Here is a 50,953-nt window from a genome sequence, read left to right as displayed (position 1 = left end):
TGCTTGTCTTCATTCGAAATCTCCTCGTTCATCTTGCCGAGAAAATTCTACGTTTGCAGCCCCTTAAAATCGGGGGGATTACCCTTGGGCGAGTCGGTCTTGGCCATATCGGTCCCTTCCTTGCTGATCCTAAAATGACAGACCGCGCGCCCGGCGCGCATGATCCAAATCAAAGCGCTCTTGTCGCATCGCCTCGGCGGCTGTATGCCCGCGCCATGCTTGATGATGTCGACGAAATTCACCCCCTGTTCCACGGTGCGCCCAAGACCACCGAGTTCAAGAAGCTGCGCAAGCGGCTTGTTCAGAACGTGCGTGAGGCGGTCGAACAATACGGCATGATCGAGCCGCGCAGTGACGGAAGCACGCCGAAGTGGCTGGTCTGCCTCTCCGGCGGCAAGGACAGCTACACGCTTCTGGCAATTCTTCACGAATTGAAGTGGCGCGGCCTACTGCCGGTAGAGCTTCTGGCCAGCAATCTCGATCAGGGACAACCGGGCTTTCCCGCGACGGTACTGCCTGAATTTCTTGAGAAAATGGGCGTGCCGCACCGGATCGAGTATCAAGACACCTACTCCATCGTCATGGACAAGATCCCGCAGGGTCGCACCTTTTGCGCCCTGTGTTCGCGATTGCGGCGTGGCAACCTTTATCGAATCGCCCGGGAAGAGGGCTGTTCAGCCGTCGTCCTTGGCCACCACCGGGACGATATACTCGAAACTTTCTTCATGAACCTGTTTCACGGCGGCCGTTTGGCGACCATGCCGCCGAAACTCGTTAATGAAGAAGGCGATCTTTTTCTTTACCGCCCGCTGGCGCATGTGGCCGAATCCGATTGCGAGCGCTTCGCGACGGCAATGAAATACCCGATTATTCCGTGCGATCTATGCGGCAGCCAGGACGGCCTGCAACGCCAACAGGTGAAGCAAATCCTTGATGGATGGGAGAAAAACTCTCCCGGACGGCGGCAAGTCATGTTCCGGTCCCTGATGAATATCCGCCCTTCGCACATGCTTGATCCAAGTCTTTTCGATTTTGCCGGTTTGATGCGGCAGGTCGAAGACGAAAATTCGCCCTAATTCCTCACAGCCCGTTAACAACCAGGTTACTCATTTCGCCTAGTTTCCATTCCAGGCACTGGAAAGGACGCTGAATGAAGGGCGCACTCCTCGAAAACATTGGCATTTTGCGCACGGCGCTGAGGCGCGGCTTTGTCGGGCCGCAGGCTCTCGCTTTCATCCCGGCTGCCGTTCTTGCGGCGTTCTGGCTTGGTGGTGAGCCGCTGCTGCTGCTGACGGCGCTCGGCCTGCCCATGCTCTACTTTCTGGCCGGGGGATTCCCTGCGACACCTGGTGCCGCAATGCCGGCGCAAGGTCATGTTGACTTGATTAACGCGTTGGATTCCAATGCGATGGCCACCGACGCACTGCAAAAGGCTGCAACGGCGCGCCTCTCGACCGCGTGCATCATGATCGAAATCGACGGCCTTGAGGATATCGCGCAGCGCGCTGGCGAAGGCACCGTCGACACACTCCGGGACCTGACCCTGACGCGTATGCGCAACACCCTGCGCCGCGACGACCGCGCGGTGCGGATCAGTGACAATCGCTTCATGGCGCTGCTGGCACCGTCGATTCGCCTGGATCTCGAGGCGCTGCTGCAGTTGGCTACACGCCTGCAAACCGCACTTGAAGAGCCTGCTTCGGTCGACAGCTCCATGCGGTATCTCTCGGCCTCCATCGGGTTTTGCGGCAGCCCGCGATTGCGTCCCGATGCCAACGGCGAACACCTGATCGAAGCCGCGCAGATCGCTCTCTCCGAAGCGTTGGCCAACGGTCCATCCGCCATCCGCGCCTGGTCCGACAGCATGCGCGCCGCGCATTTCGCGCAAAAGACCCTGCAAGGCGAAGTCGACAAAGCGCTCGACAATGGCCAAATTCAGCCTTGGTTCCAGCCGCAGGTCTGCACTTCGACCGGCGTGATCAGTGGCGTGGAGGCGCTGGCGCGCTGGATCCATCCGGAACGCGGTATTGTCCCGCCAGCGCAATTCCTGCGGTGCCTCGAAGAGTCCGGAAAGATGGACCGCCTGAACGAGGTCATCTTGCAGCATAGCATGACAGCCTTACGCAGTTGGGATCAGGCCGGGCTGGATATTCCGCGGATAAGCGTAAACTTCTCTGAAGCCGAATTGCGCGACCCACGCCTCTCGGAGCGCATCCAATGGGAGATGGACCGCTTCGGCCTGACACCGCACCGGCTTGGGATCGAAGTTCTTGAAACTGTGATCGCCAGCTCGCCAGAAGGCATCGTCGCGCGCAACATCGTGGAACTCGGTAAACTTGGCTGCCAAATCGACCTTGATGATTTCGGCACCGGGCATGCATCAATCGCGGCTTTGCGCAGGTTCAAGGTGCACCGCCTCAAGATCGATCGCAGCTTCGTGACTCGCATCGACCGCGACGAGGATCAACACAGAATGCTGGCAGCCATTCTCGGCATGGCGGATCGTTTGGGGCTGGAAACCTTGGCTGAGGGCGTCGAAAGCGTCGGCGAACATGCCCTTCTGTCTCAGCTTGGCTGCGATCACGTACAGGGCTTTGGCATCGCCCGCCCCATGCCAACCGATCAAATGGTGACATGGGCCCGCCAATACATGGAGAAAATCTCCGAAGCGCATTTGCTCGGGCGTAAATCAGGCTGAAACGCGGCCGCCGGAGCCAAGATATCAGGCCCCAACGCGTGCACCATTGCGCCTCATTACCGCAGCCCCCGGTGATTCCGCTTGACCTTTGCCCCCGGGAACGATTGAACCCGGCCAGTATTTCGGAAAGGCAAAGGCGGCGGTCTCCATGGACGATCAGAACAAGAACCTCATCCTCGCCACGGCGCTCAGCTTCGCGGTCATCCTGGTATGGTTCCTGCTTTTTCCACCACCCGAGCAGCCGGTCGACGATCCGAACGCTCCGGCAATCACACAAACCGAGACCACGCCAGGCACCGGCGATGTCGCTTCGGCGCCAACGTCCGTCGCCGGGAGCGCCACGACCGACGCAGAGGCCGCTGCGACCGAAACCGCGGACGCACCGCGACTGCCCGTTGATACCGCCCGCCTTGAAGGGTCCATCTCTCTGACCGGTGGGCGCATCGACGATCTGCGTCTGAAGGATTACCGGACCACCATCGAAGACGGCGCACCGATCGTTCAAATTCTGGACCCGGTGGGCAGCGATGCGCCGTATTATGCTCTGTACGGCTGGGCACCCGGTGCGGGGCTCACGCTTGATGATGTTCCCGGAGCCAACACCCAATGGAGCGTCGAGTCGGGGGAGACGCTGACGACGGACACGCCTGTCACACTGGTCTGGCAGAGTCCGGCCGGGCTCACGTTCCGCCGAACGATCGCGGTTGACGACGATTACATGTTCACGGTCGGCCAGTCCGTGGAAAACACCGGAGCCGGCGCTGTCTCGCTTGCGCCCTATGGCATCCTTGCACGGCACGGTGTGCCTGCAAATCTGAAGAAATTCTTCATCCTGCACGAAGGTGTCGTCGGCATGTCCGACGGGACGCTCGCGGAGGTCGACTATTCGGACATGACGGATTTCAGCGTCGTGCCCAGCGAAGGCGCCCGTGCCGAGGTGACCCAGGTGGCCGAGAATGGCTGGATCGGCTTCACCGACCACTATTGGATGTCCATTCTGATCCCGGAACCCGGCCAGGCGTTCAAGCAAGTAGCGAAATACGACGACCGCCGCGACATTTATCAGACCGAGACCGTGCTGCCGACGATCCAACTGGCCGAAGGCCAGACCAGCGCAGTCACGACTCAGCTGTTTTCCGGTGCCAAGGAGTGGGAAACCATCCGCGCTTACCAAAAGGGCGGTGTGCAGGGCTTTGTCGACTCCATCGACTGGGGGTGGTTCTTTTTCCTGACCAAGCCGATCTTTGCCGTTCTGCACTGGCTGCACGGTGTGATCGGCAACATGGGCATCGCGATTATCGCGCTGACGCTCATCCTCAAGGCGTTGCTCTTCCCGCTGGCCTATAAGTCCTACGTCTCCATGGCGAAGATGAAGGAACTCCAGCCGGAGATGGAAAAGATCAAGGAGCGTTCGGGCGACGACCGCCAAAAGCTCCAACAGGAAATGATGGCACTCTACAAGAAGGAAAAGGTCAACCCGGCCGCCGGCTGTCTGCCGATCCTGATGCAGATCCCGATTTTCTTCAGCCTTTACAAAGTGATTTTCGTCACGCTTGAACTGCGCCACGCCCAGTTCTTTGGCCCGTTCCAGGACCTGAGCGCGCCGGATCCCACCAGTCTGTACAACTTCTATGGCTTGCTGCCCTGGGCCGCGCCCGAGGCCGGCTCCGTGTTGGCGCTGATTTTCATCGGCATTCTGCCTCTGCTGCTCGGGATCTCCATGTTCCTGCAGCAAAAGCTGAACCCGGCACCGACCGATCCGACGCAAAAGATGATTTTCGCCTGGATGCCGTGGGTTTTCATGTTCATGCTGGGCGGCTTTGCGTCCGGTCTTGTGGTCTACTGGATCGCGAACAACACGATCACCTTCACGCAGCAGTACCTGATCATGCGCAGCCAAGGCTACAAGCCTGATATTCTTGGTAATATCACGGGCAAGGCAAAGGAAGCCGAGAAGAAATGACCCGGAGCGTCACCGACATCTGGCGGCACCCGATCAAAAGCCACGGACGCGAGTCCGTGGCTTCGATCCTTCTTGAGACCGGGAGAATGCTTCCTTGGGACCGGACCTGGGCCGTCGCGCATGAGATGTCAGATGCGGACGGGTCCGAATGGGTCTCCTGCCGGAATTTCTCCATCGGATCGAAGACGCCGGAATTGAGCGCGATCAGCGCGAGGCTCGACGAAGCCACCGGTCGCGTCACACTTGCGCACCCCAAGCGCGACGATCTCACCTTTGATCCGGACACCGAGGGCGAAAAGCTCATCGCTTGGACCCAAGGGTTTATCCCGGACAGCCGGGCGCAATCCGCGCGCGTGGTACGCGGCCAGGAGCGCGGCTTCTCCGACAGCGACTTTCCCAGCGTGACGCTTTGCAACCACGCCTCGCATCGGGCTGTCGAAGAAAAGATAGGCCATGCGCTGTCGCGCCATCGCTGGCGTGGCAACCTCTGGTTCGAGGGCGGGACGGCTTGGGAAGAATTCGACTGGATGGGCAAGGACGTTCAGATCGGGGAGGCCGTTCTGCACATTAGGGAACGCACCGACCGCTGCCTTGCGACACATAATAATCCCGACACCGGCGCACGCGACGCGCAGGTTCTGCAAACGCTGGACAGCTTTGGCCATCGCGATTTCTCGGTTCGCGCCGAGGTGATCCGTGGCGGACGCATCGCCCCCAGCGACGAGGTAAAGCCGCTATGACTCCCCTACCCTTTCCGCTGGCTGAAGAGCCGGATGACGCCACCCGAGAGGCCGCGCGCAAACTGTTTGCCGGTGAGGTGGACTTCCTCAAAGGTGTTGTCGGCATGCAGCATCTGCCGCCTGACGATCGTCTCGAGGTCTGCTTTGCCGGGCGCTCGAACGTTGGGAAATCCAGCCTGATCAACGCGCTCACCGGGCGCAAGGGGTTGGCGCGTGCGTCCAACACGCCGGGCCGTACGCAGGAAATCAATTTCTTCACGCTTGGCGCAGAGCGCTATCTTGTCGATCTGCCCGGCTATGGCTTTGCCAACGCGCCGGTGGCGGTTGTCGAGAAATGGCAGCGCCTGCTCAAACAATACCTGTCAGGCCGCGCCAACCTGCGCCGCGCCTTCGTGCTGATCGACCATCGTCATGGGGTGAAGGCCGTAGACGAGGAAATCATGAGCCTGCTGGACCGCTCTGCGGTCACCTTTCAGGTGGTGGTCACCAAGGCCGACAAGGTCAAGGAAACCGACCGCGACGCTATTCTGAAACAGATCCGCGAGACGCTGTCGAAACACCCGGCCGCCTTCCCGGAGATCGTCGTGACCAGCAGCGAGAAAGGCTGGGGGCTGCCGACCCTGCGCAGCATCATCGCCAGCCTTCCCTGATCGATCCCGCGCGCGTGCAGAGTCCCTCTGGAATTCCGCGCCGCCACGGGGCAGAGTCGCGTCCGACACCGCCAAGGACCGCACCATGAGAAAGCAGACCATGAATCAGGACTGGATTGCCACCGCCCGGACATTGTCCGAGGCGCTCCCCTATCTGCAACGCTACACCGGGGCCATTGTCGTCGTGAAATTCGGCGGCAATGCCATGGGAGACGCTGATGCCATGGCCGAATTTGCCCGTGACATCGTGCTTATGCGACAGGTTGGAGTAAACCCGGTTGTGGTGCATGGCGGCGGGCCGATGATCAATGATCTGCTGGGGCGCCTGAACATCGAATCGACCTTTGTGCGTGGCAAGCGCGTCACCGATCAGGCCACCGTCGAAGTGGTCGAAATGGTGCTGACCGGTCTTGTGAACAAACGCATCGTGCAGGCGATCATGGATCAGGGCGGTCGCGCCGTGGGTCTTTCCGGCAAGGACGATGACATGATGGTCTGTGAAGTGGACGATCCGGAGCTGGGCTTTGTTGGCAAACCCGTTGAAATGAACGTGCAGGTGCTGCGTGATCTGTTCAGCGCCGGGATTATCCCGGTGGTGGCTCCGGTCGCCACAGGCATGAACGAGAACGAGACCTTCAACGTCAACGGCGACACCGCCGCCGGGGCCATTGCCGGCGCTTTGAAGGCCGACCGCCTGCTCCTGCTGACCGATGTGCAGGGTGTGAAGAATGCCGAGGGCGAGGTGGTGACGGCGCTGACGCCGGAAGACGTGCGCCAGATGACGGCGGACGGCACCATCGCGGGCGGCATGATCCCGAAGACAGAGACCGCGCTCAAGGCCATCGAAGAGGGCGTGCGCGGTGTGGTGATCATCGACGGACGCGTCTCCAACGCCTGCCTGCTGGAGCTGTTTACGGAGCACGGCTCCGGCTCGCTCATCCGCAAGACGGATCTGCCCCCGCGCGAGGCGTGATCACGCTGGTGACAGCGGACCGGGCGGCGCAGGCGGCCGGTCTTCGCCTGCGCGGTGCCTTGCATCCCGCACCGCAGGATTTGGCGCCAGCCGGGACCGGAACGGTGCTCCTGCTTGGCCCGGATGAGCCGGGGTTCTGGCCCGTTTTCGCCACCTCACCGGAATATGCCGACGGCCTGCCCGATCCGCTGGACCGCTGGTCCAAGCGGGTGCTGGGTGTTTTGGCCAAAGGCTGGGGCGGCACGGCGATCTTTCCTTCGGATGGCCCGCCCTATCCACCGTTCGTCCGCTGGGCCGAGAGTTCGGGGCAGGCGTGGCCTTCCCCGGTTCGTTTGCTTGTGCAGGAACAGGCGGGCCTTTTTATCAGCTATCGCGGCGCCGTTGCCCTGCCCCAGCGGCTGGACCTGCCGCCGCGTCGGCAACGCCCCTGCACCACCTGCGCCACGCCCTGTGTGACGGCTTGTCCCGTCGGCGCACTGGGCGCGGGGCAGGATTATGATGTGGCGGCCTGCCGCGCCCACCTGCGGAGCAATGAGGGCGCTGCCTGCATGGCCGGGTGCCTTGTGCGTCGCGCCTGCCCGGTCGGGCAGGATTTCCGCCGTGATCCGGCGCAATCGGCTTTTCACATGGCTGCCTTTCTGGAAGAGTGACGCCATGAAACGCCTGATCCTGATGCGCCACGCCAAGTCCGACTGGTCCTTCGATCTCGAAGACCACGCCCGCCCGCTCAACGCGCGCGGCCAACGCGCGGCCCATGCGCTCGGGATCTGGCTCCGCGCGCATGGCTATCTGCCCGACCGCGTCCTGTGTTCGGATTCGGCGCGCACACGCGAGACCCTATCGCTTAGCGGTGTGGATGCGCCGGTGAACTATCTCAGCGCGCTCTACAATGCCGCGCCTGCGACGATCCTCGATCTGCTTTTCGACACGACCAAAGGCGATACGGTGCTGATTCTCGCACATAATCCTGGGATCGGCATCCTGATGGAAACTGTCGTCGCGACACCCCCGGATCATCCCAAATTCAAGCATTGCCCAACCGGCGCAACGCTTGTTGCAGATTTCGACATTGGCACCTGGACCGCGTTACAGACCGGCAGCGGGCGCACAGTGGATTACATCGTTCCCCGCGATCTGGAGCAAGCTGACGGTTAACGATCGGGCTTGCGCGCGGCCATCAGCGATTCATATCCGGACGAGTCGACCTTCTTCAACGCATCCAGAGCCTGCTGCGCGCGCTCCCGTGCCCCATCCTTTTCCTGCTGCTTGATGGCATCGACCTTCTCGATCAGTGCGTAAAGCGCCGTGACACGTGGGTCCGTCTGGTCGAGATCCCGCGCCAGCATGTCGACCACATCGAGGATCGTGTCGAGCTGATTGCCATAGCTGGCCACCTCGCGCACCACCCGCCGTTCGATCTCGGCGTTGCCCGCAATCTCCACGCGCGAAAACTCCGGCGAGATGTTCTGAATCACGTCACCGGACAGCGGCCAGCGCAACCATGTGAAGGGAAAGCTGTAGTCGGTTTCGGACATGGGCAGCCTCGCGCAGCGAAGGGAGGGTAACGAAAAAGGCCCCCGGATTTCTCCGGAGGCCCGTTTGGGTCAGTGCCCGAGGATCTGGCTCAGGAAGAGCTTGGTCCGCTCGTTCTGAGGGTTGTTGAAGAACTCCTCAGGTTCGTTCTGTTCGACGATCTGGCCCTGATCCATGAAGATCACCCGGTTGGCGACCTGTCGGGCAAAGCCCATTTCGTGTGTTACGCAGAGCATCGTCATGCCCTCTTCGGCCAGCTCGACCATCGTGTCGAGCACCTCCTTGATCATCTCCGGGTCAAGCGCCGAGGTCGGCTCGTCAAAAAGCATGATGCGCGGGCGCATGCAGAGCGAACGGGCGATGGCCACACGCTGCTGCTGACCACCCGACAGCTGGCCGGGGTATTTGTTCGCCTGATCGGGGATCTTGACCTTCTCAAGGAAATGCATCGCCGTCGCCTCAGCCTCTTTCTTCGGCGTCTTGCGCACCCAGATCGGAGCCAGCGTGCAGTTTTCGAGGATCGTCAGATGGGGGAAGAGGTTGAAGTGCTGGAAGCACATGCCAACCTCGGAGCGGATCTTGTCGATGTTCTTGATATCCGACGAGAGCACGGTTCCGTCCACCTCGATCCGGCCTTTTTGATGCTCCTCCAGTGCATTGATGCAGCGGATCAGAGTCGATTTGCCTGAACCGGACGGCCCGGCAATGACGATCCGCTCACCGCGATAAACGGTCAGGTCGATATCGCGCAGCACGTGGAAGGTGCCGTACCACTTGTTCATATTCTCGATGGAAATCGCGACTTCGTCGGATACCCGCATTTGTACAGCTTCAGCCATGGTCAAGGCTCCTTAATGATGATCGGTGGCAAGCTGACGCTCAAGCCACTGTGAATATTGAGAAATACCGTAACACACCGGAAAGAACATGCAGATGGCAAAGCCCCACAACTCCCAGTAGACGCCGTTCCATTCGGTCGAGGCGAGGATCGGTCCGCGGATCATGCCCACAAGATCCGCCATGGAGATGACGGAGACCAGCGTGGTATCCTTGAACAGGCCCACCGCCACGTTGACGATGCCGGGGATCGAGATCTTGAGCGCCTGCGGCATGATGATCAGCCGCATGGATTGCGCGTAGTCGAGACCGAGGCTATCCGCCGCTTCGTACTGCCCTTTTGGCAGAGCGGCGAGGCCGCCCCGGATCACCTCTGCGATGTAGGCCGAGGAGAACATGGTGATCATGATGATCACCCGCAGGATAAGGTCGAAGTTCGTACCCGGCGGCAGAAAGTAGGCCAGAACCACATTCGCCACGAAAAGCAGCGTGATCAACGGCACACCGCGGATGAACTCGATGAAGCCCACACAGATCCACTTGATGATCGGCATGTGCGACTGACGGCCAAGCGCCAGCAGAATGCCAATCGGCAAGCTGAGCGAAACGCAGACCGTCCCGAGGATGAAGTTCAGCATGAACCCACCCATGTCGCGGCTGGCCACAGGCTCAAGCGCAAGAACACCGGTCATGGCTTCAGATACGAACCCGCCGATGAACCAGACGATCAGTGCCGCGACCACCGCCGCGCCCAGCGCCCCGGAAAAGCTCTGGGCTTCGACCTGTTTGAAGACGAAGTAGCCCGCAATGAAGCCGAGCAACGCCATAAGCGGCACGATGATCGTCCCGCCCCAGATCAGCCAGAACGCGATGAACGGGTAGAGCGCGGTGAAATACAGCACCTTGCTCGGCACATACATCGCAAACAGCAGCGGCGCGGCCGCCGCAAAGAGCAGAATGAAGGCCAGCGTCGGGCGCCAGTACTCCGTGTCAGGGTAGCTGAAGCCGAACAGCAGCTGGTTCCAGCGTTCGGTCAGAACCGAAAAACACCCCCCCGTTGCACCGTTCAGCACCTCGCGACACTCCGCGAGACTGTCGGTCGTCCAGACACCGCCCAGGAACCACGGCAGGAAACCGGCCAGTAGCTTGTAGATGATGAACAGCGCGACGATCGTCAGAATGGCGTTGAACCAATCCGGGAACAGGTTCGCGCGAAGCCATCTGACAACGCCCTTTTCGCTGATCGGCGGCTCCTGCTGCGGCAGAATGGTGTCGCGCACGTAAGCGACGGTTTGTGCATGCGTGTCACTCATGTCAGCGCTCCTTCAACCGAACGGTGTTGTTGTAGACGTTCATGATTGTCGAAATCGACAGGCTGATGATCAGATAGAAGAGCATCAGCAGCAGCACACACTCGATGGCGCGGCCGGTCTGGTTCAGCGTGATGCCGCCCAGCGTCCCGGTCAGATCCATGTAGCCGACGGCAATGGCCAGCGAGGAGTTCTTGGTCAGGTTCAGGTACTGCGAAATGACCGGCGGAATGATGACGCGCAGGGCTTGTGGCAAGATCACGAGGTTCATGATCCGCCCCGGACGCAGGCCAAGGCTGGCTGCGGCTTCGGTCTGCCCACTGCTGATCGCGAGGATACCGGCGCGCACGTTTTCCGCGATGAAGGCGGCAGTATAGATCGAAAGCGCCAGCCAAAGCGCGACAAACGAGCCGAGGATCGCGGTGCCGCCCTGCAGGTTGAAGCGGTTGGCGAGCGGGTCGGGCCGATCCAGCGTGATCGGCTGGCCGAGAATAAAGAAGACGACGAGCGCCGGCAGGATGAGGATCGCCAAAGACGGCCACCCCATCGGCAGCAGCTTGCCCGTGTCATAGAGCAGCTTCGTCGCGTAGCGGCGATAGGCAAAAGCACCGATGATGGACGCAAGAAAGACCCCAAGCACCACCCATCCGGCGGGCTCGAACACCAACGCCGGGACATAGACACCGCGGTTGGTAAAGGCGATCATGCCAAAGATCAGGTTCCGTTCGGGATCTTCGCCAAGGTAGTCCCGCGCAGAGGGCATGACTGCGGTCATCACGAAGTAGATGATCAGGATCCAGATCAGCACCGGCACATTGCGGAAGATCTCGACATAGATGGCCATAAGCTTGGAGATCAGCCAGTTCTTCGACAAGCGCAGAACGCCTACGACGACCCCGATGATTGTCGCGAAGATACAGCCAAAAACCGCCACAAGCAGCGTATTGAGCACGCCGACGACGGCGGCCCGCATGTGCGTCGACTGACTGTCGTACTCGATCAAGCGCTGGTTGATGTCATAGCCCGCAGGCTCTCCGAGGAACTCATAAGAGATATTCAAACCGGCGGCGGCGAGGTTCTGGAGCAGGTTCAGGCCAAGATAGGCCATCAACCCGATCAGACAGAGCAATGCGATGAATTGAAACGTATAGGACCGATAGCGCGTGTCGTTGATCAGCTGCGATAGCCGGAACGACTCGACCGGAGGGTCGGTGAGCGTCGACATGGATGTATCCCTGTTTTCGTCCGCCTGCCCATGGCTCGGTGGATTGTTCCACTCTTGGGGCAATCTTGCGTGTGGCGGATTTTTCGTTGTTCTTGATTGGAAAAGGGGCGCGGTATGACCGCGCCCCTTCCCGTGTCCGACTTAACGGAAGGGCGGGCTGTAGAGCAGGCCACCGTCGGTCCACTGCGCGTTCAGGCCGCGCGACAGGCCGATCGGGGTGCTCTCGCCGATGTTGTTCTCGAACAGCTCGGCATAGTTGCCGCCTGCAGAGATGGCGCGCACGGCCCAGTCATTGTCGAGGCCAAGCATCTCGCCGAGGTTGCCCTCGGTGCCGAGCAACCGGTTGATTTCCGGGTTGTCAGTGCCGGCCGCCATCTCTTCGATGTTGGCGGAGGTGACACCAAGCTCTTCGGCCGCGATCAGCGCGTTCAGCGTCCAGCGGGCAATGTCGCCCCACTCGTTGTCGCCGTGGCGAACAAGCGGACCAAGCGGCTCTTTGGAGATGATCTCTGGCAGAACGACGTGTGCCGACGGATCTTCAAAGGCAGCGCGGGTTGCCGCGAGGCCGGAGGCGTCGGTTGTGTACACGTCACAGGCCCCTTCGAGATACAGTGGCTGTGCCTCTGCGTTGGTCTCGATCGGAACCGGCTCATAGCTGATGTTGTTCGCGCGGAAGAAGTCCGCAAGGTTCAGCTCGGTGGTGGTGCCGGTCTGGATGCAGACGGTTGCGCCGTCCAGTTCCTTCGCGGAAGACACACCCAGTTCCTTCGGAACCATGAAGCCCTGACCGTCGTAGTAGTTGATGCCGACGAATTCGAACTTCAGGTCGACGTCGCGGCTGAAGGTCCAGGTGGTGTTCCGGGCCAACAGGTCGATTTCGCCCGATGCGAGCGCGGTGAAGCGGGTCTTGCCGGTGGTCGGAACGAACTCGACAGCGGTCGGATCGCCCAGCACGGCAGCAGCAACAGCGCGGCAGACACCGACGTCGAAGCCATCCCATTCACCGTTCGCATCCGGCGCAGCAAAGCCAACAAGACCGGTGGTCACGCCACAGTTCAGCTTCCCGCGCGCTTTGACATCGTCCAGCGTTGCGGCGGCTGCTGCGGTGGCGGTCAGGCCAGCAACGGTCAGAGCGCCAAGGATAACGGTTTTTTTCATGTTTACCTCTTCCTGTTTCTCCCGCCTCAAGGGGCGGTTTTAATAGGCCCGGAGTTCGGGCGTTTATCGGTAAAGGAGGGGAAAACCCCGCCTATGGCCATGAGTTTGGGCAAAATAGCCCCTCAAGGTCAAGCCAAGATGCCCGATAAACTGCCGAAGAACAGGGCATTTGCTCATTCGACAATCATTCCCTGAATCGTTTTTGACCGAGGAGTCAGCGCGCGAGCCGGAAGAACTCAGCAGCGTGGAGGAATTCGTCTTTTTTGTAGGAGGCCAAGGCTGTGGCCTCGTCGTCGGCGCCCCATTGCTCCTCCTGCCACATCTCATCAATGCGCGAGAGCAGCCAGATTTCGGCGGCAGGACGGTGTGCGTGGGCCGCCGCAAAGCCCAATACGAGCGATCCGGTCAGGGACACAAGGTCGTGAAACGCAGCCAGTTCGAAGGGATCGAGAGCTTTGACCTGCCCCGACAGCACGTTCAGCGCCTCCGCATCCTGCGGCGCGTGAATCACCCCGACCCTTGGTTGCAACCGTACGCCAAGCGCCGTCTCGGCCCAATCCAGCATTGGATCCCACGCGTTTGCCTGACGTTCAACAAGCGCCTCCGGCGAATCGGCGCGATAGCACAGCAGATCGCTGTCGCCATAGGCCGCCAGCATCTCTGCAACCTCGGAATGCTGCGTCGCGACCTTGTCGAGGGCGCTGTTCGCGGTGCGGGTAAACGGCATGGTCGCCGGGTTCACCTTGTCCTCCTGCGCCTGCCATTCGGCGGCAATGGCGCGCGCCAACGCCTCGGTCGGCACCCTGAGAGGCGTTTTCGCCGGAGTTTTCACCCCGCGTCCGTCGAGCGTGACGGTCCAGCCACCTTCAACCGTGTCGATCTCGGTTTTCTGCCAAAAGCGTTTCGGGGCCCATTCCGCCATGCGTCTCAGTCTCCAAGCAAAGTCAGGATCGCCGTTTCCAGCGCGGCGGCGTCATGCACCAGCCTGTCCGCGCCTGCAAGGGCCTCGTCCGGATGATACCCCCAGCCCACCGCCACGCTGCGCAACCCCGCAGCCCGTGCCATATCGATGTCATAGGTGGTATCCCCGATCATCACGGCATTGCGCGCCATCACTCCGGCTTCCTTCACCGCTTCCAGCAGCATCGCGGGATGTGGCTTGGACGGGTGGTTGTCGGAAACCTGCGTGGTGACGAACAGCCCGTGCAGATCAAGGCTGTCGATCAACGCCTTCAGACCGCGCCGCGATTTTCCGGTGGCGATACCAAGCAGGATCTCGTCCTGCGCATGCAGACGGTGCAGAAGATCCAGCATTCCGGGATAAAGCGGCGATCCTTCGGTCCCACCGCTCATGCGCAGCGCCGCATAGCGGTCCTTGTAGACCTCCACCATGCGCGATACGGTGGCCGCGTCCTGTTCCGGCGCCAGCCGCGCAATGGCCGTCTCCAGCGAAAGGCCGACAATGCCGAGCACCGCGTCGCGGGCCGGACTGGTCAGGCCTTCGGTCTCGAAGGCCGCCGCCATGGAGGCCAGAATATCGGCCTGACTGTCGACAAGCGTGCCGTCGACATCGAAGATAACCAGCTTCAGGTCGGTCAATGCAGTGCCTCGAAGGGATCTTCGTTGGCAAAGCTTTCTTCCCAGCCGAGCGTCTCCCAACTCTGTTGCATGTGCTCGGGCAAGGGCGCGTTGATCACCACCGGCTTGTGCGTCACCGGATGCTGAAAGCCCATGGTCCGCGCGTGCAGGTGTAGCTTCTTCGAAATCACGCCGCCCAGTTGCGCACCCCAGCCGTCGCCAAGGTTTTCCTGCCCGGAGCCGCCGTATTTGCCATCGCCAATGATCGGATGGCCGATCTCCGCCATATGCACACGCAACTGGTGCGTGCGGCCGGTCAACGGCTCCAGCGCGACCCAGGCGGCGCGGCTGGCGACGCGGTAGAGCGTTGCATAAAGGGTGTGCGCCCGCTTCGCGCCCGGCGTGCTGTTCATCTCGCGCGGGTGAACGGCGATCATCTTCTCACCCTCTCCCTTGTGACCGTGGCCGGGCGCCTTCACCAGGCCAAAGCGGATCTCACCAAGATACGGCGTCGGTACACCGGCCACGAGGGCCCAGTAGATCTTGCGGGTTTCCTTGTGCCGCAGCGCGGCCGTCAGCCCCCGCGCCGCCTCGCGGGTCCGCGCGAGCAGCAGAACGCCAGAGGTGTCCTTGTCCAGCCGATGCACCAGTTTGGGCTTTTCTTCATAGCCGAACTTCAACGCCTCGGCGAGGCCGTCCACATGTTTGGTCTGCTTGCTTCCCCCTTGGGTCGGCAGGCCCGGCGGCTTGTTGAGCGCGATGACGTGATCGTCCTTGTAGATCACGTAGGACCGGATCATCTCCGCATCCGCCTTGCTGACCGTCTGCTTCGCCTCGGCGGCGCGCTCGGCCTGTTCGGCGGCGACTTCGGAAGGTTCGGGCAGCGGCGGAACGCGCACCTGCTGCCCCACCTCCAGGCGGGTCGCGGCCTTCACCCGGCCGCCGTCCACGCGAATTTCGCCCTTGCGGCACAGTTTCTCGATCCGCCCCTGCGAGACATGCGGAAAATGGCGCTTGAACCAGCGGTCAAGGCGCTGATCTCCGTCGCCGGGACCAACGGTGACAGTCTGAACACGGCTCATGATGCGATACTCCGGGCGATGATAAGGCCGGCTGCCAAAGCCGCCAGCGAAAGAACAACCGAGGCCAGAACATAGCCTGCGGCAAGACCCACCTGCCCGCGCTCGTAAAGCGTGACGGCATCGAGGGAGAAGGCGGAAAACGTGGTGAACCCGCCCAGAAGGCCAGTCATCAGCAACGGCGCATACCGGTTTGCGCTCAGGTGCACGAGCACCACGACGAGCACACCCATGGCAAAGGAGCCAAGGACGTTGACGATCAACGTGCCCCACGGAAACCCCTTCCCGAGAAGGCGCGTCGCGGTCAGTCCGATGAGATAGCGGGCGCTGGCGCCGAGGGCGCCGCCAAGGGCAACTTGCAGGAGCGGTGTCATGCTTGTGCCTTCGCTTGGCGCGCGGGTGTTGTCAAGGATGGCGGGCGTGTTGCCCGCTACTGACCGCGTGCTTTGGCTGTTTTGAAGAGAATAAGAGGCGCCGTCAGCTCTTGTTCCGCTCGCGGCGCAGTTTGTTGAAGTAGTCGACACGCTTGCGCAGATCACGCTCGAAACCGCGTTCCACCGGGTCGTAGAATTGCGTCCGGGGCATGTCGTCCGGGAAATAGTCCTGACCGGAAAAGCCGTCCTCTGCGTCATGATCATAGGCATAGCCCGCGCCATAGCCCTGTTCGGTCATCAGCTTGGTCGGGGCGTTCAGGATATGTTTGGGCGGCATCAGCGAGCCGGTCTTTTTCGCGGCTTTCCGCGCGGCTTTGTAGGCGACATAGTTGGCGTTCGATTTCGGCGCGAGGGCGATATAGACCAGCGCCTGCGACAGGGCGAGCTCGCCTTCCGGGCTGCCGAGGCGCTCATAGGTGTTCCAGCTGTCCAGACAGACCGCCTGCGCTTGCGGATCGGCAAGGCCGATGTCCTCGACCGCCATCCGGGTGATGCGCCGCGCGAGAAAGCGCGGGTCCTCGCCCGCCTCCAGCATCCGCGCAAACCAGTAGAGCGCCGCATCGGGGTCCGACCCGCGCACGGATTTGTGCAGGGCGGAGATCAGGTTGTAATGCCCGTCGCCGGATTTGTCGTATTGCGCCGCGCGCTTCATCAGCCGGGTGGTCAGACCGTCTGTGTTGAGCTTGCCCGCCACGCGCCAGCTCATCACCTGCTCGACAAGGTTGAGCAGCGCCCGCCCGTCCCCATCCGCCATTTCCAGCAGCGCCTCGCGGGCATGCCCTTCGAGCGGCAAAGCCCGGTCAAGGTCCCGTTCCGCCCGCTGTGCGAGACGTTCAAGGTCCGCCAGCGACAAACGCTCCAGCACCAGAACCTGACTGCGCGAGAGCAAGGCGGCATTGAGTTCGAACGAAGGATTCTCCGTCGTGGCCCCGACCAGAAGGATCGTCCCATCCTCCATATGCGGCAGAAAACCGTCCTGCTGCGCCTTGTTGAAACGGTGGATCTCGTCGACGAAAAGCAGCGTGCCCTGCCCGGTCTTGCGCCGCATCTTGGCGGCGTCAAACACCTTGCGCAGCTCCGGCACCCCGGTAAAAATCGCGCTGATCTGGACGAAATGCAGATCCGTCGCATCCGCCAGAAGCCGCGCGATGGTGGTCTTGCCCACGCCCGGCGGCCCCCAGAAGATGATCGAGCCAAGCGTTCCCGCCTCCAGCATCACGCCCAGCGGCGCCTCCGGCCCAAGCACCTGCTCCTGACCGATAACCTCGCCCAGAGCCTTCGGGCGCAGGCGATCGGCCAGCGGACGCGGCGCATTCGAAGAGGCATCGCCCCCCGGTGTATCAAAAAGATCCGCCACGCCTCAGACCCGGAAGCGCAGCAACAAACGACGGCTGCCGCGCTGTGCGTCGATCTGAATGCGTGGGGCGGCACGGCGCAGGATGCGCTCGACCTCCGTCGGGCTGATGATTTCGATGCCATCAATTGACAGGATGACATCGCCCGCCTGCAGCCCGGCCCGCGCGCCATAGGGACCGGGATCGAGCACCACGATCCCTTCCGCCTGCGTCCCAAGACCCAGTTCGGCGCTGATCGCGGGGTTGATCCGCGCCAGCGTCAGCCCCGGCAGCACGGCCTGCGCGCCCAGCGTCGTGCGTTCGGCAGGCGGCGAATCCGGCGCGGCGATCATCGACACGCGCGCCGTTCGCACCGCCCCATCGCGGAAAAATCCGACTTCGGCCTCTGCGCCAATGCCGCGCACCGACATGCGGTAGATCATCTCTGGCGGTGTGTTCACCGGCGCGCCATCGACACTCAGGATCACATCGCCCGGCTCAAGACCCGCCGCGGCAAAGGGGCTGGCCTCGTGCATCTGCACCACCACGATTCCCCCAGGAAGACTCAGCCCGAGGCTATCGGAGATATCGGCGTCCACGGGCTGTCCGGTCATGCCCGCCCATGGCCGCTGAAACCGGATCTCTCCCGCGCGCGCCTGCGTCACGAACTGCTGCACCATGGCGGAAGGAATCGCAAAACCGATGCCGTTGGAGCCGCCGGAGCGCGTCAGGATCGACGTATTGACGCCGATCAGCCGCCCCGCCGTATCGATCAGCGCCCCGCCCGAGTTGCCGGGATTGATCGGCGCATCGGTCTGAATGAAATAACCACGGCCATTGCCCGTGGCGGTGCCGGTCCGGGCAAGCCCGCTGACGATGCCGCTGCTCACGGTCTGCCCGACGCCGAAGGGGTTGCCGATGGCCAGCACCAGCTCTCCCACCTCCACGCTTTCGCTGTCGCGCAGATCGAGAAACGGCATGTCCTCGGCCTCCTCAAGCTGCAGGATCGCAAGATCCGACTCCTCATCCGCCAACAACACCCGCGCCGCGTATTCGCGCCGATCGTTAAGCACCACGCGGATGTCCGTAGCCTGCCCGACCACGTGATAATTCGACACGACAATGCCATCGGCGGACAGGATCACGCCAGAGCCAAGCGAGTTCTGCACACGGGGCCGCCCCTGCATGTCCCCAAAGAAATTGCGAAAAAACGGATCGTCCGCAAACGGGCTGCGCGCCTCCACCACGCGGCGGGCATAGATGTTGACCACTGCCGGGGCCGCCTGCTTGACAAGCGGCGCAAAGCTGAGCTGGATCTGGGACTGGCTCTGCGGAACCGTTGTCACCTGGGCAAGTCCGCTGACGGGAACACTGAGTGCGACGAGGAGCGCAAGGCTGCGTAACATGACGGTCTCCGTTGTTGTGTGACCGGATATGCGGCCACGCAGGCGTGAATGCAAGATGCGTGACCTTCCGCGCGGCCCGTGCGTTACTTGCCAAAATCGCAGGAGATCGCCGATGCCACATATGCCCAAGCCCTTCACGCGCGCCCTTGCCCTGCTGTCCGGGATCATGGTCAGCCCCGCGCTTGCCGCCGATCTGATCCGGCCTTTGCCGTCCGACCGCGCCAATCTCGACGATCTGCGGTGGCAGGCGCGGCCCGTACTGATCTTTGCGCCGTCAGGCACAGATGAGGATTTCCGGCGTCAGATGCGCCTTTTCGACGCGGTGCGCGCCGGGCTTGCCGAACGCGATATCGTCGTCTTTGCCGACACCGCCCCGAAAGCCGGTGGCCTGCTGCGCCAGCGCTTCGGGATAGAGGGCTTTCAGGTGCTACTTGTGGGAAAGGATGGCGGTGTGAAGCTGAGCCAAAGCAGCCCCCTTGCCCCGGACACGCTGTTTGCAACCATCGACGCCATGCCAATGCGCAGGCAAGAGATGCAAGAATAGGACCTGCCCGCCGCGACAGAAAAAGCGCGGCGTTTCGTCCGGCGCTCTGGACCGACCCGACGCCGCCCCCATATCTGCCCTATGACACAGCTCGACGAAAATGCCAGCCCGCGCACCCGCACACTCTACAATGCCGATTGCCCGGTTTGTAACGCGGAAATCTGCCATTACGCGGATTATGCCGAAGGGCAGGCGCTGCCATTGGCGTTCGACGATCTGAACACCGCCGATCTGGCGCATTGGGGCGTTACCGAGGATCAGGCCGCGCGCCTTCTGCACGTCAGTCACGATGGCAAACTGTATGCCGGTTTCGATGCCTTCCTGATCCTCTGGGAGCAAATGCCCCGCTATCGCTGGATGGCCCGGATCGGAGGGCTGCCCGTGATCCGGCCCTTGGCCGATGCGGCTTATACCCATGTCCTCGCGCGGATCATCTACAATCGGCACCTGCGCCGCCAGGCCGCGCGCCGCAAACAGGGGCAGGCTCAGGGCTGATCCATCAGCATCCGCCGCGCCGCCCGCGTCATGCCCGCAATATAGGCCGCCTGCGTCCATCCGCAGCCATGGCGCAGCTGCTCCCAATTGCGTACAGATAACAGCGTCCAGAGCAGATCGGTTGCCTCCGTCTTCTCCAGCCCCTCAGCCAGCAAACCCGCCTCCTCCAGTGCCGCAACCGCCGCCGCGCAGCCATGGCGCATCGCGGCCATACGGTCAGTCCAAGCCTCCCGCGCCTCCGCATCGCTGTCAGCCATGGCCATGAGCGCGCGTCCCACGCCGTAGATCTCCGGAATATAGCCGCCCCACGCCGCGATATAGGCATCGAGTCGCGCGGCGCCCTGCGCCTTGCGGCTCTCGGCCAGCTGCGCATCCACGGCCTTTGCCTCGTCAATGTACCGCGTCACGGCGATCAACAGATCCGCGCGATTCGGATAATGCAGGTAGAGCGCCTGTCGGCTGATGCCTGCCTCCTTCGCGATATCGGACATGCGCACCGCGCCACTTTTGCCGGATTCCAGAAGGGTCCACGTGGCTTGCAGGATTTTCTTTCGGGTTTCATCGGATTTTCTTGACATGGTGTCAATCTGCGGATTATTGACACGATGTCAACTTTACACAGTGTCAAATTTTCACTCCCCAACCGAAAGGACACCCCAATGAACGTCATCGTCTTCGGCGCCACCGGCGCCATCGGCAGCCTTGCCGTGCAACAGCTTCTCGACGACGGGCACAACGTCACCGCCTTCGCCCGCCGCCCCGATCGTCTGGATCTCACATCAAACCGACTCCGCCGCGCCAAGGGCGATGCGCGGTCGTTTCAGGACGTGCAGGCGGCCATTCATGGCCACGACGCGGTGGTCATCACCCTCGGCGCGGGCATGAACCGCTCCAGCCGAATCCGCTCGGAGGGCACGCTCACCATCATTCGCGCCATGCAGCAGCACGGCATCCGCCGCCTGATCTGCCAATCGACGCTTGGCGCGCACGAAAGCTGGGACAACCTGAATTTCTTTTGGAAACGCATCATGTTCGGCGCGCTTTTGCGGCCCGTATTCAAGGATCACGAATTGCAGGAACAACTGGTCCGGGCCAGCGGGCTCGACTGGACCATCGTGAGGCCCTCCGCCTTTGACGACGGCCCGGCGACCGGTGCCTTCCGGGTGGGATTTGGCCCGTCCGAACGCGGCCTCTCGCTCAAGATCGCCAAGGCGGACATCGCGGACTTTCTCGTGCGGCAACTGGCCGACACACGATTTTGCAAGGCTGCCGTGGCGATCTCCAATTGACTGCGGCGCGCAACCGCTCCGCAGCTACGGCTTCGGGGCGTCCTTTGGCTGGGCGCGCCCATAGCCTGGCCGACCGGTCTGGCTCTGAGCCACGTCGAAATTCCAAACGATGGCGAGGTTGGTGACCATAGCCCCAAGGAAGGAAAACAAAAGCTGCTCCCCGGTGAGCACGAACGCCGCCGCCGCAAAGACGCAGGCATCCACCGCGAGCTGAAACCACCCGGCCTTGAAGCCCGTCTTCTGCTCAAGGATGATCCCGAGGATCGTCATGCCCCCGGCACTGGCGTTGTGCCGAAAGATGGCGATCAGACCCATACCGCTGCACATGCCCCCAAGCAGCGCCGCCACCCAGGTGTCCAACCGTTCGAACAGGACGATTTCGCCCAGGAACTGCGACACAACAGAAATGCCCGCCACGGCAATCACCGTGCGAAATGCGAAATCAAAACCACGCCGAAAGTAGCCAAGCAGCAGGAAGGGAACCCCCATGGCAAAGAACAATGGGCCAAAGCCAATGGGCAGCAGATAGGACAACAACAGCGCGATCCCGGCCGTCTGCCCTGTGACAAGCCCTCCCGCCTTGAGGAACACCACCGACAGGCTGGTCAATACGATGCCGAAGACAAGACCCTGAATGTCGAAAATCGAAAGGCGAAACGGCATGGCGGCAATCCTTTTTGCGATGGCACCCGTCCTACCTGCATTTCTGCACTGCAGCAATATCCTCGGCATGGACGCGCCGCATTGCGAAAACACCGTTGAGGCTGACGGCCATTTCTGGAAGCCTTGCTGCACGGCAAAAGGGAGAGCGTCTTGGCGAACTGGTACACTGCGGACCTGCACCTTGGTCACGACCGGATCATGCGCATCTGCGCGCGCCCGTTTGCCAGCACGGCGGCGATGACCGACGCTCTCATCACGACACTGCAGGAAACGATCACGCCCGACGACGATCTGTGGATTATCGGCGACTTCACTTTCGGCAGGAACCGTGACACGGCCACCATCCGCGCGTGGTTCGATGCCATTCCGGGGCGCAAGCACCTGATCGCGGGCAACCACGATTCGCCCACCGTGCGGGCGCTGCCCTGGGCCTCGCAACACGAGCTGCTGCACCATGTCGACCGCGGCGTGGAGGTCACGCTCTGTCACTATCCGATGGTCAGCTTCCCGCGGTCCGGCAGCGGGTCCCTGCAGCTCTTTGGCCACGTGCACGACCTCTGGCCTGGCACCCGCAACAGCGTGAATGTCGGCGTCGATCAATGGGATTTCAGGCCGGTGCAACTGGAGGCGCTTCTGCCCCGTGCCGCCAGCCTCCCTCTCAATGCGCATTTTTCGGATGTGGAGTTCGGTGGCACCACCCGCGTCCCGCTACCCCCGACAACGATCCCGGATATCGACTAGCCCAACAAAAAAAGGCCCCGCCGGAGTGGCAGGGCCTCGAAACTGTGGTCGACCTGGCGGGTTATTCCGCGTCAGCAGCCTCGGCTGCTGCGGCGCGCGCCTTGTCGGCGGCGCCCTTGGCATCGGCGTCGCGGTCGACGAGTTCGATGATCGCCATCGGCGCCATGTCACCATAGCGGAAGCCGGCCTTCAGAACGCGGCAGTAGCCGCCCTGACGCTCGGCGTAACGCGGGCCGAGGATTTCGAACAGCTTGGCGACGTCCTTGTCTTCCTTGAGCTGAGCGGCGGCCTGACGGCGGGCGTGCACATCGCCGCGCTTGCCGAGGGTGATCAGCTTGTCGATGACGCGCTTGAGTTCCTTGGCTTTCGGCAGGGTCGTCTTGATCTGCTCGTGCTCGATCAGCGAGCCGGCCATGTTCGAGAAGAGCGCCTTGCGGTGCTCATGGGTGCGGTTGAGGCGGCGGTAGCCTTTTGCGTGACGCATGTGTCTTACTCCAATGTGCCCTCTACGGGCGGTTTTGCTTTGTCCGGCGACCCATGCGTGGCGGGCCGCTCTCCTTGGGGTCCTCAGGGGACCCGATCGGCAGGGGTGCGGGGCACAGCCCCGCCCTACGCGATGTCGGTTTGTAGGGCGGGGTTATCTACCCCGCCCCACCGTAATCAAAAGTTGTCTTCCAGCTTCTTGGCCAGGTCTTCGATGTTGTCCGGCGGCCAGTCCTCGACGTCCATGCCAAGGTGCAGACCCATGCCCGACAGCACTTCCTTGATCTCGTTCAAGGACTTGCGGCCGAAGTTCGGGGTGCGCAGCATTTCTGCTTCGGTCTTCTGGATGAGATCGCCGATGTAGACGATGTTGTCGTTCTTCAGGCAGTTCGCAGACCGCACGGAGAGTTCCAGCTCGTCCACCTTCTTGAGAAGGAGCGGGTTGAACTCTAGACCGTCGTCGTCGTCCTGACGCGAAGCGCTTTCCGGCTCGTCGAAGTTGACGAAGATCGACAGCTGATCCTGAAGGATGCGCGCCGCAAAGGCGATAGCATCTTCCGGGGTCACGGAGCCGTCGGTTTCGATCTTCATGGTCAGCTTGTCATAGTCCAGAACCTGGCCCTCACGGGTGGGCTGCACATCGTAGGCGACCTTTTTGACCGGCGAATAGATCGCATCGATCGGGATAAGACCGATGGGCGCATCTTCCGGCTTGTTCTTGTCCGCAGAGACATAGCCCTTACCGGTGTTGACCGTCAGTTCCATGTACACTTCGGCGCCCTCGTCCACGTGACAGATCACGTGATCGCGGTTCAGGATCTCGATGCCGGCGCTCTCGGAGATATCACCCGCGGTGACAACGCCCGGACCCTTGGCGGAGATCGACAGGCGCTTCGGCCCTTCGACTTCCATACGCAGGCTTACGCCCTTGAGGTTCAGAACGATGTCGGTGACATCTTCGCGAACGCCCGCAACCGAGGAAAACTCGTGCAGCACGTTGTCGATCTGAACGGATGTGATGGCCGCGCCCTGAAGCGAGGACAGCAGAACACGGCGCAGCGCGTTGCCCATGGTCAGGCCAAAGCCGCGCTCAAGCGGCTCGGCAACCACGGTCGCCTTGCGCGCGGGGTCATTGCCCGGCTTGATGTCAAGCGCAGTCGGCTTGATCAGTTCGGCCCAGTTTTTGTGGATCATGCGTCCCTCCATTCTTGCCCGCGCCCCATGTCCTAAAGGCGCAGACTCCCGAGGTTTCATCAAAGACATAGACGAGGCCGGACCCGGTCAGGCCCGACCCCGCAAACTCGTAACAAGTATCAGACGCGGCGGCGCTTCGGCGGGCGGCAACCGTTGTGCGCCATCGGGGTCACATCACGGATCGAGGTGATGTTGAACCCGGCAGCAGCCAGGGCACGCAGAGCAGATTCACGACCCGAACCCGGACCCTGAACTTCAACTTCCAGCGTCTTCACGCCGTGCTCTTGTGCTTTCTTGCCTGCGTCTTCCGCTGCGAGCTGAGCCGCATAGGGCGTCGATTTACGCGACCCTTTGAAGCCCATGGTGCCAGCGGAGGACCATGCAATTGCGTTGCCCTGAACGTCGGAGATCAGGATCTTGGTGTTGTTGAAGGTCGAGTTCACATGCGCAACGCCAGCTGCGATGTTCTTGGAGACCTTTTTCTTGCCGGTACGGCGAGTATCACGTGCCATGAATCAGGGCCTCCCTTACTTCTTCTTGCCGGCAATGGCCTTTGCGGGGCCCTTGCGCGTGCGTGCGTTGGTGTGGGTACGCTGACCGCGAACCGGAAGGTTACGACGGTGGCGCAGGCCGCGGTAGCAGCCAAGGTCCATCAGGCGCTTGACGTTCATCTGCACTTCGCGGCGCAGGTCGCCCTCGACAGTGAAGTTGGCGTCGATGTGCTCACGGATGGCGAGAACTTCGGCGTCGGAAAGCTCGTTCACACGGCGCGATGCGTCGATGTTCACGGCGTCACAGATGGCTTTTGCCGAAGTGTGACCGATTCCGGTGATATAGGTGAGTGCGATGGGCACCCGCTTGTGGGTCGGGATGTTAACGCCGGCAATACGTGCCAAGGGTCATATTCCTTTTCGTTGCGAGCCCGTCGTACCAGGCCCTTTTTTCACAACCGAAAGCCCGAGGCAGTCTGCCACCGGGCCCAAGCTGATCAGGTGATCTGCAAACCGGGCGCGACCCGGAAGGCAAGGATGAATCTCTTTGAAGAGATGCGGGTGCGTAGGAGGATTCGCCGGCGCCGTCAAGCCCTTGGGATACATCCATGGCCCAACGTCACGGCAGGCTTGCAAATCAACCGCAGATCAGGGCAGAAAGATGCAAATGCCCCGAAGATTTAACGTGCGAAATCAATCATGTCCCTATTTCAGCTCTTTTATGTCAGCGCATCGCTGCACCCAAGTGGGCATCGCTCAGACATGGAAATCCTCGAAACCGCTCAGGACCACAACAGCGAAAATGGGATAACCGGCTTTCTGCTGCGCACGCCGACCCGCTTTGTACAGATTCTCGAAGGGACAGAGGCCTCCGTTCACGACGTATTCTCACGCATCGCCAACGATGAAAGACACAAGAGCATCAGGCATATAGCGCGGGACATGGTGACGCAGCGCTACTTTCCCGAGTGGTCCATGGGGTTCGCCACGCGCACGGATACGCTGGCGGCGAACCTGGTCGAGACGCTGAGCGCGGAAGCGCCTGATTTTCAGGAAGCCCTCGACATGCTGCTGTCGATTGCCAGCGACACCATGCGGTCGGCCTGATTCAAAGCTGCCAAGGGCAATACGACCGGCGCAGCGCCGGGTCGCCCTATGAGAGAATCACCAACCGTCAGGAAACGCGGCGCTTGCGGCACAGCGCGCCGATCAGCCCCAGCGCCCCGACCAAAAAGCGGCAGGCTCGCCGGAACCGGCACATTGGCCACCGCGGCGATTGACGCAGTCGCCGGACCGGTGTCGTTGTTATACGGAGACGTGCCGACAAGCCCTCTCCCACCGGTGTCCGTGTCGACATCACCATACACGCGGGCAAACGTCAGGATGCGGTCTCCCCACGATACGCTGCTGTCGAGATACAGCCGAAGTCTGTTCCGGATCAGGCCGGACCCGCTGTTATAATGCCAGCGGAAGGTCGCGACATTGCCCCAAATCGTCCCACTCGGGCTCGTGCCAGTCTCCGGGTCAAATCCGATTGCGGCCACGGTTCCCGAATTATAGCGAAAATCCATGCTCAGATCGTAGCCGGAGATCGTACCCGCTTCGGTGTCATACGAAAATGTGCCGCCAAACGCCCCAGTATAGGCACCGCCAACGCCCGTGGAGCTGGTCCCATTCCACCATCGCACAAAATTCCCATCAAGCGAATAATCCAGGATGGTTGCCTGCGACGATGCCGCGGAAAAGAGCAATGCGGCCAAGGCTATCGAAATCTTCTTCATGCTTCCCCCAAAAGCGATGAATCCAGCGAAATTTGAACAAACGACCTAAAACCGCAGACAAAACCGATTGACGCCACATCAACCGCCGCGATGTCCGGGTATTTACGAGACGACCAACAGACCGCTCCGGATTTGCCGGTCCATCTGCGGCACAGGCGACCCAAGTCCCGTTGCGACGCCGACTGCTCGCCGCAATGCGAGATACCAACGGAAAAAGGGCTGGCACATCGCTGTGCCAGCCCTTTTGTATTCCATCGCGCGAAAGGGTCAGCTGTCGAGCTGCGCCGCAATCTGTGCCTTGACCTCGTCCATGCTCGCCATGCCATCGACCCGGCTGTACATGCCCTTGGCATAGTAATAGCCAACCAGCGGCGACGTCATCTTGTAATACGCGGCCAGACGGGTGCGCAGGCTTTCCTCGTTGTCGTCCGCGCGAACCGGCTTGCCGGCAGCGGCAGCCTCTTCGGCGCGGCCAACGATCCGGGATACCAGGACATCGTCCTCGACGCGCAGCTCGATCACCCGGTCGAGAGTCTTGCCCATGTCCGCCAGCAAATCACCCAGCGCATCCGCCTGTTTCAGCGTTCGCGGAAAACCGTCGAAGATGAACCCCGGCGCATCGACCGTCTCCAGCTTCTCGCGGATCAGGCCGATAACGATCTCGTCGGTGACAAGCTCACCACGATCCATCACCTCGGCAACCTGCTTGCCCATCTCGGTTCCGCTGCTCTTGGCTTCGCGCAGCATGTCCCCGGTCGAAAGCTGAACCATGCCGCGCTCCGCCACGAGGAATTGCGCCTGGGTTCCTTTGCCCGCTCCGGGCGGTCCAAGTAGAATGATGTTCATCGCCGTGCCGGCCCCTTGTTCTTGCGGGCCTTACCCTTACCGCGAAGCTGCGATTTCTGAATAAGACCTTCGTATTGATGCGCGAGAAGGTGGCTTTGCGCCTGCTGGATGGTGTCCATCGTCACGCTCACGACAATCAGCACCGAGGTGCCGCCGAAGTAGAACGGAATGGCCAGCTGACCGCGCAGGATCTCCGGGAGCAGACAGACCGCCGCCAGATATGCCGAGCCAAGCACCAAGATCCGGTTGACCACGTATTCGAGATACTCCGCGGTCCGTTTGCCCGGGCGAATGCCGGGAACAAAGCCATTCTGGTTCTTCAGGTTGTCCGCCACTTCGTCCGGCTTGAACGACACGTTGAACGTGTAGAAATAGGCAAAAAACACGATCATCGAAGCGAAGAACAGCAGATACAGCGGCTGTCCGGGGCCGAAGTAGGCGAGGATCGTCGACATGATCGGTCCCGCGTCATTGCCCGAGAAGGTGCTGATCGTGACCGGCAGAAGCAGCAGCGAAGAGGCGAAGATCGCCGGAATCACGCCCGCCGGATTGACCTTGACCGGCAGGTTGCTGTTCTGCGCTTCGGTCATCTTCATCCCGACCTGACGGCGCGGGTACTGTATCGTGATCTTGCGCAGGGCGCGCTCCATGAACACCACGAAGGCGATCACCCCGACAACCATCAGGATGACCCCGACGATGACGGCCGGGCTCACGGCGCCGGACCGGCCGCTCTCGAAGAACTGCGCCATCGCGGCGGGAACCTCGGCGATGATCCCGACGAAGATGATCAGCGAGATACCATTGCCGAGGCCGCGCGCGGTGATCTGCTCGCCAAGCCACATCAGGAACATGGTGCCGCCAACCAGCGTGATGATCACGCTTGCGCGGAAGTACCAACCCGGATCATGGGCAAGATCGCCCGCCTCCAGCGACGCGGCCAGGCCATAGGCCTGAAACAGCGCCAGCGCGACGGTGCCGTAGCGCGTGTACTGGTTGATTTTCTTGCGCCCTTGCTCGCCTTCCTTCTTCAGCTGCTCCAGGGCCGGAACCATGCTGGTCAGAAGCTGAATGATGATCGAGGCAGAGATATAGGGCATGATGCCAAGGGCAAAGATGCCCATGCGCCCCAGCGCCCCGCCGGTGAACATCGACACCATGCCGCCGATCCCCTGCCCGGCCTGCTCCATGAATTCGCGCAGCGCCGCGCCGTCGATCCCGGGAACCGGGATGAAGGTGCCAAGGCGATAAACGATCAGCAGGCCAAGGGTGAAGAGGATGCGGTTGCGCAGGTCGGTGGCTTTGCCTAGCGCCGCCCAACTGGTGTTGGCGGCCATCTGCTCTACTGCGGATACCATGCGGGTCTCTCTTTTGAATGCAAACGCCGCCTCGATGCGTTTTCCAGCATCAGGCGGCGCTCAGTTTGGAAAACTGGGGTCTATGTAAGCGGCGCGATGGCCGCTCACAACCAATTATTCGGCAGCAGCCGCCACGGTGAGGGCGCCACCGGCCTTTTCGACCGCCTCGATGGCTGCCTTGGACGCGCCGGTCACGGTGATCGTGGCCTTCGTGGTCAGCTCACCTTTGGCCAGAACACGGATACCGTCGAGCTTGCGGCGCACGGCGCCGGACGCGATCAGCGCCTCTTCGGTGATGTTCGCCGCGTCGAGCTTGCCGGCGTCGATGAACTTCTGGATGATGCTCAGGTTGATCACGGCATAGGATTTGCGGTTCGGCTTGTTGAAGCCACGCTTGGGCAGACGCTGGTAGAGGGGCATCTGGCCGCCTTCGTAGCCATTGATGGCCACACCCGAACGCGACTTCTGACCTTTGATACCACGGCCACCCATTTTACCCATGCCGGAGCCAGGGCCACGGCCAATGCGTTTCTTACGCTTGGTTGCGCCTTCGTTGTCGCGCAGTTCATGCAATTTCATCGTGCTTCTCCTTGCCGGATGTGCCCCCCGAAGCGAATGGGGCAACCACGGCTTTTCTTGGTTATGTGAATCGGGTCCCGAAGGACCACCGGGGGCGTATAGACGCGCAGACGCCGCCGTTCAAGTCTCTTTCCAGTGCCACGGGTCCCGCACGTCCGGTTCCGCCCGCCTCGATGTGCGCCGCGTGGAAGAAATGAACACGGGCCCCCGATCAATCAGTCCAACGCAACACCCCGATCCCGCCCTCGTCCACCAGATAGGGCGCGCGCGGGACGGGCCCTGTCGGCACGGCGGACAACAGTTTGAACGGCGGCGGGAACGGAGCGGTGACTTCCATCGACTTCGTGAGGACCTCCCGCTTGAGAGTCTCGCGGTCCACCCACGCCGGACCCCGCGCCCCGCTGTCTGGGAAGCCCACCATGGCATCCCGCCGACAGACTGTTTCGAGAACCCCGAAAGCGCTCGGGTTTGAACGCCCAATCCGCGCACCATCCGAGCCGAAGAACCTCTGCGCCTCCATGATCTGGAGCAACGCCGTTGCCACCGCGTTTTGACAGGCCGGGTGACGCAACATGACCTGCAGACAGTCGAAGGACACGTCGAGGTCGTAGTTCATGCCACAAACCACCTGTATCCAGAGCGACGGATCAACATGACTCTCCAGGAATCCTGCCATCGCGTCCGGCGGCGCGAGGATCTCGATCTCCCAACGCCGTCCCGTTGCCATGCTCCACTGCATCATGCGACCGGCACCATCCGGCAATCCATCCGGCCCGATCGTAGGCGGTTCCAAGACGATCTCCCTATTTTTCCGGCCAAGGTGTCGCAATCTGCACGCCATCTCAACCCTTGCCGCACCGCCGCATTGACTCCCCGTCGCTTTTGCCCCATATACCAGCCAACTGCCGCACCCGCCGCGTGAGCGGGGCCGCTGGGCCTATGCCCGCAGGCAGTTTTCTCAACCGGTACCCAATTCACGCGGGGGGCCATCGCCTTGGCGGTGCTTGCGGCAATTCTGCTCATGGACCCGAGCCTCTGGCGTAACCCACGTGACGATCTGCCCGACGGCGAGCAGACGCATGGACGTGCAGGGCGCATGCCTTGCCGAATAAGGACATTCTTTTGGATTTCGAATCTCTGGGGCTGCCGCCCCGCATCCTCGCCAACCTGGCCGAGCTGAAAATCACCGACCCGACCCCGATCCAGCAGCAGGCGATCCCCGCCGCGATGGAAGGCCGTGACGTCATGGGCCTCGCCCAGACCGGCACCGGCAAGACCGCAGCCTTCGGTCTGCCGCTCATGTCCGCGCTGTCGCGCATCGAAGGGCGCCCGGCGCCCAAGACCGTGCGCGGTCTGATCCTTGCGCCCACGCGCGAGCTGGCCAAGCAGATCGTCGACAACCTGCGCGCCTATGCCGATGGCACACAGGTCCGCATCAACCTCGTGGTTGGCGGCCAGAGCCTCAACGCGCAGGCCAACAAGCTGTCCAAAGGGTGTGACCTTCTGGTTGCCACCCCAGGCCGCCTGATCGACCTGATCGACCGCAAGGCCGTCTTCCTCGACAAGACCGGTTTCCTCGTCCTAGACGAGGCCGACCAGATGCTCGACATGGGCTTCATCCACGCGCTGCGCCGCATCGCGCCGCTGCTGCGCAAGGATCGTCAGACCATGCTCTTCTCGGCCACCATGCCGAAGCAAATGAACGAGCTGGCACAGGCTTACCTGAAAGATCCGTTGCGCATCGAAGTCTCGCCTCCGGGCAAGCCGATCGAAAAAATCGAGCAGTCGGTCCACTTCGTCGAGCAGGCGCACAAGCCCAAGATGCTGGTCATGCACCTCGATCGTCACCGCGACGACGCGGCGCTGATCTTCTCGCGCACCAAGCACGGCGCCGAGCGTCTGAAGAAGAACCTCGAAGCCCAGGGCTTCAAGGCCGGCTCCATCCACGGCAACAAATCGCAAGGTCAGCGTGACCGCGCACTGGCCGCCTTCCGCGATGGAGAGCTGAAAGTGCTCGTGGCCACCGATGTCGCCGCGCGCGGCATCGACATTCCCGCCGTGCGTTACGTCTACAACTACGACCTGCCGAACGTGCCGGACAATTATGTCCACCGCATCGGCCGGACCGCCCGCGCGGGCCGCGACGGCACCGCCGTTGCCTATTGCTCGCCCGAGGAGATGATGGAACTCATCGCCATCCAGAAGGTCATGAAGCGCGACATCGACGTGGCCTCAGGCGATCCCTGGCAGGATTATCCGACCAAGAAGAAAGCCAATGGCGGCGGTGGTCGTGGACGCGGTCGCGGAAATGGCGGCGGCGGTGGCGGCGGTGGCAAACCGCAGGGCCAGGGCCGTCCCGGCAACAAATCCAGCGGCCCCAAGCGCAATCGTCGCTCCGGCGGCGGCGGTGGTCGATCCTCCCACGCGGCATGAACCACAAAGGCCGGAGCGCAATGCTCCGGCCTTTTGCATTTACGGGCCGCCCTCTGCCCGGGATCACAGCCGACCTCGGGTCCGAGGCGCTACCGCACCGACACCGGCAGGCTCGCAAAGCCCCGGAACCGCGCCAGCGGCACCCGGCTGCGCGGGCCGGTCTGGCGGATCTTCGGAAAGCGCCGGACCAGCCCGCCAATCGCAATCCGCCCTTCGACCCGCGCCAAGGACGCCCCCAGACAGACATGAATCCCCGTAATAAAGGCGATCTGTTTGTTCGGCTTGCGCGTGATATCCACCGCATCCGGATTCTGGAACACCTCTGGATCGCGGTTCGCCGCAGCAATCGAAGTGTGGATGTACGTGCCCTTCGGGATCACCACTGTGCTGAGCGCGATATCCTCCCCGGCCAAACGATTGCCAATCTGTAGCGGGCTCTCGATGCGCAGGAATTCTTCCACGGCCGAACCGATCAATTCCGGCTGCGCACGCAGCAGGCGATGCTGATCCGGCGCATCGAACAGCGTTCCCATCGCGTTGCCCACCAGGCTGGTCGTCGTCTCATGCCCGGCGTTGAGCAAGAAAATGCAGTTCTGCACCAGCTCCTCTTGCGTCAGCCGCCGCCCATCATGCTCGCCAAAGATCAGACTTTCCAGAACCTCGCCCTGATGGCCGCCATCCCGGTGCCTGCGCCGATGGTCAATCAACTCTGTCAGGATCGCACCGAATTCCTCGACCGCCCTGTTGCCCTCGGCGAGCCGCTCGGGCGGCACCACCGGGTCGAGCGCCCCCAGAATGGCGAGCGAATAGCCCCGCAGCCGCGCGCGGTACTCTTCCGGAATACCAAGCATGAAGCTGATGATCTCCGTTGGCAGCACCTTGGCGAAATCCTCGATCAGATCGAGCTCGCCCAGATCCTCCACCCGGTCCAGAAGCCGCGCCACGATCCCCTCGATCAGCGGCTCGAACTCCGCCAGCTTGCGCGGCGTAAAGGCCCCGGCGATCAGCTTGCGCACCACCGTGTGATAAGGCGGATCGTTGAAGATCAGAGAGGTCGTGTGATGGGTGTGGAGCGGGCACTTCCCGAATTTCTCACCAAAGGCCTCGGTCTTGTCCGACAGCATGTCGCGCGAGCGGTAGACCTTGAGTACGTCCTCATAGCGCGTCAGGTAGACCGAGCCATCGGCATTGCGGAACACAGGCTGCTCGCGCCGCAGGGCATGCAACACCGGGTGCGGATCCTCGATGAAATCCCGGTCAATGCGGTTCAGATCGAACCTGCTCAGATCAATATGCATACAAACCATCCTCCCGCCCCCACCCTGTGCCAGCCTTAGGGACAAGGCAACGAAAAAGGCGCCCGACATGCGGACGCCTTCCGAAGCGGGTGCGGGGCACAGCCCCGCCCTACGAAAGCGGTCAGCCCAGCTCGCCGGGCTTGTACCAATCTCCCATCTGCACCTTGGACGCCTCGCCGACCATGTTGGCAAACTCTTCGGGGTCCTGCGTGCCGCCATCGCGGCCGCGATAGTGATACGGGTAGACATAGGTCGGGCCGAAGGCCTTGACCGCATCCGCCGCGGCACTGGCCTCCATGGTGAAAGGCAGGTTCATCGACACGAAAGCCAGATCAATGTTCTCCAGCGCACGCATTTCGGGCGTGTCCTCGGTGTCGCCGGAGATATAGATGCGGAAATCCCCCATGGTCAGCACATAGCCGTTGTCGCGCCCCTTCGGGTGGAAGTTGGTTCGGCCCTCGGTGATGTTGTAGGCCGGGATCGCATCAATGGTCATCTCTTCCCAATCGTGGCTGTCGCCGTTTGCCATGCTCATCGCCTGACCTTTCAGGCCTTCGGGAAGCATGTCGTAAACCGCCGGGTTGGTGATGATCGGCGCGGAACCGGCCACGGCGGTCAGAACCGCCTCGTTGTAGTGGTCGCCGTGCTCATGCGTCACCAGGACCAGATCGGCACTCGGGAAGCCTTCATACTCGGAAACCTCGCCCACCGGATCAACGTAGATCACGCCCTTGGGGGTCTCCAGCACGACCGACGCGTGATGCACCGGATGCACGGTCACCGGCCCCATATCGGTCTCGAACATGTCACCGCCATGCGCGGCGGCCTGGGCCTTGAACGGCAGAATGGTGATCACACCGGTCACGGCGGCGGCACTGGCCAGAAAATGGCGTCGGGTCTGTGTCATGGATGTCGCTCCCTATAATAGCTGCGACGAAGGGTAGCGCCGGGATGCAAGGCGGCAAGGCAGGTCGTTCACAGTGGTGTGAAGTCCTTAAAGCCGCCGATAGGCCGCTGCGTGTTGAGCCGGATCGCTGCGGGACAGTTTATCACCAGCCTCCCAGCGCAAAGCCGCAGCGGGCAGCACGGAAATCGAACCGATCTTGGCGACCGCTTGCTTGCGAATAAACCGGTTGATCCGAGCGGAGATACACGTGATTTCCTGGAAATCCCAAGTCGGTTCGCCCGGCTCACGCCAAACCGCCGCCCGCGTTGCGGAGTTGTGGTTGGTCAGGGATGGGAGTGGCGCTGTGCGGGCGTCCGCCAGATAGACTTGGATCAATCCAAGTCCTGTAGCATGCTCCCGCGCTCCACAGAACCTGCGCGGCAAGAGCGCGGCGCAGGCATGGGCGACATCCGGAGGTTCAGGTAGACCGCAGTAGAGCGCTGGCCATTGGCAAAGCGGCGGTCGAACTGCTGGATAACGGTGTCAGCATATTCAAACCGCTTCAACGCTTTACCGGGGTCGGACGCGTATTCCCAAACCTCTATCCCCAGCTCTACCGAAACGAAATCAACTATGGGCCGATGATCGCCCGGCAAAGCATACCACTGACAATGCAGCATAACGGCTCTCCAAGACAAAGAAACGCCGCCCCAGATGGGACGGCGTCAATGACTTGGGCAAGACCCTTGGTCTCAGCCGCGCTCTTCGACGATCTCGACGAGGTGCGGGATCGAGCGGACCATGCCACGCACGGACGGCGTGTCTTCCAGCTCGCGGGTCTTGTGCATCTTGTTCAGACCCAGGCCAATCAGCGTTTCACGCTGCTTGGCGGGGCGACGGATCGGCGAACCGATCTGCTTGACGACGATGGTTTTTGCCATGGATCTCAGGCCTCCTCAGCGACTTGGCTGGATTCCTGGGGCGCTTCGTCACGCTTGGGCAGGATGTCCGCCACTTTCTTGCCGCGACGCTGTGCAACGTTGCGCGGGCTCTGCTCTTTCGAGAGACCGTTCAGCGTGGCGCGGATCATGTTGTAGGGGTTCTGCGAACCGATCGACTTGGCGACCACGTCCTGAACGCCGAGCATTTCGAACACGGCACGCATCGGACCACCGGCGATGATCCCGGTACCGGTCGGGGCGGTCCGCATGACCACCTTGCCCGCGCCATGACGGCCTTCGATGTCGTGGTGCAGGGTGCGGCCCTCTTTGAGCGGCACGCGCATCATCTGACGTTTGGCTTGCTCGGTGGCTTTGCGGATGGCCTCGGGGACCTCCTTCGCCTTGCCTTTGCCAAAGCCGACGCGGCCCTTCTGGTCACCGACAACCACGAGTGCGGCGAAGCCAAAGCGCTTACCACCTTTCACGGTCTTGGAGACGCGGTTGATCGCGACCAGGCGATCTGCGAATTCCGGTGCCTCGTCGCGGTCGCGACGGTTGCCCCGGCGGTTATCACGTTCTGCCATTGTGGCATTCCTTCATTACTGGGTGGCGCGGCTGGCGCGGCGCCGGTTTCTCCAATCCAGGTGAGCCTTGGCGCTCCCGGATCATCGAGGCCTCGCGGCCTTCAAACGCAAGGCGGGGTAAATAACCCCGCCCTACTGAGCGACAGTCCGTAGGGCGGGGTTGTACCCCGCACCCGCAGTCCGTCAGATCTTCAGACCACCCTCACGCGCGGCATCGGCCAGAGCCTTTACCTTGCCGTGGAACAGGAAGCCCCCGCGGTCGAAGTAGGCTTCGGTCACGCCGGCGGCTTTCGCACGCTCGGCGATCGCTGCGCCAACCTTGGCGGCCGCTTCGACGTTGTTCTTGCCCACAACACCCAGATCCTTTTCGAGGCTGGATGCAGAAGCCAGAGTCGTGCCCTGAACGTCGTCGATCAGCTGAACGCTGATGTTCTTGTTCGAGCGGTGAACCGAAAGGCGAACGCGACCCGCGTTGACCTTGCGAAGCTTGCTCCGGACGCGCATACGGCGCTTCTGGAACAGCTGACGTTTGCTGTTTGCCATTGTCTTGCGTCCTTACTTCTTCTTGCCTTCCTTCTGGAAGATGTACTCGCCCTTGTAGCGAATACCCTTCCCCTTGTAGGGCTCGGGCCGGCGCCAATCGCGGATGTTCGCGGCAACCTCACCGACGACCTGCTTGTCGTGACCTTCGATCACGATTTCGGTCGGCTTCGGGCATGTGATGGTGATGCCCTGAGGAATGGCGAAATCCACGTCGTGGCTGTAGCCGAGGTTGAGCTTCAGGGACTGGCCCTGAACTGCGGCGCGGTAACCCACACCAACGATCTCAAGCTCTTTCTTGAAGCTGTCGGACACACCGTGGACCATATTGGCCACGATGGTGCGGGACATGCCCCACTGCTGAAGCGCACGCTTGGACTTGCCGCGCGGCGTTACGCTGACCACCTGGCCATCAATGGTGATGGTCACGTCGTCGGTTGCAGTGAAGGACTGGCTGCCCTTGGGGCCCTTGACTTCGATAGTCTGACCCGAAAGCGAGGCGGAGACACCCGAAGGCATTTCGACCGGCTTTTTCCCAATACGAGACATGAGGCCCTCCTTAGAATACGGTGCAAAGCACTTCGCCGCCAACATTGGCTGCGCGTGCGTTTGCATCCGACATCACACCCTTGGGGGTGGAGACAATCGACACACCCAGACCCTGACGGACCTGCGGGATGTCATTGACGCCCATGTAGACGCGACGGCCGGGCTTCGAGACGCGCTTGACTTCACGGATCACCGGGGTGCCGTCGAAGTACTTGAGGCTGATCTCGAGCGTCGGGTGGCCGCGCTCATCGGTGCCTTTTTCGTAACCGCGGATGTAACCCTCGTCCGCCAGCACGTCGAGGACCCACGCACGCAGCTTGGACGCCGGTGTGGAGACCACGGACTTACCGCGCATCTGGGAGTTACGGATACGGGTGAGCATATCGCCGATAGGATCGTTCATCTTATACCCTCCCTTACCAGCTGGACTTCACGACGCCCGGCAGCTTGCCGTTCGAACCGAGTTCGCGCAGGGCGATACGGCTGATCTTCAGCTTGCGGTAGTAGGCGTGCGGGCGGCCAGTGAGCTGGCAGCGGTTGTGCAGGCGGCTGGGCGCAGAGTTGCGCGGCAGCTTTGCGAGGTCGAGGCGCGCCTTGAAGCGCTCTTCCATCGACTTCGATTCATCGGTTGCGATTTCTTTCAGCGCGGCACGTTTGGCGGCATATTTCTCCACCAGACGCTGACGCTTTTTCTCGCGTTCGATCATGGATTTCTTGGCCATGTCTGTCGCTCCTTACGCGTTGAACGGCATGTTGAAATGCTTCAACAGCGCCTTTGCCTGCGCGTCCGCGGTGTGCTCACCGAAGTCGATCGCAGTGGTGGTGACGATGATGTCCATACCCCAGACCTCATCAACTTTATCAAAGTCGATTTCCGGGAAGACGATGTGCTCCTTCAGGCCCATGGCAAAGTTGCCACGGCCATCGAACGACGGCTTCACACCACGGAAGTCGCGAATACGCGGCATTGCGATGGTGACCAGACGGTCGAGGAATTCATACATACGGACGTCGCGCAGGGTGACCTTGGCACCGATGATCATGCCTTCACGCAGGCGGAACGGCGCGTGGCTGTTCTTGGCCTTCGTGCCGACGGCCTGCTGGCCGGCGATCTTGGTCAGGTCTTCGATGGCCGACTTGGCCTTCTTGGAGTCGCGCACGGCTTCGGCGCCACAGCCGATGTTCAGAACGATCTTGTCCAGACGCGGGATCTGCATGTCGTTCTTGTAGCCGAACTCTTCTTTCAGGGCCGCCTTGATGGTGTCCTGAAACTGAGCCCGCAAACGGGGGGTGTAGGTCGCAGCATCAAGCATCAGATTGCATCCCCTGTGGTCTTGGCGAAGCGGACCTTCTTGCCGTCTTCCATGCGGAAGCCGACGCGGGTTGCCTTGCCGTTGGCATCGACGATGGCGAGGTTCGACAGGTCGATCGGAAGCGCCTTGGGCAGACGGCCGCCCTGGGCGGTCTGTGTCTGACGCGTGTGGCGGATCGCGATGTTCACACCGTCGACGACGGCCTTGCCGGCCTTCGGATCAACGGAGGTGATTTCACCGGACTTGCCCTTGTCCTTACCGGCAAGAACGACGACCTTGTCACCTTTTTTCAGTTTTGCAGCCATATCACAGCACCTCCGGGGCGAGCGAGATGATCTTCATGAAGTTCTTCGAGCGCAGCTCGCGAACCACCGGCCCGAAGATACGGGTGCCGACAGGCTCGTTCGCATTGTTCAGGATGACGGCTGCGTTGCGATCAAAACGGATCGCGGTACCGTCTTCACGGCGAACTTCCTTGGCGGTGCGTACGACGACGGCCTTGCGGACGTCACCCTTTTTCACGCGACCACGCGGAATTGCTTCCTTGACCGACACCACGATGATGTCGCCCACGGATGCATAACGACGGTGGGAACCGCCGAGAACCTTGATGCACTGAACTTTCCGGGCACCGGAATTGTCAGCCACATCCAGATTGGTCTGCATCTGGATCATTTGGTTTCTCCCGACTTCCGAGGCCACCCTATGCTTGGGACATTGACCTCGGGGTTTCGATCATACCGAGAAGGCATGACCGCCGATGATTATTCGGCGATCACTTCCCAGCGTTTCGTTTTCGACTTCGGTGCGCATTCGATGATGCGGACACTGTCGCCGACTGCGAACTTTTCCGCTTCGTCATGAGCGCGGTATTTCTTGGTCTTCTTGATCGTCTTCTGCATCACGGGATGCTTGAAACGACGCTCAACGGAGACGGTGACGGTCTGGGCGTTTGCCGTGGAGGTCACGGTGCCGGTCAGAATACGCTTGGGCATTGTCTTACGCCTCCGATGCGGCCGATGCCGCCTTTTCGTTCAGGATCGTCTTCACGCGGGCCACGTCACGGCGGACCTGGCGCATACGTGCGGTGTTCTCGACCTGGCCGGTGGCCTGCTGGAAGCGCAGGTTGAAGGCCTCTTTCTTCAGTTGGACAAGGTCGTCCCGGAGCTGGTCCGGGGTCTTGTCACGGAGTTCCTGGGCGTTCATTCGCCATTTCCTTCTTTCAACATCACCGGAGGGCCCCCGCGTCTTGCGAATCGCAAGGGTCACCCTTTGCCCGGTGGAGTCCGTGGATGAGCGGCCCCTATAGACCCCTTACCCAGACGAGGCAAGCAGTATCATTGTGGGTACAAGTGCCGTAAATGCCCGGATCAGGGCGCATGACGCAACGGAGCTTTTTTCTCATTTCTCATAGCGCGCCAGACTGTTTAAAGACCAAAGCCGCACTGTGTACGTGGAGCGCCTGAATGACTTTATTTCCTGAATGGCAAGCATTTGATATCGCACAGGATTTACTCGACAAAACGGGGAAAGGGTATTCCGAAAACCGTTTTGATCTGTACGAACGCTGCTTCGTGCTGCCGCATGAATTCGAAACATTCCAGGAAACCCGCCGGATCTCTGACGTGAATGAGCTGCGCAAACTCTTCGATAACGTGCGGAATTTCTTTTCGATGCACGGGATAACAGAACTGCACCGCCGTGTCGTCGCCGCGAAATATCTCTCCGAAGACACCATCCGGGCCACCCACGAATCCCGTCTGATCGGACTAGGCTCGCAGCTGCACGCCCCCTACCCCGCCATGGTGACTCTGAAGCGCTTCGGATTTGACTGGAAAATCGCCAAGAGCGCCTATGCCTTCGCCAACAATCCCGCCCAGCAACAGGCGATCGGGGTCGGCACGATCGTGAAGCGGCAAGAGTAGCGACTGGCGGGCTGGGCGGTCACGCCCATTTGTAGTTGAAGCTGACCGAAATCCGGTTGTCGTCCTCTGCCATGTTCATTGGCACCTCGTGCCGCAACCAGCTCTCCCACAGCAGCACGTCGCCGGGCTGGGTCGCCTCGTAGACGAAGGCCTTCAACTCTTCCCGGCACCCTTTCAACCGCGTCGGCGCGGCCATCATCATCGCCAGCCTGGGATCTTCCAGCTTCAGCGCCGCCGCGCCTTCCGGCATGGCCACATAGGTCGTGCCGGAGATCACCGAATGCGGGTGGATATGGCTGCTGTGCGTGCCACCCGGCGGCAGGATGTTGATCCAGATGTCCTCAAGCTCCAGCTTGCGATCGGCCAGATCAAAGGCGACGTCCTCAGCAAAGGCTGCGACATGCTTGTCCAGAGCCTTGACCAATTCCCCAAAGATCGGAAAGCGCCACGGCAAATCCGTCAGCGAGGCATAGCTCGTATACCCGGGATAGCCCTGGGTCTCGCACCACTCCTGACCCGCCTCATCATCTTCGGCGATGGAATAGCACGACGCTTCAAGCTCGGCGGTGTCGATCTTCGGGCCATGCTCGGAGAGCGCGGCACGGTACAAGCGGGTCGCAAAGAGGGATCGGATCTGTGACATGGCCGCCTTCTACGCCCTTTCACCGGCCGGGAAAAGCGCAAGCCGTGCGTCAGGCATGGATTTCCGCAGAGGGGCTGAAGAACACCGCAGTCCTCAGATCATCACCGTCTAGGAACACCCGCGGTTGCCGTGTGCCCGCCAGCGGCGCGCGGCCTCTGGACGATTTTTCGATCGCCAGACGGGCCTTGTTGTCAAACCGCAGCTCAAGACTGTGCGCCTGCAGTTCCGCGCCAAGGATCGTCGCCCCGCACAAACGCGCCATCAAAGCTTCGTCATCCCCATCGGAAATCCAAGCAGTGCCGCCGTCGCAGCCCGGCGCTTCGAGAATGCGCCTGTCGAGTTCGATCCACTCGGAAGCGCCGAAAATCGGGACAACGAACCACACACCGCTGTCGAGCATGAGCCCGAACCAGCCAAAGCCGCCCATGCCATAGGTCCCCAGCACCGTCGACAGCGCCTCAACGCGGCGCCCCACGAGCATTGCGGGAGTCACCCGGGTCGTCGGCAGCGGCTTTGTCTCAAACTCTCCAACGAGCGGCGTTTGCATCGCCTCAGACAAGGGCCGTTCAAGGTCCGGAATCTCATAGGGTCCGGGGACGATGGGCGACGAGACCGGCAAAGTGCGCAGAAAAGCACGAGTCTCACGCGCGACAAGACGCTGTGCGACCGGGTTTCCCCGCTTGGCGGCATTGACCACGCCGAGCACGATTTTCTGGCGCAGGAATGAGAACACGGCGGCGGCCTTTGTGGTGTGAATTACAACCTATGCGGTAATTCTACGCGATTTCGTTGGCTTAGGGAAGCCCCCGGCGCGCGAATGACTGAAATTTCGAAGCAACGATGCAGCACGGGCCACACAGAGGCACCGAACTCTCGCACAGGATCAGGCCCCAAGAAAAGCAGTCAGCCCCCACCGTGACACGGCAGGGGCTGTCCGAAGATTTACCAGTGCAGAAGACTTACCAGTCTTCGCGCACGACCACGCGGGTCTTGACCGGGAGTTTCATCGCCGCGAGACGCAGGGCTTCGCGTGCGACATCTTCGGCAACGCCGTCGATCTCGAACATCACGCGGCCCGGCTTGACCTTGCAGGTCCAGCGGTCAACGGAACCCTTACCTTTACCCATACGAACTTCGATGGGCTTGGCGGTCACGGGGGTGTCCGGGAAGATGCGGATCCAAACACGGCCCTGACGCTTCATATGACGCGTCATGGCACGACGAGCGGCTTCGATCTGGCGTGCGGTCACACGCTCCGGTTCCGTGGCCTTGAGGCCGTAGGTCCCGAAGTTCAGATCAGATCCACCCTTGGCAAGGCCCTTGATCCGGCCTTTGTGCATCTTGCGGAATTTAGTACGCTTTGGCTGAAGCATTTGTCAGTCTCCTTTAGCGACGGCCGCCGGCGCCACGCGGGGCCGGACCGTCCTGGAGTTCCTGTGCCTTGCGGTCACGCGCGGCCGGGTCATGCTCCATGATCTCACCTTTGAAGATCCAGACCTTGATCCCGATGATGCCGTAGGGCGTTACCGCCTCGACATTCGCGTAATCGATATCGGCACGCAGGGTGTGAAGCGGCACGCGGCCCTCACGGTACCATTCGGTACGCGCGATTTCCGCACCGCCGAGACGACCAGCGACGTTCACCCGGATACCCAGGGCGCCCATGCGCATGGCGTTCTGCACCGACCGCTTCATCGCACGACGGAAGCTGACGCGGCGCTCAAGCTGCTGGGCGATGGATTCGCCAACCAGCTGGGCGTCGAGCTCGGGCTTGCGCACTTCGACGATGTTCAGGTGCAGTTCGCTGTCGGTCATCTTGGCGAGCTTCTTGCGAAGCACTTCGATGTCCGCGCCTTTCTTGCCGATGATCACGCCCGGACGCGCGGTGTGAATGGTCACACGGCACTTCTTGTGGGGGCGCTCGATGATCACGCGGGCAATACCGGCCTGCTTGCACTCGGTCTGGATGAAATCGCGGATTGCGAGATCTTCCAGCAGCAGATCACCATAATCTTTGGTGTCGGCGTACCAGCGGCTGTCCCAGGTGCGGTTCACCTGAAGGCGCATGCCGATCGGATTGGTCTTGTTACCCATTAGGCTTGCTCCTCGACTTGACGCACCTTGATGGTGAGTTCCGAGAACGGCTTGTTGATACGACCGAACCGGCCACGCGCCCGCGGACGACCGCGCTTCATGATCAGGTTCTTACCAACATAGGCCTCGGCGACGACGAGTTCGTCGACGTCCAGACCGTGGTTGTTCTCGGCATTGGCGATAGCGGACTGAAGGCATTTCTTCACATCGATCGCAATCCGCTTCTTGGAGAAGGTCAGGTCCGTCAGGGCCTTGTCTACCTTCTTGCCACGGATCAGCTGAGCCACGAGGTTCAGCTTTTGCGGCGAGGTGCGCAGCATGCGCAGCTTTGCCATCGCTTCGTTGTCCGCCACGCGGCGGGGATTCTTATCCTTGCCCATGGCTTACTTCCTCTTGGCTTTCTTGTCGGCAGCGTGACCGTAGTAGGTACGGGTCGGGCTGTATTCGCCGAACTTCTGGCCGATCATGTCTTCGGAGACGTTCACGGGGATGTGCTTGTGACCGTTGTACACGCCAAACGTCAGACCCACGAACTGGGGCAGGATCGTCGAGCGGCGCGACCAGATCTTGATGACTTCATTACGGCCGGATTCGCGTGCCGCTTCTGCCTTCTTGAGGACATAAGCGTCAACGAACGGACCTTTCCATACAGAGCGCGACATATCTTAGCGACCCTTCTTCTTGGCGTGACGCGAGCGGATGATCAGCTTCTGCGACGCCTTGTTGGTGTTGCGGGTGCGCTTGCCCTTGGTCGGCTTGCCCCACGGTGTCACCGGGTGACGACCGCCGGAGGTCCGGCCTTCACCACCGCCGTGCGGGTGGTCGATCGGGTTCATGACGACACCGCGAACGCTCGGGCGGATGCCCTTGTGACGCATGCGGCCCGCTTTACCGTAGTTCTGGTTGCTGTTGTCGGGGTTGGACACGGCACCGACGGTGCACATGCATTCCTGACGCACCAGACGAAGCTCACCCGAGCTTAGGCGGATCTGCGCATAGCCACCGTCACGGCCGACGAACTGGGCATAGGTGCCCGCGGCGCGTGCGATCTGACCGCCCTTGCCGGGCTTCAGTTCGATGTTGTGCACGATTGTACCGATGGGCAGGCCCGAGAACGGCATTGCGTTGCCCGGCTTCACGTCGGCCTTGGCCGATGCGATGATGCGATCGCCGATGGCGAGACGCTGGGGCGCGAGGATGTAGGCCTGTTCGCCGTCGTCATACTGGACGAGCGCGATAAAGGCGGTACGGTTGGGGTCATATTCGATCCGCGCGACGGTTGCGCCGACGTCGAATTTGTTCCGCTTGAAATCCACGATGCGGTAGAGGCGCTTTGCCCCGCCGCCTTTGCGACGCATCGTGATCCGTCCGGTGTTGTTGCGACCGCCGTTCTTCGTCAGACCCTCGGTGAGGGCTTTGACAGGACGGCCTTTCCACAGCTCCGAACGGTCGATCAGTACCAGCCCGCGCTGGCCCGGCGTCGTCGGTTTGTACGACTTGAGTGCCATGCTTTCTGTCTTCCGTTTGCATGCGCGATCCCGCGAGGATCGCTATGTGTAGGGTGAGACGGGTCTCACCGCTGAGTATAGGCCCCCGAAGGTGCCCGGTGGAATGATACTGCGACCAATCGGCCCCAGCACAACAGCAAAGCCCCGGAACGAATCCCGGGGCGATGCGGATGGGGTCTGTTAGGGGATGGATGGGGTGGGGTCAAGTGGAGAAGGCTCCGGACTGATCCAACGGCACTGCCGGTTTTCGCTATTTACAGCGCCGGGGACCGCAAACCGTCACAAACCGCCTTCGCCCGCCCCGATCCCTTTCGGGATTGCTCCATGCGGGCACCCCCGAACAGGTCGGACAGCATCGGCGTTCGCTACGGCCTTCGCAGCCCACAAAGCGCCGCTGGCGGCCAGGCACAGGATCGGGAAATATCCCGACCGCCCGACCGCCACCGTCTCACACGGGCCAGATCGCCTGCAGCTTTTCTCCCGCAAGAATGCGATCCCGGGCCGTCGCCTCATGTGCGCCAAGCTGATCGGCCTGATCGGCGACCGCCACCAGATGCGCGCGCGGAATGCTCACGACCCCGTCGATATCGCCGAAGATCACATCGCCCGGTGCGACCGTCGTGCGACCGATGGTGACCGGAACCTGGCTCTTCTTCGGCTCTTTCTTGCCGGTAATGCCAACCGGACTCGGCGCTGTCCCGAACAGAGGATAGCCAAGCGCCCGTACCTGCGCGAGATCGCGCACCGTGCTGTTGACCACCGTCGCGGCAAGCCCCGCCGTCTTGGCCCCGGAACTCATCAACTCGCCCGAGCAGCTGCCATCGGCGCAGGCTGCATCCACAACCATGATCGCCCCCGCCGGGGCGTTATCAATGGCATTGTGATAGACATCCTGCGGCTCGCCCTTGCGGTCCGACGGCTCGAACAGAACCGTCACCGCAGGCCCGACAACCACGGCACCGGACTCAAGCGTCCCGAACAGCGAAATCCCGTCCAGATAGCCCCAAAGCCCGAGCGCCTCCATGCTGTCGTGCACGTCCCCGGAATACCAGGCCTTCAGCCGCTCGATGGCATCGGTTTCCTCGCGCGTGTAGGCGTAATCAAACATTCGTGGTTCCCTTCATTTCCTTTTCTATCGCGATTCGCAGGTAGTCTGCGGACCGCGCAATCTGTTCGCGCATCAGCGCCTTGGCGCCCGGTCCGTCACGGTCGCGGATACGGGAAAATATCTCTTCATGTTCGGTATAGGCCTCCTCCAGCGACTTCGTCGGCACGCGGCTGGAAACCTGGATCATGTCGTTGATCAGGTTGGCGAAATTCTCGTACATGATCGCCAGGATGCGATTGTCGGCACAGCGGACAAGCGCGAGGTGAAACCCCGCATCGGCATTGACGAACCCGTCGAAATCGCCGTTGTCGCGGGCCGCGCGCATCTGCTCCAGCGCCGCCTCCACGTCGGCATTCACCGGCGTTTCGCTGACCACCAGCAGATCAATCACCTCGGTTTCGATCATCCGCCGCGCTTCCATCAACTGCCGCAGGTATTCCGGCTCTGCCGCCAGTTGCTGGCGCACCGTCACCGCCAGCGAGCCGATGAATTCATTGACGTCCTGACGCACCACGGTCGTGTTGCCGCCATGCCGCCGCTGCACCAGCCCCTTGGTTTCAAGGGCCTGAATCGCTTCCCGGACAGAGCGGGTCGAGACACCGAAATCACGCGCGATCTGGCTTTCGGAGGCAAGTTTGTCGCCCACCTGCAACTCCCCGGCCAGGATCCTGTCCTCCAGCGACGAAAGCACACTGATATGAAGACGTTCGCGCGTGGGCGTCTGCGGCGATGTCGGGCGCATCTCACACTCCTCTGGACAGGGTCCTGCAATCATGCAGCCGGAGCAAAATTCGACAAGACCTGTTGACGCGCTGCTCCGATGACGCTTACGATACTTATGACATAAGTCATATGTCAAGTGTGAGTCTGCTTGGAGGAGCGCACTCACCGGAGCAAAAGGGGAGGACACCACATGTTCCAACAATTCCTTTCGACGAGCCTTCGCGCCGCCAGTGTCGCGGCCGTCACAGTGATCGCAACCACCGGGGCCGCCCTGGCCGAATGGCCGGAAAAGGCCGTGACCGTGATCGTGCCCTGGTCCGCCGGCGGCGGCACCGACGCCACGGCCCGCGCCGTCGCCAGTGCGCTGGAAGAAAAATTCGGCCAGCCGTTCAACGTCGTGAACCGCACCGGCGGCGGCGGTCTCGTCGGCCATGCGGCCATCGCCAATGCCGAGGCCGACGGCTACACCCTCGGCGTGATCACCATCGAAAGCACCATGTACGAGGCCCAGGGCCTCGCCGGTGTGACCCCGGCGGACTATGCGTATATCGGCCGCTTCAACGCCGATCCCATCGCGATCAATATCGCCGGTGACGCAGAGTACAGCGACGCCGCCGGGCTGATCGACGCGGTAAAACAGGACCCCGGTGCCGTCACGGCCTCCGGCGCCAATCGTGGCGGCCTGTCGCATCTGGCGTGGATCGGCCTGCTGGGCAAACTTGGCATTGATCCCACTGCCGCGACATGGGTGGCCTCCGATGGCTCTGCCCCAGCGCTGCAACAGCTAGCCTCCGGGGCCATCGACGTGGTCTCCACCTCGCCCGCCGAGGCGCAATCGCTTGTCGATGCCGGGGAAGCCAAGACCGTCGCGCTGATCTCTTCGGAGCGCAGCACGCTCTATCCCGACCTGCCCACCACCACCGAAATCTTCGGCACCGATTGGTCGCCCCTGCCCTTCCGCGGCATGGCCGGTCCCGACGGCATCCCCGATGAGGTGGTCACCAAGGTCGAAGCGGCGCTGGAAGAGATCACACAGGACAGCGACTTCCAGGCGTTCATGGCCTCGCGCGGCTTCTCCGTCGCCTATCAGGACGCGGCGGGTTTCGAAAAAACCGTGACCTCCGCCTCCGAAGGGCTCGCGGCGGCGATGAAATCCGCCGGGCTGACCCAGTAACCCACGCCCCGAAAAGGACCATTCCATGAGGATCGGAGATCGTCTCTTCGGGCCACTTCTGGCTCTCTTCGGCTTGCTCGTCATCTGGGGGGCCACCCGGCTGCCCAAGGTGCCGGGGGTCCGCTTCGGCGCGGACCTCCTGCCCATGGGAATCGGCATCGCACTGGTGGGCCTTGGCCTGCTGGTGCTGCTCTCCGGGCTGCGTCGCCCCGGCGGGCTGTTGAATGTCGATGACTGGAAAGGGCGCGGACGGGACGGTCTCGCGGCGGCATGGTCGCTGGGCGGCCTGCTGATTGGAATGGTCCTGTTCGAACCCTTGGGCTTCCCTTTGTTCGGGATGCTGTTCATGGCGGTGATGATGGCTTTGATGGGCGCACGCTGGCCCGTCATCGCCGTGGTCTCTCCGACCTTCATCCTGCTGCTCTACTACGTCTTCTCCGGTCTGCTCCGCGTCTCGCTGCCGGCCGGACCGCTTGGGGTGATCCTGCCATGAGTGCCGAAACACTCGCGACAAGCCTCGGCATGGTCCTGCAGATCCCGGTGCTGCTCGCCATTCTCGGCGGTGCGGTCTACGGGCTGTTCATCGGCGCCCTGCCCGGGCTGACCGCCACCATGGCCACCGCGCTGCTTGTGCCGCTGACCTTCTACATGGACCCGCTGCCCGCCATCGCGCTCATCGTGTCCTCCACCGCCATGGCGATCACCGCGGGCGACATCCCCGGCGCGCTGCTGCGCATTCCCGGCACGCCCGCCTCCGCCGCCTATACCGAGGAAAGCTACGCCATGACCCGCAAGGGGCAGGCTGCGCGCGCGCTGTCCATCGGTTTCTTCTTTTCCGCAACCGGCGGGCTGATCGGCGCCTCCGTACTGCTGCTGACCGGGCCTCTGCTCGCGCGCCTCTCGCTGAACTTCTCCAGCTTCGAATTCTTCTGGCTCGCCCTGCTCGGGCTGCTGACCTGCGCCCTGGTCTCCGGCAGCAACCCGGTCAAGGGCGCGGTCTCCCTCGCCTTCGGTTTGCTGATCGCCACCGTCGGCCTCGATGTGACCAGCGGCCAGCCGCGCTTCACTTTCGGCTCCATCGAGCTCACCGGCGGGATCAGCTTCATCCCCGTGATGATCGGCATGTTCGCCTTCTCCGAAATCCTGCGCGGCCTCTCCGCCGCCGGCGCCGCCGACAGGCCCGCCCAGAACACCGACGTCACCGGGCGCGAGATGCGGCCCTACCGGGGCATCTTCGGCCTGCTCAAACGCTACCCCTTCAGCCTGATCCGCGGCTCCGCCCTCGGGGCCTCCATCGGTGCCCTGCCCGGCGTCGGCGGCGACCTTGCCGCATGGATCGCCTACGGCGTCTCTGCCCGCTTTTCCAAAACGCCGGAGAAATTCGGCACCGGCCACGAAGAGGGCCTGATCGAAGCCACCTCCGCCAACAACTCCGGCCTCTCCTCAGCCTGGATTCCGGCGCTGGTCTTCGGCATTCCGGGCGATGCGGTCACCGCCATCGCCGTTGGCGTGCTCTACATGAAAGGCGTCTCCCCCGGTCCCCGGCTCTTTGCCGAAAACCCGACCATGCCCACCGCGATCATCCTGTGCTTCTTTCTCGCCAACCTGCTGCTGTTCCCGCTCGGATACCTGGCGATCCGGGGCGCGCGCCTCGTGCTCGCGGTGCCGCGCAACGTCATCGTGCCGATGATCCTGATCTGCTGCTTTCTTGGCGCTTATGCCATCAACAACACACTGTTCGGCGTCGGCATCATGCTGGTTGCCGGGGTGATCGGCTACGTCATGGAACGCAACGATTTCCCCATTGCACCGGTCATCCTCGGCCTCGTGCTCGGACCGGTTCTGGAACGCAACTTCATCATGTCGATGCAGATCGCACGCGGCGACCTGCTCGGCTTCTTTGACCGCCCCGTCGCGGCGGGGCTCGGCGTCTTTGTCTTCGCCGTTCTCGCGCTGACCATCCTCTCACAGATCCGCAAGGCCCGTGGCCGCAACCGCAACCGCGCCCTTCCGGCATCGCTCAACCACGAAAAGGACAATCTCTAAATGCAAGATTTTTTCTCCGTTCAGGACAAGGTCGCAATCGTCACCGGCGGACTGGGGCAACTCGGCTCGCAATTCACCCGGCAACTGGCTTCCAACGGGGCGAAGGTCGCCATCTTTGCCCGCCGCGACCGCACACCCGAGGAAGTCGAAGAGCAGTTTCCCGGCCTTGGGGCGCGCATCCGCGTCTACAAATCCGATGTCCGCAACAAGGACAGCCTGATCGAGGCGACCGATCGCGTGACCGCCGATTGGGGCGTGCCGGACATCCTCGTGAACAACGCCGGGATCGACAGCAAACCCGACGGCGACGCCGATCAGAACGCCCCCTTCGAGGTCTACCCCAAGAAGTACTGGGACGATGTGATCGAAACCAACCTGACCGGCTGCATGCTCTGCTCGCAGGTGATCGGCGCCAAGATGGCCGAGGCCGGGCGCGGCTCGATCATCATGGTCGGCTCCATGTACGGCATGGTCTCTCCCAATCAGGCGCTCTATGCCTACCGCGAAGAGCGCGACGGCAAGCCCTTCGTCAAGGCGATCTCCTACGCCGCGTCGAAATCAGGCCTGCTGAACATGACCCGCTACCTCGCGACCTACTGGGCCAAGAAGGGCGTGCGCGTCAATCTCGTCACCTTCGGCGGGGTCAAGACCGGCTCCTTCGACAAGGAGTTCATTGATGCCTTCCTTGAACGCGTCCCGATGGGCCGCCAGGCGGATCTCGAAGAATTCGGCCCGATCGTGCAGTTTCTCGGCTCGGAAGCGTCCAGCTACATGACCGGGGCGAACCTCGTGCTCGACGGCGGCTTCACCAGCTGGTGACAGCAGCCCCTCGGAACGTCTGCGCCACAGCCCGGCGCGGACGTTTCAACCTTGGGCGGCGGCCAATTCCCGGCCCGCGACACCGATCAGCACCACGCCCCACAGGCAAAAGCTCAGCCAACCGAGCCCGCTGAGCACCGTCGCCCCGAGCACGCCGCCGACCACAAAGGCCGTTACCGTCACCCCGTGCAGTTTGAGTTGCGCCAGCCGCCGCGCCCGCTCCAGTTTGCCCGCCCAAAGCCCGGCCAGCGCGAGCCCCATGTCCGTCGCGATCCCCGAAACATGCGTCGTGCGCACCCGCGCCCGGCTGATCCGCGTCGTCACCGCGTTCTGCAGACCCAGGACAAAGCTCAGCACAAAGATGACATGCAGGCCGTCGAACAAGTGCCACCCGAGCAGCCCCGCGCCGCCCACGCCCATCAGCACCGCCCCCTCGCCCAGCACCAGCAGCGCATAGATCGACCGCATCCCGCGCTGACGTCCGATCTCCACGGCCAGCCCCGCGGTCAGCGCCCCGGCGACAAAGACCACAAAAATCAATCCGAACATCAGCGCCACGCCAAACCGGCCATTGGCAATGTCATCGGCCATGGCCGAGATGTTGCCCGTCATGTTGGCCGAGAACAGACCGGCAATCTCGAACCCGACCGCATTCAATGCGCCCGCCACCAGCGACAGCATCCCGGCAAGACGCAGGTCGATCATCGGGGTGCGTGTGTCGTCGTCACGGATCAGCATGGGCCATCAGTGCGCCCTTGCCGTCGGCAAATCAAGCGAAGGGCAAAGCGATGAAAAATATTTACCGGCTCACGGCGGCGTGATCGCTTTGGACGCAACGTCACCGCCCGGTAAGCGGGCTGTGCCCTCGGGCCATTCCAAAACGTACCAAACGCGCCGCGAATCGTACCAAACGGTAATCTCCCCCTTTTTAACGGGGTGCATCCGTAGAACTTACGCGGCCATTTTCAGTTTCATGGCGGGTGTGAT

66 protein-coding genes are annotated in these 50,953 nt (G+C 62.0%); 19 read left to right on the top strand and 47 right to left on the bottom strand.

Annotated elements, in window-relative coordinates; all coding sequences use genetic code 11:
* The first annotated feature begins 215 nt into the window (after nt 1-215).
* The 8 genes from ttcA to ACN2XU_RS21575 all read left to right on the top strand — a co-directional run bounded on the left by ttcA (nt 216) and on the right by ACN2XU_RS21575 (nt 8,179).
* The gene (gene ttcA, locus ACN2XU_RS21610) at nt 216-1,076 is read left to right on the top strand and encodes a tRNA 2-thiocytidine(32) synthetase TtcA (RefSeq protein WP_419412428.1); all 861 of its coding nucleotides are present in this window, start codon (nt 216-218) and stop codon (nt 1,074-1,076) included.
* 74 nt (nt 1,077-1,150) lie between these two features.
* On the top strand, nt 1,151-2,698 hold the full coding sequence (locus ACN2XU_RS21605; RefSeq protein ID WP_419412427.1) for a putative bifunctional diguanylate cyclase/phosphodiesterase: 1,548 nt from the start codon (nt 1,151-1,153) through the stop codon (nt 2,696-2,698).
* A 148-nt stretch (nt 2,699-2,846) separates the two neighbouring features.
* The gene (gene yidC / locus ACN2XU_RS21600) at nt 2,847-4,661 is read left to right on the top strand and encodes a membrane protein insertase YidC (protein WP_419412426.1); all 1,815 of its coding nucleotides are present in this window, start codon (nt 2,847-2,849) and stop codon (nt 4,659-4,661) included.
* Nucleotides 4,658-5,401: an MOSC domain-containing protein gene (locus ACN2XU_RS21595; protein ID WP_419412425.1), complete on the top strand. Its 744-nt coding sequence runs from the start codon at nt 4,658-4,660 to the stop codon at nt 5,399-5,401. The genes yidC and ACN2XU_RS21595 overlap by 4 nt, the downstream gene beginning before the upstream one ends.
* A complete protein-coding gene (yihA, locus tag ACN2XU_RS21590; RefSeq protein WP_419412424.1) occupies nt 5,398-6,051 on the top strand; it encodes a ribosome biogenesis GTP-binding protein YihA/YsxC in 654 nt (217 codons plus the stop codon). The genes ACN2XU_RS21595 and yihA overlap by 4 nt, the downstream gene beginning before the upstream one ends.
* A gap of 85 nt (nt 6,052-6,136) precedes the next feature.
* A complete protein-coding gene (gene argB, locus ACN2XU_RS21585; protein WP_419412423.1) occupies nt 6,137-7,024 on the top strand; it encodes an acetylglutamate kinase in 888 nt (295 codons plus the stop codon).
* Nucleotides 7,021-7,674, top strand: coding sequence for a ferredoxin (locus ACN2XU_RS21580; RefSeq protein ID WP_419412422.1), 654 nt, complete (start codon nt 7,021-7,023; stop codon nt 7,672-7,674). Before argB ends, ACN2XU_RS21580 begins: the two co-directional genes overlap by 4 nt.
* Nucleotides 7,675-7,678: 4 nt before the next feature.
* Nucleotides 7,679-8,179 (top strand): SixA phosphatase family protein, encoded by a 501-nt coding sequence (locus ACN2XU_RS21575; RefSeq protein WP_419412421.1) that lies wholly within the window; start codon nt 7,679-7,681, stop codon nt 8,177-8,179.
* Here ACN2XU_RS21575 and ACN2XU_RS21570 read toward each other — a convergent pair.
* The 11 genes from ACN2XU_RS21570 to ACN2XU_RS21520 all read right to left on the bottom strand — a co-directional run bounded on the left by ACN2XU_RS21570 (nt 8,176) and on the right by ACN2XU_RS21520 (nt 18,918).
* Nucleotides 8,176-8,559 (bottom strand): hypothetical protein, encoded by a 384-nt coding sequence (locus ACN2XU_RS21570; RefSeq protein ID WP_419412420.1) that lies wholly within the window; start codon nt 8,557-8,559, stop codon nt 8,176-8,178. The genes ACN2XU_RS21575 and ACN2XU_RS21570 overlap by 4 nt on opposite strands.
* Nucleotides 8,560-8,628: 69 nt before the next feature.
* The gene (locus tag ACN2XU_RS21565; RefSeq protein WP_419412419.1) at nt 8,629-9,396 is read right to left on the bottom strand and encodes an amino acid ABC transporter ATP-binding protein; all 768 of its coding nucleotides are present in this window, start codon (nt 9,394-9,396) and stop codon (nt 8,629-8,631) included.
* A 12-nt stretch (nt 9,397-9,408) separates the two neighbouring features.
* A complete protein-coding gene (locus ACN2XU_RS21560; RefSeq protein ID WP_419412418.1) occupies nt 9,409-10,707 on the bottom strand; it encodes an amino acid ABC transporter permease in 1,299 nt (432 codons plus the stop codon).
* A 1-nt stretch (nt 10,708) separates the two neighbouring features.
* A complete protein-coding gene (locus tag ACN2XU_RS21555) occupies nt 10,709-11,929 on the bottom strand; it encodes an amino acid ABC transporter permease (protein ID WP_419412417.1) in 1,221 nt (406 codons plus the stop codon).
* Nucleotides 11,930-12,070: 141 nt separating this feature from the next.
* Entirely contained in the window at nt 12,071-13,087 is a 1,017-nt protein-coding gene (locus tag ACN2XU_RS21550; RefSeq protein ID WP_419412416.1) for an amino acid ABC transporter substrate-binding protein, read from the bottom strand.
* 214 nt (nt 13,088-13,301) lie between these two features.
* Nucleotides 13,302-14,009 carry an ATP12 family chaperone protein gene (locus ACN2XU_RS21545; protein ID WP_419412415.1) on the bottom strand — a complete coding sequence of 236 codons (708 nt, stop codon included), beginning with the start codon at nt 14,007-14,009 and terminating at the stop codon, nt 13,302-13,304.
* A 5-nt stretch (nt 14,010-14,014) separates the two neighbouring features.
* Nucleotides 14,015-14,686 (bottom strand): HAD-IA family hydrolase, encoded by a 672-nt coding sequence (locus ACN2XU_RS21540; protein ID WP_419412414.1) that lies wholly within the window; start codon nt 14,684-14,686, stop codon nt 14,015-14,017.
* Nucleotides 14,683-15,747, bottom strand: coding sequence for an RluA family pseudouridine synthase (locus ACN2XU_RS21535; protein WP_419412413.1), 1,065 nt, complete (start codon nt 15,745-15,747; stop codon nt 14,683-14,685). The genes ACN2XU_RS21540 and ACN2XU_RS21535 overlap by 4 nt, the downstream gene beginning before the upstream one ends.
* Nucleotides 15,744-16,118: a fluoride efflux transporter CrcB gene (crcB, locus tag ACN2XU_RS21530; RefSeq protein WP_419412412.1), complete on the bottom strand. Its 375-nt coding sequence runs from the start codon at nt 16,116-16,118 to the stop codon at nt 15,744-15,746. Before crcB ends, ACN2XU_RS21535 begins: the two co-directional genes overlap by 4 nt.
* Before the next feature lie 103 nt (nt 16,119-16,221).
* Nucleotides 16,222-17,535 carry a replication-associated recombination protein A gene (locus ACN2XU_RS21525; RefSeq protein WP_419412411.1) on the bottom strand — a complete coding sequence of 438 codons (1,314 nt, stop codon included), beginning with the start codon at nt 17,533-17,535 and terminating at the stop codon, nt 16,222-16,224.
* 3 nt (nt 17,536-17,538) lie between these two features.
* A complete protein-coding gene (locus ACN2XU_RS21520; RefSeq protein ID WP_419412410.1) occupies nt 17,539-18,918 on the bottom strand; it encodes a trypsin-like peptidase domain-containing protein in 1,380 nt (459 codons plus the stop codon).
* Between the two features lie 112 nt (nt 18,919-19,030).
* Here ACN2XU_RS21520 and ACN2XU_RS21515 point away from each other — a divergent pair, with 112 nt between their 5' ends.
* Nucleotides 19,031-19,462 (top strand): DUF4174 domain-containing protein, encoded by a 432-nt coding sequence (locus ACN2XU_RS21515; RefSeq protein ID WP_419412409.1) that lies wholly within the window; start codon nt 19,031-19,033, stop codon nt 19,460-19,462.
* Nucleotides 19,463-19,543: 81 nt separating this feature from the next.
* Nucleotides 19,544-19,957 carry a thiol-disulfide oxidoreductase DCC family protein gene (locus ACN2XU_RS21510; protein WP_419412408.1) on the top strand — a complete coding sequence of 138 codons (414 nt, stop codon included), beginning with the start codon at nt 19,544-19,546 and terminating at the stop codon, nt 19,955-19,957.
* On the opposite strand, the gene ACN2XU_RS21505 is transcribed toward ACN2XU_RS21510, so the two are convergent.
* Nucleotides 19,948-20,535, bottom strand: a complete 588-nt coding sequence (locus tag ACN2XU_RS21505) for a TetR/AcrR family transcriptional regulator (RefSeq protein WP_419412407.1) — start codon at nt 20,533-20,535, stop codon at nt 19,948-19,950. The two genes, ACN2XU_RS21510 and ACN2XU_RS21505, sit on opposite strands and share 10 nt — an antisense overlap.
* A gap of 81 nt (nt 20,536-20,616) precedes the next feature.
* Between ACN2XU_RS21505 and ACN2XU_RS21500 the strand changes: the two genes are divergently transcribed.
* Complete coding sequence (locus ACN2XU_RS21500) at nt 20,617-21,246, top strand: NAD(P)-dependent oxidoreductase (RefSeq protein WP_419412406.1); 630 nt, start codon at nt 20,617-20,619, stop codon at nt 21,244-21,246.
* A 24-nt stretch (nt 21,247-21,270) separates the two neighbouring features.
* Here ACN2XU_RS21500 and ACN2XU_RS21495 read toward each other — a convergent pair whose 3' ends face one another.
* Nucleotides 21,271-21,909, bottom strand: coding sequence for a YitT family protein (locus ACN2XU_RS21495; protein ID WP_419412405.1), 639 nt, complete (start codon nt 21,907-21,909; stop codon nt 21,271-21,273).
* 150 nt (nt 21,910-22,059) lie between these two features.
* On the opposite strand from ACN2XU_RS21495, the gene ACN2XU_RS21490 reads away from it, so the two are divergent.
* On the top strand, nt 22,060-22,650 hold the full coding sequence (locus ACN2XU_RS21490; protein ID WP_419412404.1) for a metallophosphoesterase: 591 nt from the start codon (nt 22,060-22,062) through the stop codon (nt 22,648-22,650).
* A 61-nt stretch (nt 22,651-22,711) separates the two neighbouring features.
* Here ACN2XU_RS21490 and rplQ read toward each other — a convergent pair whose 3' ends face one another.
* From rplQ to rpsM, 4 genes are all read right to left on the bottom strand, one after another.
* On the bottom strand, nt 22,712-23,134 hold the full coding sequence (gene rplQ / locus ACN2XU_RS21485) for a 50S ribosomal protein L17 (protein ID WP_419412403.1): 423 nt from the start codon (nt 23,132-23,134) through the stop codon (nt 22,712-22,714).
* Nucleotides 23,135-23,310: 176 nt separating this feature from the next.
* The gene (locus ACN2XU_RS21480) at nt 23,311-24,327 is read right to left on the bottom strand and encodes a DNA-directed RNA polymerase subunit alpha (protein ID WP_419412402.1); all 1,017 of its coding nucleotides are present in this window, start codon (nt 24,325-24,327) and stop codon (nt 23,311-23,313) included.
* Nucleotides 24,328-24,446: 119 nt separating this feature from the next.
* A complete protein-coding gene (gene rpsK, locus ACN2XU_RS21475; protein WP_419412401.1) occupies nt 24,447-24,839 on the bottom strand; it encodes a 30S ribosomal protein S11 in 393 nt (130 codons plus the stop codon).
* A 15-nt stretch (nt 24,840-24,854) separates the two neighbouring features.
* Nucleotides 24,855-25,223 carry a 30S ribosomal protein S13 gene (rpsM, locus tag ACN2XU_RS21470; protein ID WP_419412400.1) on the bottom strand — a complete coding sequence of 123 codons (369 nt, stop codon included), beginning with the start codon at nt 25,221-25,223 and terminating at the stop codon, nt 24,855-24,857.
* Nucleotides 25,224-25,517: 294 nt separating this feature from the next.
* Here rpsM and ACN2XU_RS21465 point away from each other — a divergent pair, with 294 nt between their 5' ends.
* Entirely contained in the window at nt 25,518-25,925 is a 408-nt protein-coding gene (locus ACN2XU_RS21465) for a BLUF domain-containing protein (protein ID WP_419412399.1), read from the top strand.
* Here the strand turns inward: ACN2XU_RS21465 and ACN2XU_RS21460 are convergent.
* The 5 genes from ACN2XU_RS21460 to ACN2XU_RS21440 all read right to left on the bottom strand — a co-directional run bounded on the left by ACN2XU_RS21460 (nt 25,868) and on the right by ACN2XU_RS21440 (nt 30,175).
* The gene (locus tag ACN2XU_RS21460) at nt 25,868-26,599 is read right to left on the bottom strand and encodes a hypothetical protein (RefSeq protein ID WP_419412398.1); all 732 of its coding nucleotides are present in this window, start codon (nt 26,597-26,599) and stop codon (nt 25,868-25,870) included. The two genes, ACN2XU_RS21465 and ACN2XU_RS21460, sit on opposite strands and share 58 nt — an antisense overlap.
* Before the next feature lie 267 nt (nt 26,600-26,866).
* Nucleotides 26,867-27,445: an adenylate kinase gene (locus ACN2XU_RS21455; protein ID WP_419412397.1), complete on the bottom strand. Its 579-nt coding sequence runs from the start codon at nt 27,443-27,445 to the stop codon at nt 26,867-26,869.
* A complete protein-coding gene (gene secY / locus ACN2XU_RS21450; protein ID WP_419412396.1) occupies nt 27,442-28,803 on the bottom strand; it encodes a preprotein translocase subunit SecY in 1,362 nt (453 codons plus the stop codon). The genes ACN2XU_RS21455 and secY overlap by 4 nt, the downstream gene beginning before the upstream one ends.
* Before the next feature lie 114 nt (nt 28,804-28,917).
* Nucleotides 28,918-29,382 (bottom strand): 50S ribosomal protein L15, encoded by a 465-nt coding sequence (gene rplO, locus ACN2XU_RS21445; RefSeq protein WP_419412395.1) that lies wholly within the window; start codon nt 29,380-29,382, stop codon nt 28,918-28,920.
* A 211-nt stretch (nt 29,383-29,593) separates the two neighbouring features.
* On the bottom strand, nt 29,594-30,175 hold the full coding sequence (locus ACN2XU_RS21440) for a hypothetical protein (RefSeq protein ID WP_419412394.1): 582 nt from the start codon (nt 30,173-30,175) through the stop codon (nt 29,594-29,596).
* A 329-nt stretch (nt 30,176-30,504) separates the two neighbouring features.
* Here ACN2XU_RS21440 and ACN2XU_RS21435 point away from each other — a divergent pair, with 329 nt between their 5' ends.
* Nucleotides 30,505-31,815, top strand: coding sequence for a DEAD/DEAH box helicase (locus ACN2XU_RS21435; protein WP_419412393.1), 1,311 nt, complete (start codon nt 30,505-30,507; stop codon nt 31,813-31,815).
* 89 nt (nt 31,816-31,904) lie between these two features.
* On the opposite strand, the gene ACN2XU_RS21430 is transcribed toward ACN2XU_RS21435, so the two are convergent.
* The 15 genes from ACN2XU_RS21430 to rpmC form a co-directional block, all read right to left on the bottom strand.
* Nucleotides 31,905-33,113: a cytochrome P450 gene (locus ACN2XU_RS21430; protein WP_419412392.1), complete on the bottom strand. Its 1,209-nt coding sequence runs from the start codon at nt 33,111-33,113 to the stop codon at nt 31,905-31,907.
* A 121-nt stretch (nt 33,114-33,234) separates the two neighbouring features.
* Nucleotides 33,235-34,020 carry an MBL fold metallo-hydrolase gene (locus ACN2XU_RS21425; protein ID WP_419412391.1) on the bottom strand — a complete coding sequence of 262 codons (786 nt, stop codon included), beginning with the start codon at nt 34,018-34,020 and terminating at the stop codon, nt 33,235-33,237.
* Between the two features lie 87 nt (nt 34,021-34,107).
* The gene (locus ACN2XU_RS21420; protein WP_419412390.1) at nt 34,108-34,395 is read right to left on the bottom strand and encodes a hypothetical protein; all 288 of its coding nucleotides are present in this window, start codon (nt 34,393-34,395) and stop codon (nt 34,108-34,110) included.
* Nucleotides 34,392-34,679, bottom strand: coding sequence for a hypothetical protein (locus tag ACN2XU_RS21415; protein WP_419412389.1), 288 nt, complete (start codon nt 34,677-34,679; stop codon nt 34,392-34,394). The genes ACN2XU_RS21420 and ACN2XU_RS21415 overlap by 4 nt, the downstream gene beginning before the upstream one ends.
* A gap of 72 nt (nt 34,680-34,751) precedes the next feature.
* Complete coding sequence (gene rpmD / locus ACN2XU_RS21410; RefSeq protein ID WP_419412388.1) at nt 34,752-34,940, bottom strand: 50S ribosomal protein L30; 189 nt, start codon at nt 34,938-34,940, stop codon at nt 34,752-34,754.
* A 5-nt stretch (nt 34,941-34,945) separates the two neighbouring features.
* Complete coding sequence (rpsE, locus tag ACN2XU_RS21405; protein ID WP_419412387.1) at nt 34,946-35,524, bottom strand: 30S ribosomal protein S5; 579 nt, start codon at nt 35,522-35,524, stop codon at nt 34,946-34,948.
* A 183-nt stretch (nt 35,525-35,707) separates the two neighbouring features.
* The gene (gene rplR, locus ACN2XU_RS21400; RefSeq protein WP_419412386.1) at nt 35,708-36,067 is read right to left on the bottom strand and encodes a 50S ribosomal protein L18; all 360 of its coding nucleotides are present in this window, start codon (nt 36,065-36,067) and stop codon (nt 35,708-35,710) included.
* Nucleotides 36,068-36,079: 12 nt separating this feature from the next.
* Nucleotides 36,080-36,613 carry a 50S ribosomal protein L6 gene (gene rplF / locus ACN2XU_RS21395; RefSeq protein ID WP_419412385.1) on the bottom strand — a complete coding sequence of 178 codons (534 nt, stop codon included), beginning with the start codon at nt 36,611-36,613 and terminating at the stop codon, nt 36,080-36,082.
* Nucleotides 36,614-36,623: 10 nt separating this feature from the next.
* On the bottom strand, nt 36,624-37,016 hold the full coding sequence (gene rpsH / locus ACN2XU_RS21390) for a 30S ribosomal protein S8 (RefSeq protein ID WP_419412384.1): 393 nt from the start codon (nt 37,014-37,016) through the stop codon (nt 36,624-36,626).
* A 13-nt stretch (nt 37,017-37,029) separates the two neighbouring features.
* On the bottom strand, nt 37,030-37,335 hold the full coding sequence (gene rpsN, locus ACN2XU_RS21385) for a 30S ribosomal protein S14 (protein ID WP_419412383.1): 306 nt from the start codon (nt 37,333-37,335) through the stop codon (nt 37,030-37,032).
* Between the two features lie 12 nt (nt 37,336-37,347).
* The gene (gene rplE / locus ACN2XU_RS21380; RefSeq protein ID WP_419412382.1) at nt 37,348-37,926 is read right to left on the bottom strand and encodes a 50S ribosomal protein L5; all 579 of its coding nucleotides are present in this window, start codon (nt 37,924-37,926) and stop codon (nt 37,348-37,350) included.
* Entirely contained in the window at nt 37,926-38,231 is a 306-nt protein-coding gene (gene rplX, locus ACN2XU_RS21375) for a 50S ribosomal protein L24 (protein ID WP_419412381.1), read from the bottom strand. Before rplX ends, rplE begins: the two co-directional genes overlap by 1 nt.
* Before the next feature lies 1 nt (nt 38,232).
* Complete coding sequence (rplN, locus tag ACN2XU_RS21370) at nt 38,233-38,601, bottom strand: 50S ribosomal protein L14 (RefSeq protein ID WP_419412380.1); 369 nt, start codon at nt 38,599-38,601, stop codon at nt 38,233-38,235.
* A gap of 89 nt (nt 38,602-38,690) precedes the next feature.
* A complete protein-coding gene (rpsQ, locus tag ACN2XU_RS21365; protein ID WP_419412379.1) occupies nt 38,691-38,921 on the bottom strand; it encodes a 30S ribosomal protein S17 in 231 nt (76 codons plus the stop codon).
* 4 nt (nt 38,922-38,925) lie between these two features.
* Nucleotides 38,926-39,132 (bottom strand): 50S ribosomal protein L29, encoded by a 207-nt coding sequence (gene rpmC, locus ACN2XU_RS21360; RefSeq protein WP_419412378.1) that lies wholly within the window; start codon nt 39,130-39,132, stop codon nt 38,926-38,928.
* Nucleotides 39,133-39,392: 260 nt separating this feature from the next.
* Between rpmC and ACN2XU_RS21355 the strand changes: the two genes are divergently transcribed.
* On the top strand, nt 39,393-39,851 hold the full coding sequence (locus ACN2XU_RS21355; RefSeq protein ID WP_419412377.1) for a hypothetical protein: 459 nt from the start codon (nt 39,393-39,395) through the stop codon (nt 39,849-39,851).
* Nucleotides 39,852-39,870: 19 nt separating this feature from the next.
* Here ACN2XU_RS21355 and ACN2XU_RS21350 read toward each other — a convergent pair whose 3' ends face one another.
* From ACN2XU_RS21350 to ACN2XU_RS21310, 9 genes are all read right to left on the bottom strand, one after another.
* Nucleotides 39,871-40,494, bottom strand: a complete 624-nt coding sequence (locus tag ACN2XU_RS21350; RefSeq protein WP_419412376.1) for a TIGR02466 family protein — start codon at nt 40,492-40,494, stop codon at nt 39,871-39,873.
* Between the two features lie 49 nt (nt 40,495-40,543).
* On the bottom strand, nt 40,544-41,227 hold the full coding sequence (locus ACN2XU_RS21345; RefSeq protein ID WP_419412375.1) for a hypothetical protein: 684 nt from the start codon (nt 41,225-41,227) through the stop codon (nt 40,544-40,546).
* Nucleotides 41,228-41,453: 226 nt separating this feature from the next.
* Complete coding sequence (gene rplP, locus ACN2XU_RS21340) at nt 41,454-41,867, bottom strand: 50S ribosomal protein L16 (protein ID WP_419412374.1); 414 nt, start codon at nt 41,865-41,867, stop codon at nt 41,454-41,456.
* Between the two features lie 13 nt (nt 41,868-41,880).
* Nucleotides 41,881-42,588 (bottom strand): 30S ribosomal protein S3, encoded by a 708-nt coding sequence (gene rpsC / locus ACN2XU_RS21335; RefSeq protein WP_419412373.1) that lies wholly within the window; start codon nt 42,586-42,588, stop codon nt 41,881-41,883.
* Nucleotides 42,588-42,968, bottom strand: coding sequence for a 50S ribosomal protein L22 (gene rplV, locus ACN2XU_RS21330; protein ID WP_419412372.1), 381 nt, complete (start codon nt 42,966-42,968; stop codon nt 42,588-42,590). Before rplV ends, rpsC begins: the two co-directional genes overlap by 1 nt.
* A gap of 3 nt (nt 42,969-42,971) precedes the next feature.
* Complete coding sequence (gene rpsS, locus ACN2XU_RS21325) at nt 42,972-43,250, bottom strand: 30S ribosomal protein S19 (protein WP_010437056.1); 279 nt, start codon at nt 43,248-43,250, stop codon at nt 42,972-42,974.
* Between the two features lie 3 nt (nt 43,251-43,253).
* Nucleotides 43,254-44,096 carry a 50S ribosomal protein L2 gene (gene rplB / locus ACN2XU_RS21320; protein ID WP_419412371.1) on the bottom strand — a complete coding sequence of 281 codons (843 nt, stop codon included), beginning with the start codon at nt 44,094-44,096 and terminating at the stop codon, nt 43,254-43,256.
* Nucleotides 44,097-44,544: 448 nt separating this feature from the next.
* Complete coding sequence (locus ACN2XU_RS21315) at nt 44,545-45,204, bottom strand: RraA family protein (RefSeq protein WP_419412370.1); 660 nt, start codon at nt 45,202-45,204, stop codon at nt 44,545-44,547.
* On the bottom strand, nt 45,197-45,946 hold the full coding sequence (locus tag ACN2XU_RS21310; protein WP_419412369.1) for a FadR/GntR family transcriptional regulator: 750 nt from the start codon (nt 45,944-45,946) through the stop codon (nt 45,197-45,199). Before ACN2XU_RS21310 ends, ACN2XU_RS21315 begins: the two co-directional genes overlap by 8 nt.
* A 171-nt stretch (nt 45,947-46,117) precedes the next feature.
* On the opposite strand from ACN2XU_RS21310, the gene ACN2XU_RS21305 reads away from it, so the two are divergent.
* Genes ACN2XU_RS21305 through ACN2XU_RS21290 form a run of 4 tightly spaced genes read left to right on the top strand, consistent with a single transcriptional unit; the run spans nt 46,118 to nt 49,966 of the window.
* On the top strand, nt 46,118-47,101 hold the full coding sequence (locus tag ACN2XU_RS21305; RefSeq protein ID WP_419412368.1) for a Bug family tripartite tricarboxylate transporter substrate binding protein: 984 nt from the start codon (nt 46,118-46,120) through the stop codon (nt 47,099-47,101).
* A 25-nt stretch (nt 47,102-47,126) separates the two neighbouring features.
* A complete protein-coding gene (locus ACN2XU_RS21300) occupies nt 47,127-47,594 on the top strand; it encodes a tripartite tricarboxylate transporter TctB family protein (RefSeq protein WP_419412367.1) in 468 nt (155 codons plus the stop codon).
* The gene (locus tag ACN2XU_RS21295; protein WP_419412366.1) at nt 47,591-49,147 is read left to right on the top strand and encodes a tripartite tricarboxylate transporter permease; all 1,557 of its coding nucleotides are present in this window, start codon (nt 47,591-47,593) and stop codon (nt 49,145-49,147) included. Before ACN2XU_RS21300 ends, ACN2XU_RS21295 begins: the two co-directional genes overlap by 4 nt.
* On the top strand, nt 49,148-49,966 hold the full coding sequence (locus ACN2XU_RS21290; RefSeq protein ID WP_419412365.1) for an SDR family oxidoreductase: 819 nt from the start codon (nt 49,148-49,150) through the stop codon (nt 49,964-49,966).
* Nucleotides 49,967-50,011: 45 nt separating this feature from the next.
* Here ACN2XU_RS21290 and ACN2XU_RS21285 read toward each other — a convergent pair whose 3' ends face one another.
* Nucleotides 50,012-50,704 carry a YoaK family protein gene (locus ACN2XU_RS21285; protein ID WP_419412364.1) on the bottom strand — a complete coding sequence of 231 codons (693 nt, stop codon included), beginning with the start codon at nt 50,702-50,704 and terminating at the stop codon, nt 50,012-50,014.
* Between the last annotated feature and the right edge of the window lie 249 nt (nt 50,705-50,953).

Origin of the sequence: Pacificoceanicola niger (assembly GCF_048553275.1) — a bacterium.
GTDB lineage: Bacteria > Pseudomonadota > Alphaproteobacteria > Rhodobacterales > Rhodobacteraceae > Pacificoceanicola.
Note: the sequence above shows the minus strand (reverse complement) of the source record. Positions and strands in the feature narration are given on the sequence as shown.

What these genes read in the sequence shown, in the direction of transcription:
- ttcA (WP_419412428.1), top strand. Translation starts at nt 216, where the DNA reads ATGCTTGATGATGTCGACGAAATTCACCCCCTGTTCCACGGTGCGCCC.
- ACN2XU_RS21605 (WP_419412427.1), top strand. Translation starts at nt 1,151, where the DNA reads ATGAAGGGCGCACTCCTCGAAAACATTGGCATTTTGCGCACGGCGCTG.
- yidC (WP_419412426.1), top strand. Translation starts at nt 2,847, where the DNA reads ATGGACGATCAGAACAAGAACCTCATCCTCGCCACGGCGCTCAGCTTC.
- ACN2XU_RS21595 (WP_419412425.1), top strand. Translation starts at nt 4,658, where the DNA reads ATGACCCGGAGCGTCACCGACATCTGGCGGCACCCGATCAAAAGCCAC.
- yihA (WP_419412424.1), top strand. Translation starts at nt 5,398, where the DNA reads ATGACTCCCCTACCCTTTCCGCTGGCTGAAGAGCCGGATGACGCCACC.
- argB (WP_419412423.1), top strand. Translation starts at nt 6,137, where the DNA reads ATGAGAAAGCAGACCATGAATCAGGACTGGATTGCCACCGCCCGGACA.
- ACN2XU_RS21575 (WP_419412421.1), top strand. Translation starts at nt 7,679, where the DNA reads ATGAAACGCCTGATCCTGATGCGCCACGCCAAGTCCGACTGGTCCTTC.
- ACN2XU_RS21570 (WP_419412420.1), bottom strand. Translation starts at nt 8,559, where the DNA reads ATGTCCGAAACCGACTACAGCTTTCCCTTCACATGGTTGCGCTGGCCG.
- ACN2XU_RS21565 (WP_419412419.1), bottom strand. Translation starts at nt 9,396, where the DNA reads ATGGCTGAAGCTGTACAAATGCGGGTATCCGACGAAGTCGCGATTTCC.
- ACN2XU_RS21560 (WP_419412418.1), bottom strand. Translation starts at nt 10,707, where the DNA reads ATGAGTGACACGCATGCACAAACCGTCGCTTACGTGCGCGACACCATT.
- ACN2XU_RS21555 (WP_419412417.1), bottom strand. Translation starts at nt 11,929, where the DNA reads ATGTCGACGCTCACCGACCCTCCGGTCGAGTCGTTCCGGCTATCGCAG.
- ACN2XU_RS21550 (WP_419412416.1), bottom strand. Translation starts at nt 13,087, where the DNA reads ATGAAAAAAACCGTTATCCTTGGCGCTCTGACCGTTGCTGGCCTGACC.
- ACN2XU_RS21545 (WP_419412415.1), bottom strand. Translation starts at nt 14,009, where the DNA reads ATGGCGGAATGGGCCCCGAAACGCTTTTGGCAGAAAACCGAGATCGAC.
- ACN2XU_RS21535 (WP_419412413.1), bottom strand. Translation starts at nt 15,747, where the DNA reads ATGAGCCGTGTTCAGACTGTCACCGTTGGTCCCGGCGACGGAGATCAG.
- crcB (WP_419412412.1), bottom strand. Translation starts at nt 16,118, where the DNA reads ATGACACCGCTCCTGCAAGTTGCCCTTGGCGGCGCCCTCGGCGCCAGC.
- ACN2XU_RS21520 (WP_419412410.1), bottom strand. Translation starts at nt 18,918, where the DNA reads ATGTTACGCAGCCTTGCGCTCCTCGTCGCACTCAGTGTTCCCGTCAGC.
- ACN2XU_RS21515 (WP_419412409.1), top strand. Translation starts at nt 19,031, where the DNA reads ATGCCACATATGCCCAAGCCCTTCACGCGCGCCCTTGCCCTGCTGTCC.
- ACN2XU_RS21510 (WP_419412408.1), top strand. Translation starts at nt 19,544, where the DNA reads ATGACACAGCTCGACGAAAATGCCAGCCCGCGCACCCGCACACTCTAC.
- ACN2XU_RS21505 (WP_419412407.1), bottom strand. Translation starts at nt 20,535, where the DNA reads ATGTCAAGAAAATCCGATGAAACCCGAAAGAAAATCCTGCAAGCCACG.
- ACN2XU_RS21500 (WP_419412406.1), top strand. Translation starts at nt 20,617, where the DNA reads ATGAACGTCATCGTCTTCGGCGCCACCGGCGCCATCGGCAGCCTTGCC.
- ACN2XU_RS21495 (WP_419412405.1), bottom strand. Translation starts at nt 21,909, where the DNA reads ATGCCGTTTCGCCTTTCGATTTTCGACATTCAGGGTCTTGTCTTCGGC.
- rplQ (WP_419412403.1), bottom strand. Translation starts at nt 23,134, where the DNA reads ATGCGTCACGCAAAAGGCTACCGCCGCCTCAACCGCACCCATGAGCAC.
- ACN2XU_RS21480 (WP_419412402.1), bottom strand. Translation starts at nt 24,327, where the DNA reads ATGATCCACAAAAACTGGGCCGAACTGATCAAGCCGACTGCGCTTGAC.
- rpsK (WP_419412401.1), bottom strand. Translation starts at nt 24,839, where the DNA reads ATGGCACGTGATACTCGCCGTACCGGCAAGAAAAAGGTCTCCAAGAAC.
- ACN2XU_RS21465 (WP_419412399.1), top strand. Translation starts at nt 25,518, where the DNA reads ATGTCCCTATTTCAGCTCTTTTATGTCAGCGCATCGCTGCACCCAAGT.
- ACN2XU_RS21460 (WP_419412398.1), bottom strand. Translation starts at nt 26,599, where the DNA reads ATGAAGAAGATTTCGATAGCCTTGGCCGCATTGCTCTTTTCCGCGGCA.
- ACN2XU_RS21455 (WP_419412397.1), bottom strand. Translation starts at nt 27,445, where the DNA reads ATGAACATCATTCTACTTGGACCGCCCGGAGCGGGCAAAGGAACCCAG.
- secY (WP_419412396.1), bottom strand. Translation starts at nt 28,803, where the DNA reads ATGGTATCCGCAGTAGAGCAGATGGCCGCCAACACCAGTTGGGCGGCG.
- rplO (WP_419412395.1), bottom strand. Translation starts at nt 29,382, where the DNA reads ATGAAATTGCATGAACTGCGCGACAACGAAGGCGCAACCAAGCGTAAG.
- ACN2XU_RS21430 (WP_419412392.1), bottom strand. Translation starts at nt 33,113, where the DNA reads ATGCATATTGATCTGAGCAGGTTCGATCTGAACCGCATTGACCGGGAT.
- ACN2XU_RS21425 (WP_419412391.1), bottom strand. Translation starts at nt 34,020, where the DNA reads ATGACACAGACCCGACGCCATTTTCTGGCCAGTGCCGCCGCCGTGACC.
- ACN2XU_RS21415 (WP_419412389.1), bottom strand. Translation starts at nt 34,679, where the DNA reads ATGCTGCATTGTCAGTGGTATGCTTTGCCGGGCGATCATCGGCCCATA.
- rpmD (WP_419412388.1), bottom strand. Translation starts at nt 34,940, where the DNA reads ATGGCAAAAACCATCGTCGTCAAGCAGATCGGTTCGCCGATCCGTCGC.
- rpsE (WP_419412387.1), bottom strand. Translation starts at nt 35,524, where the DNA reads ATGGCAGAACGTGATAACCGCCGGGGCAACCGTCGCGACCGCGACGAG.
- rplR (WP_419412386.1), bottom strand. Translation starts at nt 36,067, where the DNA reads ATGGCAAACAGCAAACGTCAGCTGTTCCAGAAGCGCCGTATGCGCGTC.
- rplF (WP_419412385.1), bottom strand. Translation starts at nt 36,613, where the DNA reads ATGTCTCGTATTGGGAAAAAGCCGGTCGAAATGCCTTCGGGTGTCTCC.
- rpsH (WP_419412384.1), bottom strand. Translation starts at nt 37,016, where the DNA reads ATGAACGATCCTATCGGCGATATGCTCACCCGTATCCGTAACTCCCAG.
- rpsN (WP_419412383.1), bottom strand. Translation starts at nt 37,335, where the DNA reads ATGGCCAAGAAATCCATGATCGAACGCGAGAAAAAGCGTCAGCGTCTG.
- rplE (WP_419412382.1), bottom strand. Translation starts at nt 37,926, where the DNA reads ATGCTTGATGCTGCGACCTACACCCCCCGTTTGCGGGCTCAGTTTCAG.
- rplX (WP_419412381.1), bottom strand. Translation starts at nt 38,231, where the DNA reads ATGGCTGCAAAACTGAAAAAAGGTGACAAGGTCGTCGTTCTTGCCGGT.
- rplN (WP_419412380.1), bottom strand. Translation starts at nt 38,601, where the DNA reads ATGATCCAGATGCAGACCAATCTGGATGTGGCTGACAATTCCGGTGCC.
- rpsQ (WP_419412379.1), bottom strand. Translation starts at nt 38,921, where the DNA reads ATGCCCAAGCGTATTCTGACCGGCACCGTGACCTCCACGGCAAACGCC.
- rpmC (WP_419412378.1), bottom strand. Translation starts at nt 39,132, where the DNA reads ATGAACGCCCAGGAACTCCGTGACAAGACCCCGGACCAGCTCCGGGAC.
- ACN2XU_RS21355 (WP_419412377.1), top strand. Translation starts at nt 39,393, where the DNA reads ATGACTTTATTTCCTGAATGGCAAGCATTTGATATCGCACAGGATTTA.
- ACN2XU_RS21350 (WP_419412376.1), bottom strand. Translation starts at nt 40,494, where the DNA reads ATGTCACAGATCCGATCCCTCTTTGCGACCCGCTTGTACCGTGCCGCG.
- rplP (WP_419412374.1), bottom strand. Translation starts at nt 41,867, where the DNA reads ATGCTTCAGCCAAAGCGTACTAAATTCCGCAAGATGCACAAAGGCCGG.
- rpsC (WP_419412373.1), bottom strand. Translation starts at nt 42,588, where the DNA reads ATGGGTAACAAGACCAATCCGATCGGCATGCGCCTTCAGGTGAACCGC.
- rplV (WP_419412372.1), bottom strand. Translation starts at nt 42,968, where the DNA reads ATGGGCAAGGATAAGAATCCCCGCCGCGTGGCGGACAACGAAGCGATG.
- rpsS (WP_010437056.1), bottom strand. Translation starts at nt 43,250, where the DNA reads ATGTCGCGCTCTGTATGGAAAGGTCCGTTCGTTGACGCTTATGTCCTC.
- rplB (WP_419412371.1), bottom strand. Translation starts at nt 44,096, where the DNA reads ATGGCACTCAAGTCGTACAAACCGACGACGCCGGGCCAGCGCGGGCTG.
- ACN2XU_RS21315 (WP_419412370.1), bottom strand. Translation starts at nt 45,204, where the DNA reads ATGTTTGATTACGCCTACACGCGCGAGGAAACCGATGCCATCGAGCGG.
- ACN2XU_RS21310 (WP_419412369.1), bottom strand. Translation starts at nt 45,946, where the DNA reads ATGCGCCCGACATCGCCGCAGACGCCCACGCGCGAACGTCTTCATATC.
- ACN2XU_RS21305 (WP_419412368.1), top strand. Translation starts at nt 46,118, where the DNA reads ATGTTCCAACAATTCCTTTCGACGAGCCTTCGCGCCGCCAGTGTCGCG.
- ACN2XU_RS21300 (WP_419412367.1), top strand. Translation starts at nt 47,127, where the DNA reads ATGAGGATCGGAGATCGTCTCTTCGGGCCACTTCTGGCTCTCTTCGGC.
- ACN2XU_RS21295 (WP_419412366.1), top strand. Translation starts at nt 47,591, where the DNA reads ATGAGTGCCGAAACACTCGCGACAAGCCTCGGCATGGTCCTGCAGATC.
- ACN2XU_RS21290 (WP_419412365.1), top strand. Translation starts at nt 49,148, where the DNA reads ATGCAAGATTTTTTCTCCGTTCAGGACAAGGTCGCAATCGTCACCGGC.
- ACN2XU_RS21285 (WP_419412364.1), bottom strand. Translation starts at nt 50,704, where the DNA reads ATGCTGATCCGTGACGACGACACACGCACCCCGATGATCGACCTGCGT.